This window comes from Streptomyces sp. NPDC058697 (assembly GCF_042715345.1).
In the GTDB taxonomy this organism is placed as follows: domain Bacteria; phylum Actinomycetota; class Actinomycetes; order Streptomycetales; family Streptomycetaceae; genus Streptomyces; species Streptomyces liliifuscus.
Window position 1 is genome coordinate 450,526 of the sequence record NZ_JBHXSU010000004.1, and the last position, 57,418, is coordinate 507,943.

At 70.3% G+C, this 57,418-nt stretch carries 46 protein-coding genes (2 of these 46 running past the window's edge); 23 read left to right on the forward strand and 23 right to left on the reverse strand.

Annotated features, from left to right (window positions below; all coding sequences use genetic code 11):
* Positions 1-910 carry the 3' portion of an ABC transporter permease gene (locus ACFWXQ_RS12890; protein WP_383939003.1) on the forward strand. Its footprint begins 164 nt before the window's first position, so only the last 910 of its 1,074 coding nucleotides appear in the window; its start codon lies off the left edge, out of view; it ends in the stop codon at positions 908-910.
* The gene (locus ACFWXQ_RS12895; RefSeq protein ID WP_383938912.1) at positions 907-2,454 is read left to right on the forward strand and encodes a sugar ABC transporter ATP-binding protein; all 1,548 of its coding nucleotides are present in this window, start codon (positions 907-909) and stop codon (positions 2,452-2,454) included. Before ACFWXQ_RS12890 ends, ACFWXQ_RS12895 begins: the two co-directional genes overlap by 4 nt.
* Before the next feature lie 54 nt (positions 2,455-2,508).
* Here ACFWXQ_RS12895 and ACFWXQ_RS12900 read toward each other — a convergent pair whose 3' ends face one another.
* Entirely contained in the window at positions 2,509-3,246 is a 738-nt protein-coding gene (locus tag ACFWXQ_RS12900; RefSeq protein ID WP_383938915.1) for a GntR family transcriptional regulator, read from the reverse strand.
* Positions 3,247-3,319: 73 nt separating this feature from the next.
* Positions 3,320-3,667 carry a hypothetical protein gene (locus ACFWXQ_RS12905; protein WP_383938918.1) on the reverse strand — a complete coding sequence of 116 codons (348 nt, stop codon included), beginning with the start codon at positions 3,665-3,667 and terminating at the stop codon, positions 3,320-3,322.
* Positions 3,668-4,094: 427 nt separating this feature from the next.
* Here ACFWXQ_RS12905 and ACFWXQ_RS12910 point away from each other — a divergent pair, with 427 nt between their 5' ends.
* Complete coding sequence (locus tag ACFWXQ_RS12910) at positions 4,095-5,630, forward strand: metallophosphoesterase (protein WP_383938920.1); 1,536 nt, start codon at positions 4,095-4,097, stop codon at positions 5,628-5,630.
* Positions 5,631-5,666: 36 nt separating this feature from the next.
* Here ACFWXQ_RS12910 and ACFWXQ_RS12915 read toward each other — a convergent pair whose 3' ends face one another.
* The 13 genes from ACFWXQ_RS12915 to ACFWXQ_RS12975 all read right to left on the reverse strand — a co-directional run bounded on the left by ACFWXQ_RS12915 (position 5,667) and on the right by ACFWXQ_RS12975 (position 23,610).
* Positions 5,667-6,644 (reverse strand): RNA polymerase sigma factor, encoded by a 978-nt coding sequence (locus tag ACFWXQ_RS12915; RefSeq protein ID WP_383938923.1) that lies wholly within the window; start codon positions 6,642-6,644, stop codon positions 5,667-5,669.
* Positions 6,645-6,670: 26 nt separating this feature from the next.
* Positions 6,671-8,152 carry a carotenoid oxygenase family protein gene (locus tag ACFWXQ_RS12920; RefSeq protein ID WP_383938926.1) on the reverse strand — a complete coding sequence of 494 codons (1,482 nt, stop codon included), beginning with the start codon at positions 8,150-8,152 and terminating at the stop codon, positions 6,671-6,673.
* Positions 8,153-8,205: 53 nt separating this feature from the next.
* Positions 8,206-8,778: a hypothetical protein gene (locus ACFWXQ_RS12925; RefSeq protein WP_383938929.1), complete on the reverse strand. Its 573-nt coding sequence runs from the start codon at positions 8,776-8,778 to the stop codon at positions 8,206-8,208.
* Positions 8,779-8,959: 181 nt separating this feature from the next.
* Positions 8,960-11,503, reverse strand: coding sequence for a DUF4118 domain-containing protein (locus tag ACFWXQ_RS12930; protein ID WP_383938931.1), 2,544 nt, complete (start codon positions 11,501-11,503; stop codon positions 8,960-8,962).
* A 90-nt stretch (positions 11,504-11,593) separates the two neighbouring features.
* On the reverse strand, positions 11,594-12,277 hold the full coding sequence (locus tag ACFWXQ_RS12935; RefSeq protein WP_383938934.1) for a response regulator: 684 nt from the start codon (positions 12,275-12,277) through the stop codon (positions 11,594-11,596).
* Positions 12,278-12,401: 124 nt separating this feature from the next.
* A complete protein-coding gene (locus ACFWXQ_RS12940) occupies positions 12,402-13,112 on the reverse strand; it encodes a potassium-transporting ATPase subunit C (protein WP_383938937.1) in 711 nt (236 codons plus the stop codon).
* 6 nt (positions 13,113-13,118) lie between these two features.
* On the reverse strand, positions 13,119-15,254 hold the full coding sequence (kdpB, locus tag ACFWXQ_RS12945) for a potassium-transporting ATPase subunit KdpB (protein ID WP_383938940.1): 2,136 nt from the start codon (positions 15,252-15,254) through the stop codon (positions 13,119-13,121).
* Positions 15,251-16,915, reverse strand: coding sequence for a potassium-transporting ATPase subunit KdpA (gene kdpA / locus ACFWXQ_RS12950; RefSeq protein WP_383938943.1), 1,665 nt, complete (start codon positions 16,913-16,915; stop codon positions 15,251-15,253). The genes kdpB and kdpA overlap by 4 nt, the downstream gene beginning before the upstream one ends.
* 7 nt (positions 16,916-16,922) lie before the next feature.
* Complete coding sequence (gene kdpF / locus ACFWXQ_RS12955) at positions 16,923-17,012, reverse strand: K(+)-transporting ATPase subunit F (protein WP_037659531.1); 90 nt, start codon at positions 17,010-17,012, stop codon at positions 16,923-16,925.
* Positions 17,013-17,291: 279 nt separating this feature from the next.
* A complete protein-coding gene (locus ACFWXQ_RS12960) occupies positions 17,292-19,130 on the reverse strand; it encodes an APC family permease (protein ID WP_383938946.1) in 1,839 nt (612 codons plus the stop codon).
* A 195-nt stretch (positions 19,131-19,325) separates the two neighbouring features.
* Complete coding sequence (locus tag ACFWXQ_RS12965) at positions 19,326-20,147, reverse strand: DUF4118 domain-containing protein (RefSeq protein ID WP_383938949.1); 822 nt, start codon at positions 20,145-20,147, stop codon at positions 19,326-19,328.
* Complete coding sequence (locus ACFWXQ_RS12970) at positions 20,144-22,717, reverse strand: ATP-binding protein (protein WP_383938952.1); 2,574 nt, start codon at positions 22,715-22,717, stop codon at positions 20,144-20,146. Before ACFWXQ_RS12970 ends, ACFWXQ_RS12965 begins: the two co-directional genes overlap by 4 nt.
* Positions 22,718-22,881: 164 nt before the next feature.
* On the reverse strand, positions 22,882-23,610 hold the full coding sequence (locus ACFWXQ_RS12975; protein WP_383938955.1) for a MerR family transcriptional regulator: 729 nt from the start codon (positions 23,608-23,610) through the stop codon (positions 22,882-22,884).
* 54 nt (positions 23,611-23,664) lie between these two features.
* Here ACFWXQ_RS12975 and ACFWXQ_RS12980 point away from each other — a divergent pair, with 54 nt between their 5' ends.
* Positions 23,665-23,955: a hypothetical protein gene (locus ACFWXQ_RS12980; RefSeq protein ID WP_383938958.1), complete on the forward strand. Its 291-nt coding sequence runs from the start codon at positions 23,665-23,667 to the stop codon at positions 23,953-23,955.
* A gap of 274 nt (positions 23,956-24,229) precedes the next feature.
* Complete coding sequence (locus ACFWXQ_RS12985; protein WP_383938961.1) at positions 24,230-26,185, forward strand: amino acid transporter; 1,956 nt, start codon at positions 24,230-24,232, stop codon at positions 26,183-26,185.
* Positions 26,186-26,236: 51 nt separating this feature from the next.
* On the opposite strand, the gene ACFWXQ_RS12990 is transcribed toward ACFWXQ_RS12985, so the two are convergent.
* Complete coding sequence (locus ACFWXQ_RS12990; RefSeq protein WP_383938964.1) at positions 26,237-27,094, reverse strand: LysR family transcriptional regulator; 858 nt, start codon at positions 27,092-27,094, stop codon at positions 26,237-26,239.
* A 68-nt stretch (positions 27,095-27,162) separates the two neighbouring features.
* Here ACFWXQ_RS12990 and ACFWXQ_RS12995 point away from each other — a divergent pair, with 68 nt between their 5' ends.
* On the forward strand, positions 27,163-28,122 hold the full coding sequence (locus ACFWXQ_RS12995) for a DMT family transporter (protein WP_383938967.1): 960 nt from the start codon (positions 27,163-27,165) through the stop codon (positions 28,120-28,122).
* Positions 28,123-28,286: 164 nt separating this feature from the next.
* Entirely contained in the window at positions 28,287-30,287 is a 2,001-nt protein-coding gene (locus ACFWXQ_RS13000) for a serine/threonine-protein kinase (protein WP_383938970.1), read from the forward strand.
* A gap of 88 nt (positions 30,288-30,375) precedes the next feature.
* Here ACFWXQ_RS13000 and ACFWXQ_RS13005 read toward each other — a convergent pair whose 3' ends face one another.
* Positions 30,376-31,227: a helix-turn-helix transcriptional regulator gene (locus ACFWXQ_RS13005; protein WP_383938972.1), complete on the reverse strand. Its 852-nt coding sequence runs from the start codon at positions 31,225-31,227 to the stop codon at positions 30,376-30,378.
* 86 nt (positions 31,228-31,313) lie between these two features.
* On the opposite strand from ACFWXQ_RS13005, the gene ACFWXQ_RS13010 reads away from it, so the two are divergent.
* Positions 31,314-32,117 (forward strand): SDR family NAD(P)-dependent oxidoreductase, encoded by an 804-nt coding sequence (locus ACFWXQ_RS13010; protein ID WP_383938975.1) that lies wholly within the window; start codon positions 31,314-31,316, stop codon positions 32,115-32,117.
* A 93-nt stretch (positions 32,118-32,210) separates the two neighbouring features.
* Here the strand turns inward: ACFWXQ_RS13010 and ACFWXQ_RS13015 are convergent, their stop codons facing one another.
* Positions 32,211-34,313, reverse strand: coding sequence for an ATP-binding protein (locus ACFWXQ_RS13015; protein WP_383938978.1), 2,103 nt, complete (start codon positions 34,311-34,313; stop codon positions 32,211-32,213).
* 289 nt (positions 34,314-34,602) lie between these two features.
* A complete protein-coding gene (locus ACFWXQ_RS13020) occupies positions 34,603-35,106 on the reverse strand; it encodes a MarR family winged helix-turn-helix transcriptional regulator (RefSeq protein WP_383938980.1) in 504 nt (167 codons plus the stop codon).
* A 206-nt stretch (positions 35,107-35,312) separates the two neighbouring features.
* Between ACFWXQ_RS13020 and ACFWXQ_RS13025 the strand changes: the two genes are divergently transcribed.
* Together ACFWXQ_RS13025 and ACFWXQ_RS13030 are read left to right on the forward strand one after the other, a co-directional pair.
* Complete coding sequence (locus tag ACFWXQ_RS13025; protein WP_383938983.1) at positions 35,313-35,780, forward strand: cupin domain-containing protein; 468 nt, start codon at positions 35,313-35,315, stop codon at positions 35,778-35,780.
* 374 nt (positions 35,781-36,154) lie between these two features.
* Complete coding sequence (locus tag ACFWXQ_RS13030; RefSeq protein ID WP_383938986.1) at positions 36,155-37,099, forward strand: NADP-dependent oxidoreductase; 945 nt, start codon at positions 36,155-36,157, stop codon at positions 37,097-37,099.
* Between the two features lie 76 nt (positions 37,100-37,175).
* Here the strand turns inward: ACFWXQ_RS13030 and ACFWXQ_RS13035 are convergent, their stop codons facing one another.
* On the reverse strand, positions 37,176-38,021 hold the full coding sequence (locus tag ACFWXQ_RS13035; protein ID WP_383938988.1) for an oxidoreductase: 846 nt from the start codon (positions 38,019-38,021) through the stop codon (positions 37,176-37,178).
* A gap of 119 nt (positions 38,022-38,140) precedes the next feature.
* On the opposite strand from ACFWXQ_RS13035, the gene ACFWXQ_RS13040 reads away from it, so the two are divergent.
* Complete coding sequence (locus tag ACFWXQ_RS13040; protein WP_383938990.1) at positions 38,141-39,055, forward strand: LysR substrate-binding domain-containing protein; 915 nt, start codon at positions 38,141-38,143, stop codon at positions 39,053-39,055.
* A gap of 233 nt (positions 39,056-39,288) precedes the next feature.
* Entirely contained in the window at positions 39,289-40,317 is a 1,029-nt protein-coding gene (locus ACFWXQ_RS13045; protein ID WP_383938993.1) for a DUF6215 domain-containing protein, read from the forward strand.
* Here ACFWXQ_RS13045 and ACFWXQ_RS13050 read toward each other — a convergent pair.
* Positions 40,234-41,148: a helix-turn-helix transcriptional regulator gene (locus ACFWXQ_RS13050; RefSeq protein ID WP_383938996.1), complete on the reverse strand. Its 915-nt coding sequence runs from the start codon at positions 41,146-41,148 to the stop codon at positions 40,234-40,236. The genes ACFWXQ_RS13045 and ACFWXQ_RS13050 overlap by 84 nt on opposite strands.
* A gap of 203 nt (positions 41,149-41,351) precedes the next feature.
* On the opposite strand from ACFWXQ_RS13050, the gene ACFWXQ_RS13055 reads away from it, so the two are divergent.
* From ACFWXQ_RS13055 to ACFWXQ_RS13090, 8 genes are all read left to right on the forward strand, one after another.
* A complete protein-coding gene (locus tag ACFWXQ_RS13055; protein ID WP_383938998.1) occupies positions 41,352-42,350 on the forward strand; it encodes an SDR family oxidoreductase in 999 nt (332 codons plus the stop codon).
* A gap of 377 nt (positions 42,351-42,727) precedes the next feature.
* Complete coding sequence (locus ACFWXQ_RS13060) at positions 42,728-43,927, forward strand: aldo/keto reductase (RefSeq protein ID WP_386268161.1); 1,200 nt, start codon at positions 42,728-42,730, stop codon at positions 43,925-43,927.
* Between the two features lie 193 nt (positions 43,928-44,120).
* Positions 44,121-45,263 carry a LacI family DNA-binding transcriptional regulator gene (locus ACFWXQ_RS13065; protein WP_383945211.1) on the forward strand — a complete coding sequence of 381 codons (1,143 nt, stop codon included), beginning with the start codon at positions 44,121-44,123 and terminating at the stop codon, positions 45,261-45,263.
* A gap of 361 nt (positions 45,264-45,624) precedes the next feature.
* Positions 45,625-47,004: an ABC transporter substrate-binding protein gene (locus ACFWXQ_RS13070; protein WP_383945208.1), complete on the forward strand. Its 1,380-nt coding sequence runs from the start codon at positions 45,625-45,627 to the stop codon at positions 47,002-47,004.
* 2 nt (positions 47,005-47,006) lie between these two features.
* A complete protein-coding gene (locus ACFWXQ_RS13075) occupies positions 47,007-47,924 on the forward strand; it encodes a carbohydrate ABC transporter permease (protein WP_383945205.1) in 918 nt (305 codons plus the stop codon).
* Entirely contained in the window at positions 47,921-48,865 is a 945-nt protein-coding gene (locus ACFWXQ_RS13080) for a carbohydrate ABC transporter permease (RefSeq protein ID WP_383945202.1), read from the forward strand. Before ACFWXQ_RS13075 ends, ACFWXQ_RS13080 begins: the two co-directional genes overlap by 4 nt.
* 51 nt (positions 48,866-48,916) lie before the next feature.
* Complete coding sequence (locus tag ACFWXQ_RS13085; RefSeq protein WP_383945199.1) at positions 48,917-51,070, forward strand: beta-galactosidase; 2,154 nt, start codon at positions 48,917-48,919, stop codon at positions 51,068-51,070.
* 56 nt (positions 51,071-51,126) lie between these two features.
* A complete protein-coding gene (locus tag ACFWXQ_RS13090; protein ID WP_383945214.1) occupies positions 51,127-52,878 on the forward strand; it encodes an RICIN domain-containing protein in 1,752 nt (583 codons plus the stop codon).
* Between the two features lie 79 nt (positions 52,879-52,957).
* On the opposite strand, the gene ACFWXQ_RS13095 is transcribed toward ACFWXQ_RS13090, so the two are convergent.
* Positions 52,958-53,992, reverse strand: a complete 1,035-nt coding sequence (locus ACFWXQ_RS13095; RefSeq protein ID WP_383945197.1) for a zinc-binding dehydrogenase — start codon at positions 53,990-53,992, stop codon at positions 52,958-52,960.
* A gap of 338 nt (positions 53,993-54,330) precedes the next feature.
* On the opposite strand from ACFWXQ_RS13095, the gene ACFWXQ_RS13100 reads away from it, so the two are divergent.
* Entirely contained in the window at positions 54,331-55,272 is a 942-nt protein-coding gene (locus ACFWXQ_RS13100; protein ID WP_383945194.1) for a helix-turn-helix transcriptional regulator, read from the forward strand.
* 48 nt (positions 55,273-55,320) lie between these two features.
* On the opposite strand, the gene ACFWXQ_RS13105 is transcribed toward ACFWXQ_RS13100, so the two are convergent.
* On the reverse strand, positions 55,321-56,211 hold the full coding sequence (locus ACFWXQ_RS13105) for a helix-turn-helix transcriptional regulator (protein ID WP_383945191.1): 891 nt from the start codon (positions 56,209-56,211) through the stop codon (positions 55,321-55,323).
* Between the two features lie 151 nt (positions 56,212-56,362).
* Between ACFWXQ_RS13105 and ACFWXQ_RS13110 the strand changes: the two genes are divergently transcribed.
* Positions 56,363-57,214, forward strand: a complete 852-nt coding sequence (locus tag ACFWXQ_RS13110) for an aldo/keto reductase (RefSeq protein ID WP_383945189.1) — start codon at positions 56,363-56,365, stop codon at positions 57,212-57,214.
* 123 nt (positions 57,215-57,337) lie between these two features.
* Positions 57,338-57,418, forward strand: the beginning of a protein-coding gene (locus ACFWXQ_RS13115) for a flavodoxin (protein ID WP_383945186.1). The gene runs 540 nt beyond the window's last position; 81 of the gene's 621 nt are visible here — the first part of the coding sequence; it begins with the start codon at positions 57,338-57,340; its stop codon lies beyond the right edge, outside the window.

Here is a 57,418-nt window from a genome sequence, read left to right on the forward strand (position 1 = left end):
CGTGTTCCTCCAGTACCTGGCCACCCCCATCCTCATCGGCCTGGCGCAGATGGTGGCGCTGTGCGTGGGGCAGCTCAATCTCGCCGTCGGCGCCCTGGGTGGCTTCACCGCCTGTCTGACGGGCGTCCTCATGGCCGACCACGGGGTGCCCGCCGCGGTCGCCGTGATCGTGGGCCTGCTGACGGCGACGGCTGTCGGCCTGGTGACCGGCGTTGTCATCGTGGCCACCCAGATCAACGGGTTCATCGTCACCCTCGCCACGATGACGATCCTCCTGGGCGCGCAGTACCGGCTCACCGGCACCCGTACCGTCGACGGCTACTCCCCCGCGCTGCGCGACCTCGGCACGGCGGCGCCGCTGAACATTCCCCTCGTGTTCGTCACCGCGCTCGTCGCGGCGGCTCTGCTGGCCGCCTTCATGTACCGCACGGTCGCGGGCAGGCGGCTCCTCGCCGCGGGCGGCAACCCTCTCGCAGCCCGGCTGTCCGGTATCTCCACCGACCGGCAGATCGTGGCCGCGCACACGCTGTCCGGGCTGCTGATCGGCGTGGCCGCCGTGACGGCCACCGCCTCGCTGCCCGGCGTCAACCGCAGCGTCGGCGGTGACTGGCTGCTGCCGAGCTTCGCCGCGCCCATCATCGGGGGCGTGGCACTCACCGGCGGTTCCATCGCCGTGTTCGGGACCGTCCTCGCCGCCTTCGTGACGCGGCTGATCGATGCCGCACGGGCACAGTTCTCGCTGGACCCGAGCTGGGTGAACCTCCTGATCGGGCTGGTCGTGCTCGGTACGGTCGCCGGTGGCCGCCTGCACCAGAGTCGCCTGGGGAGGACCGGTGGCACGGCACCCCCACCGGCGGAGGGCGGCAAACGACCGCCCGCCGTCCTGCCGCAGCCGGGAGGTGCCCGTTGAGTACGGTCCTTCTCGAATGCCACGACCTGGTCAAGGTCTTCCCCGGTGTGCGGGCGCTGGACGGTGTCGGGCTGCGGCTGACCGCGGGCACCGTGCACGCGCTACTCGGTGAGAACGGCGCGGGCAAGTCCACCCTGATCAAGGTCCTCACCGGAGTGCACTCCCCCGACGGCGGCCGGCTCACCTGGTGCGGCGAACCAGTCCACCTGCGCTCGCCGTTGGAGGCAACCCGTACCGGCATCGGTGTCGTCCACCAGGAGCGCAATCTGATCCCAGGCTTCTCGGTGGCGGAGAACATCACCCTGCAGAAGCCTCCCTCGAACCGGGGGCTCGTCGACCGCGAGGCGATGACCGAACCGGCCCTGGCCTGCCTCGCGGAACTCGGTGTCGACCTCGATCCGCATCAGCCGGTGCGTGAACTGTCCGTCGCACAGCAGCAGTTGGTGGAGACGGCCAAGGCCCTCTACACCGAGAGCCGGGTGCTGCTCCTCGACGAACCCACTGCGTCCCTCTCCCCGCAGGAGACTGAGCGGCTGTTCGAGGTGATCCGGCGGCTGGCCGCCCGCGGTGCCTGTGTCGTCTTCGTCAGCCACAAGCTGGAGGAGGTCTTCGCCGTCTGTGACACCGTCACCGTGCTGCGCGACGGAAAGTCGGTGCTGGAGTCCGCGCCGCTGGCCGACCACACCCACGACGACATCGTCGGCCTCATGGTGGGCCGCGCCCACGCGGCGACCGAGATGCGCCCCCGCACGGTGGACCGGTCCGCCGCGCCGGTGCTCGCGCTGGACGCGGTCTCCACGGCCGGCGGGCACCGTGACATCAGTCTGGAGGTGCGGCCCGGGGAGATCGTGGGCCTGTACGGACTGGTCGGCGCGGGGCGGAGCGAACTGGTCAAGGCGGTGCTCGGCCTGGACCGCGTCACGGGCGGCGAGGTCCGCGTGCACGGCAGGCCGGCCCGGATCACCTCGCCCCGCCAGGCCCTGCACGAGTTCGGCATCGGCTACGTCACCGAGAACCGCAAGGAGGAGGGCGTCTTCCTGGAACAGCCCATCGTCCGCAACATCACGGTGACGGTGTGGAGGCGGCTGGCCAGGGCCCTCGGGTTCGTCTCGGCACGCGAGGAGCGTGACGTGGCCCAGGACCTCGTCGAGCGGCTCGGCATCCGCATCGCGGGGCTCGGGCAGAACGCCGGTGAGCTGTCAGGCGGAAACCAGCAGAAGGTCAGCCTCGCCAAGTGGCTCGCCGCCGACACCCGGCTGCTCGTCATCGACGAACCGACGGTGGGCGTCGACGTCCGCACCAAGCACGCCTTCCACGAACTGATCTGGGACCTGGCCCGCGACGGCCTGCCCATCCTCCTGATCAGCAGCGACCTCGCCGAAATGGTCACCCTCGCCGACCGGATCGTCGTCATGACGGACCACCGCGTCCGCGGCGAGGTCGCCAACGACCGCGACTACGACCGCATGAGCGGCCGGGTCATCCGCCTGATCCACGACCGGGAAGACTCCACCACAGACGCGAAGGTGGGAGTGACCGACTAGGGGCCCGAACTCCAGTCACCGCGGCGGCCGTTCGTCCTGCCCGTCTTCGCGCGTCTACCGGATCGAGGACGCGGGAGCGGGCTCGTCGCCCACGTCGCGCTGACGTTCCATGCTGCGTGTGAGGTGCTCCGTCATCGCCTCGGCCGCGCGCTCGGGATTGCGGCGCAGAACCGCGCGTACGATCCGTTCGTGCTCCGCGACGGTCGGGCCGCCCGCGCCGACGACCTTGCTGAGCCGGAAGATGTGCAGGTGCGCGTGGAGCCGCTCCACCGCGTCCGCCAGCAGCGGCCGGTGCGCGGCCTGTCCAATCGCTTCGTGGAAGCGCTGGTCGAGGGCGGCGAAGTCGCGGTAGGACGCGTACCGTCCGTTCGGGCTCGGTTGGACCTGCATCTCCTCGACGATCCGCTCCAGGCCGTCGAGTTGCGCCTCGGTGGCGTTCGCGGCAGCGAGAGCGGCCGCCCTGGGCTCCAGCAGCAGGCGCATCTCGAAGAGTTCCTCAAGGCCCTGACGGGTCAGCAACTCCGTGGCCCGATATCCGGAGAGGGCGCGCTTCACCACGAGGCCGTCGGACTCCAGGCGGGCCAGCGCCTCCCGGACGGGGGTCGGTGAGACCTTGAGCGCTCGGGCCAGCGACTCGATGCCCACGCGTGCGCCGGGGGCGATCTCGTGGTCCATGACCATCGCCTTGATGCGTTCGTAGACGCTGTCCGACAGCGCCTGCCGGACGGGCGGCACACTCCGCTCGTCGCCCTCGTCCGGGACACCGGCCGCGGAAGGGCTGTGCGGCGGCATCCCGGCTCCTCCTCAAGACTCGGCGTATCCCTCACAGTTTAAGCCGGTGGCGACGAAGCACACCGGCAGTGCGTCAGGAAGCGCTGTCGCGCACGTCCAGGTGGGCCCACAGGTCCTCGACCGGCGGATCCCCGGCAGTCTCCTCCGCGGCGGCCGCCGCGGCCGCCTCCTCCTCGGCACGCTTCGAGAAGGCCACGGCACGGCGGGCCTTGGCGATGACCTCGGCCTGCTCCGCACCGAACCTCGCGGAATCGAGCCGGGCGTTGAAAGCGGTCAGCACATCGGGGTTCATCACCTCCAGCGCGGCACGCAACTCGGCGAGCGTCTGGGGGCCCTCGGCGAATTCGAGCTGGTAGGGATCCTCAAGCTGGTACAGATCCGAATCGGCCTGCGGGCTCGGCTCGTGCGGTAGCGCGGACATGTGCGTGACCTCCGGTCTTGATGGCTCCACGGTACGCGGTTGATGTACCCCTCCGTGCAGGGGTACGGACGATCAACAGCCCCTGGCGGCCGGTTGACCCTGAGGCACGAGAAGAGAGCGGAGCGTGACCATCACAGGAGATCCCGTCACGAAAACGCCTCGCAGCGCCGGAGGTGGCGAAGAACACGTCCGGGCGGGATACGCTCCCCGCCCGCCGGGACACCGCTTCGACTCGGCGCGACCGGCACGCCATCAGACTTCCGCCAAATCCCTTGCGGCACAACCCTGTTGGGCCTGTCGGCGAGTGCGCGAAACCTCGGAGAAAGATCAAGTATGTACGTGATCGTGTGACGATGTCGCATTCCATACCGGGCGCCGCATTCGGTATCGCCACTGGCGTTCACCGCGTGCGGGCACATACTCAGTCATGCGCTGCTGCTTCTCCGCTCCCCTCGCGGCCATGTCGGCCCTGCCCTCTCCCTGTGAAGTCCTACGATCCGGCGCCCTCCTCGCCCCCACGCTGCTGCGGGCCGCCGCCGGGGCCCTCCACGGGTCCGGACGCAGGAGCCACACCCACCACCCCGACAGCCTGGCCGCCGTCCACCTGGAACTGGTCACCCTGACCGAGGACCGCGCGATCATCACCTGGTACACCGGAGTGCCCGGCACCAACGACGGGCTGGGCCACATGCTCCCCGCCGTCACGGAGGGTGAGGTCGTGTACGGCACCCATCCCTCCCGGCTGGACCGCACCGCGGCGGAGGACCGGCCCACGGCACACCACCATGTCGAGCTGACGGACCTGGAGCCTGGGCAGACGTACTACTACCAGGCCCGCTCGCGGGGCACGGCGGCCACGCCCACGCCGCTGCACCTCATCCGCGGCAACGCCGTCGGCACCAACCGTTACGGGCTCGGTTCGAGCAGGGGTCCGTACTCCTTCACCACGCCGCAGCCCCCGCCGGGGCGGCATCTGCTGTCGATAGCGCTCTGCAACGACTTCCACATCGGGGAGACCACCGCCGGTCTGATGGCCGGCCTGCCCCTGCTGCGTGGTGTGGCGCAGGAGCCGGGGCTGGCGCCGTATCCGGAGATCATGAGCCGGGCCCTGGTCGAGGAGGCCCGGCGGCGCGGGGCGGATCTGCTGCTGGCCGCGGGGGACATCTCGGCCGGGGGCGCGCCGCGGGACCTGGCGGAGGCCAAGCGGATCCTGGACGGCTTCGGCAGCCACGGACAGGACTACTTCGTCGTACGCGGAAACCACGACCGGCCCCGGCACCGCGACGCCGGAGACGCCTTCCGCGAGGGGTTCCTCGGCGGCGCGGGGCCCGCGTACTTCGCCCGCGACCTCGGCGGGTTGCGGATCATCGGGCTCGACACCTACGAGAAGGACGGCAACGGCGCCGACGCCGGCGGGCTGGGTGACGAGCAACTGTCCTGGTTCCGCTCCCGGTTGAAGGAGCGCGGCGACCAGCCCACCGTCGTGTTCGGCCACCATCCGCTGACCGTGCGGGACTCCCTCTTCCCCGTGGGCGGCGGGCAGCGTCTCGGCCGCCGACAGGCCCGCTCCATCCTCGACGCCTACGCCTCCGCGCCCGGTGTCTTCCTCCATCACGCGGGCCACACCCACCGCAACAAGCGAACCGTCCTGCCGCAGGCGCCGCACGTCACGCTGCAGGAGGTCAGCGCGGCCAAGGACTATCCCGGCGGCTTCTGTCTGCTCCGGATCCACTCCGGCGGCTTCGCCCTCAACCACTACAAGACCAGCGGCGCCCAGGCCCGTGAATGGGGCGAGCGCAGCCGCCGGGTGGCCGGGGGGCTGTGGCCGCACCACGCCCTGGGCCGCGCGGTCGGCGACCGCAACAGCATGACCGCCCACGACCTGTCCGGCGTCAGCCCTCTCAGCCTTCCGGCCACGGCAGCGGCGGGCTCCCGTCCCGGCCCGGGCGCCGCCACCTCATAACCGCCACGTCATAAGCGCCGCCTCACAACCGACGCCTCATGCAGGTTCCGGAAACCCGGCCGGGCCCGTCGAAACCGGCACGGGAAAGATCAGCCGCAGTTTCTGCACCCTTCTGTTCCGGCGGAACATGAGCCAGGCGAGGGTCGGCGGGCAGATGTGGTCGGCGGCGTGGTCGGTGACATCGTGTGTGACATCCATTTCCCAGATGGTGATGTCACGGCTGGCCACCACATGGCGCAGGCTCTGGCGCACCCCGAATTCCAGGGTCTGCCGCATGACGGGGACGGGATGGGTGTGTTCTCCCGGCCTGCTGAGCGGGCCGACCAGTTCGCTCTCCACCGGCCACAACTCGGAGATCTCCTGGGGCAGTTGGCCGCGCTCGGATGCCTGCAGGGTCTCCACGGCCTCGTGCCGGCTGTCCTCGGTGAGCGCGGCGGAGTCGTCGTGCGTCTGCGTGGCGGTCGACAGCAGCACCTGGGCCATTTTCCCCCTGGCCTGGTTGAGCCGGCTGCGCACCGTGCCGACCGGTACCTCGCAGACATCGGCGATCTCCTGGTAGGAGGTGACGCCGCTGAAGTGCCGCAGCATCAGCACCAGCCGGAGCTTCGGCGGCAGTTCGTCCACCGCGTCCCAGATCCAGTCCCGCATCGCGTGCTGCTCGATGAGCTGCTCCGGATGCGAGGTCTCGTCGTCGCGAAGCCGCAGGTGGTCGAGCCCGTCCAGGCCGGGCGTCTCCCGGGTGTCACGCAGGCGCGTGCGGGAGGCGTTGCGCACGATCGCGCGCAGCCACGCTCCCACGGCCGCCGGATCCCGTACGTCGCCGATGCGCCGCAGCGCGGTCAGCGCGGCGTCCTGTACCGCGTCCTCCGCGTCGGGGCCGTAGCCGAGCAGGCTCAGCGCCACCGCGCGCATCGGCGCCTGGTGGCGGGCCAGCAGGAGTCCCAGGGCTCCGGTCTCGCCGGCCTGGGCCCTGCGGGTGAGTTCCTCATCCGTGGGCGGGTCGAGGGGCAACATGAGCTGAACGCCTCCGTGCGGACGAATCACGATCCGTGTGGTGCTCGGGAGATGGGGTCCCATTTTTTCCACTCGACACTGTGCGTGGGGTGGGACTTGGGCAAAATCTCGAGATCCGGCAGCCAGCTTCCGTGGAAGCCGGCCGGGACGGGGTACGGCAGTTCCACCACGGCCTGGACGGAGAGGTCCGTGGCGTCGAGGACGACCAGTTCCCCCGCCCGGCCGTCGTCGTTCGAGACGAGCGAGAGGAGCCAGCCCTCGTCCTCGCCCTCACCGTCCGCCGCCGGTACGAAGACCGCCTCGCCGGCATGGCGGCTGCCGGGTGTTTCGTGGGCGTGACTGGTCTGGCGTGTCAGGTCGTGCTTGGCGATGCCGTCACCGGAGACGGTGTACAGGTAGCGGTTCGGGCGCCCGGTGAGGGTCTCGTTGTGGGTGGGGAACTCGGCCGCGCGGTCGTCCAGTTGGGACTCGGTGACGCGGCCGGTGGCCGGGTCCAGTGTCCAGCGGTGCAGGACGGCGAGGGACTGCGAACGGCCCGGCTCCATCGCACCGGCCACGCCACTGGGGCCCGCGGGTCCGCCGATGTCCGTCCAGGCACTCTGGAAAGCGGCGTGGCCGTAGCGCACCGCGTCCAGCACGATGCGCCCCCGCGGGTCCTCGTAGGCGTTGCCGACGTGGAAGACGTAGCAGGGGTCGACGTCGTACCACCTCACGTCGGTGCTGCCGGGCGTGCGGGACATGACCCCGAGGCGCGCGCCGTACCCCTCGTCCCACTGGTAGGGCATGCCGCCGCGCCCGGCGAAGGCGGGGTCGAAGACGACGGGCAGGTCCATCCACAGGATGTGGTGCTCGGTGATGGCGAAGTCGTGCATCATCGTCGGGCCCGGCACGTCGATCCGCCGGCTGTCGAGCAACTGCCCCTCCGCGGTGACCCGGTGGTAGGTGAGACAGGGCGGGGCGCACCCGGTCCCGAACAGGTGCAGTTCGCCGGTGACCGGGTCCTCCTTGGGGTGGGCGGTCATCGAGGTGGTCAGCCGCCCGCCGAAGTCGTACGGCCCGACGGTCTCCAGTGCGGGAGAGACCCAGTAGGGAAGGCCCACCTCGCACAGCGCCAGCACGGTGTCGGCGTGCCGGATCACATGGGTGTTGGCGGGCGTCACGGTGAGGTCGACGGTGGCGTTCCCGCGGATGAACGGATGTCCCTCCAGCTTCCGTGTACGGATCCACCGGTTGCGGTACCACTCGGCGCGTCCGCCCCTCAGCCGGATGCCGTGGAGCATGCCGTGACCGGTGAACCAGTGCCCGTTGTCCTGGCCGGGCAGCGGGTTGGGGCCGTTGCGCAGGTAGCGGCCGTCCAGGTCGGGCGGCAGGGAGCCCCGTACGGTGAGATCGGCCGCGCTGTGCTCCTCCGGGACCGGGGCGAAGCGGCCCTGGAGATACAGGGGAAGAGCTGTCTGGTCGGTCATTCCGCTCTCCTTGGGGGTGATGCGGGCCGCGGTCTCGGTCATGTCCGTGACGATGCCCGGGTGGCTGGTCATCGCCCTGCGTGGGGACGGACCTGTCAGGGAACTGCCGTGACCTGCGCCTGGGCCTGCAGTCGCGCCTGGGCCCGGGCGGGATGGACCTTCGTGAAGACGGCGGGGCCGGCGAGGCCGGCGACGTGGGCGGCGATACCGGCCCAGGCCGGGGCGTCGACCGCGCCGCAGACGGCCAGGCCGACGCCGATGAAGGTGAAGCCGGCGCCCCAGGCCGTGGTGATGTGGTTGTTGACCCGGACGAACTCCGGCATGTCCCAGTACTCGCGGGGTGTCTGACGCCGGGCGATGCCCAGCGTGAAGGGGCGGCGGATCGCCAGGCCGCCCCAGGCGGTGGCGGCCAGCCAGCCGAAGGAGAGGACGTCGGTGTGGTCCGCCAGGACCGAGTCCGGGTCGGTGACGGCGACGGCGCCGACCACCACGAAGTACACGATGGCGCTGATCTCCAGGACCAGGGCATCGGGTTCGACACCGCGGCGGCGGTCCTGCAGCAGGAGCAGCAGCCCCGTGACGAGTCCTCCGACCGCACCCCAGCGCCAGTCGAAGGACGACACGACGCCGGAGACGATCCAAGGGATGAATCCGCGCAAATAGCCCATTGAACGTTCCTTGGTGAATGAAGTGGATGACTGCGGAGGAGTGGTGTTCCGCAGCCACTCGGTGGCCGGACGCCGACTAGACGCACGGCGAACGCCGAAGTTCGAACTTCGGCGTGTGGCAGTCATCACACTCGTTCTGGGATGCGCTGTGAAAGGGACGGGCGCCCCCCCGGCTGGTGCCCTAGGTCGTGGCGGTCGCCGGGAGGTCGGGGCGGATCGGGTGGGCGCCTGATGCGGCCGGGAGGGTGAGGACCATGGTGAGGCCGCCGCCGGGGGTGTCCTCGGCGGTGAGGGTGCCGCGCATCGCCTCGGCGAAGCCCCGGGCGACCGCGAGGCCGAGGCCCACTCCGGCGCCGCGCGGGGCGTCGCCGTAGCGCTGGAAGGGTTCGAATATGCGGTCCTTGGCCGGGTCAGGGACGCCCGGGCCGCGGTCCACCACCCGGACCTCCACGCGGTCGGCCATGGCACTCGCCGACACCAGGACCCGCTCCTCGGCGGGGCTGTACTTCACCGCGTTCTCGACGAGATTGGCGACCGACCGCTCCAGCAGGCCGGGGTCGACGGCGACCATCGGCAGCGTCTCGGGGATGTCCAGTTCCACGCTGTCCTCGGGGACTCCGCCGAGCGCCATCGGGACCACCTCGTCGAGGTCGATCTCGCGGATCAGCGGGGTGACCGTGCCGGTCTGGAGCCGGGACATGTCCAGCAGATTGCCCACGAGGTTGTCCAGGCGGTCCGCGCCCTCCTCTATGCCTTCGAGCAGCTCCGCCTGGTCCTCCTCGGACCAGGCCACGTCCTCCGAACGGAGCGAGGAGACCGCGGCCTTGATGCCCGCGAGCGGCGTGCGCAGATCATGGCTGACGGCGGCGAGGAGGGCGGTGCGGATGCGGTTGCCCTCGGCCAGCGTGCGTGACTGGTCGGCCTGGGACTGCAGCCGCTGGCGGTCCAGGACCACCGCGGCCTGCGCGGCGAACGCGGCGAGCACCCGCCGGTCCTCCGCCGGCAGCACCCGCCCCGACAGCGCGAGAGCCATGTGGTCACTGACCGGCATGTCGACGTCCGCGTTCTCGGGGCTCTGACAGGGCTGCGGTCCCACACTGCCCGCGCACGTCCACGGCTCGACGTCACTGGCCCGTTCCAGCAGGGCGACCGACTCCATGCCGAAGGTCTCCCGGACCCGCTCCAGCAGCGCCTCCAGGCTGGTCTCCCCGCGCAGCACACTGCCCGCCAGGACCGAGAGGATCTCCGACTCGGCCCGCAGCCGGGCCGCCTGATGCGTACGCCGGGCCGCGAGGTCCACCACGGAGGCGACCGACACGGCGACACCCACGAAGATGGCGATGGCGACGATGTTTTTGGGGTCGGCGATCGTCAGGGTGTGCACGGGCGGGGTGAAGTACCAGTTCAGCAGCAGGGAGCCCACCACGGCCGAGGCCAGCGCCGGGTAGAGGCCGCCGAGCAGGGCCGCGGCCACCGTCATGGTCAGGAACAGCAGCATGTCGTTGGCCAGGCCGACCGAGGGCGTGACGCTGGTGAGCAGCAGCGTCAGGAGGGCCGGTCCGACCACACCCACCAGCCAGCCCCAGATGACCCGGGACCGGCCGAGCCGCGCGCTCCGGGCGACGGGCAGACCGCGCCCCTTGCCCGCCTCGTCGTGGGTGATCAGGTGGACGTCGAGGTCGGGCCCCGATTCCCGGGCGACCGTGGCTCCGACGCCCGGTCCGAAGACGTACTGCCATCCCTTGCGACGCGACACCCCGAGGACGATCTGTGTGGCGTTCACCCCGCGAGCGAAGTCCAGGAGCGCCGTCGGTACGTCCTCCCCTATGACGTGGTGGAAGGTGCCGCCCAGGTCCTCCACGAGGGTGCGCTGGACGGCGAGTTCCTTCGGGGAGGCAGAGGTCAGGCCGTCGCTGCGGGCGATGTAGACGGCCAGCACCTCGCCGCCGGCGCCCTTCTCCGCCAGCCGGGAGGCACGGCGGATGAGCGTACGGCCCTCGGGTCCGCCGGTGAGGCCGACGACGATCCGCTCGCGGGAGCCCCAGATCTTCGAGACCCGGTGCTCGTTGCGGTACTCGGTCAGGTACTCGTCCACCCGGTCCGCCACCCACAGCAGCGCCAGCTCGCGCAGGGCGGTGAGGTTGCCGGGGCGGAAGTAGTTGGACAGTGCCGCGTCGACCTTGTCCGGCTTGTAGATGTTGCCGTGTGCCATCCGGCGGCGCAGCGCCTGCGGGGACATGTCGACGAGCTCGATCTGGTCGGCCCGCCGTACGACCTCGTCCGGGACGGTCTCCTGCTGCCGTACGCCGGTGATGGACTCGACGACGTCGCCCAGCGACTCCAGGTGCTGGATGTTGACGGTCGTGATCACGTCGATGCCGGCGGCGAGGAGTTCCTCGACGTCCTGCCAGCGCTTGGTGTTGCGCGAGCCGGGGATGTTGGTGTGGGGCAGCTCGTCGACGAGGGCCACCTGGGGGTGCCGGGTGAGCACCGCGTCCACGTCCATCTCGGTGAAGACCGTGCCCCGGTACTCCAGTTCCCTGCGGGGTATCTGCTCCAGGCCGTGCAGCATCACTTCCGTGCGCGGCCGGTTGTGGTGCTCCACGAACGCGACCACGCAGTCGGTGCCCCGCTCGACACGGCGGTGTGCCTCGGAGAGCATCGCGTAGGTCTTGCCGACGCCCGGCGCCGCACCGAGGTAGATCCGAAGCTTGCCGCGTGCCATCTTCTCGTCTCTTCGTCTCTACGGGCGGGGGTGTTGGAGTGCCGGGGCAGGTGCGTCGGGGTGCAGGAGGCGGGTGTCCGAAGCGGCGCTTCAGCCTTCGAAGCGATATCCCATGCCGGGTTCGGTGATGAGGTAGCGGGGGTGGGAGGGGTCCGTCTCCAGTTTGCGGCGCAGTTGCGCCATGTAGACCCGGAGATAGTTGGTCTTGTTGCTCTGGGAGACGCCCCACACCTCCTGGAGCAGGTGCTTCTGTGTGATGAGACGCCCGGGGCTGGTGACCAGGATCTCCAGCAGATGCCATTCGGTCGGCGTGAGGCGTATGTCTTGGCCGGCCCGGGTGGCCTTCTTGGCCAGCAGGTCGATGGTGAAGTCGTCCGTCGTGACCATGGCGGTTTCCTGGGCGAGCGGGGCGGTCTCGGTACGGCGGACGGCGGCCCGCAGACGGGCGAGCAGTTCGTCCATGCTGAACGGCTTGGTGACGTAGTCGTCGGCGCCCGCGTCGAGCGCGGCCACCTTCTCGTCGGAGGCCCGGCGGGCGGACAGCACCAGGATCGGTACGCGGGTCCAGCCGCGCAAGGCCCTGATGACGTCCACACCGTCCATGTCCGGCAGGCCCAGGTCGAGGACGACCACGTCGGGCTGGCGCGTGGCGGCGAGACGGAGTGCGGTGGCGCCGTCGGGTGCCGGGTCCACTCCGTACTGGCGGGCCTGCAGGTTGATCACGAGGGCCCGGACGAGCTGAGGGTCGTCCTCCACCACCAGTACCCGGGTCATCGGTGTAAGCCTTTCCTGTCTCGCGGAGGGCCGAGGCCGTGCGGAACGAGCTTCATGGCCGCGGGAGTCGACGAGACGAGGTGCCGCCCCGTCCGCCGACTCCCGCGTGGTGCGCGTAAGGCCATCAGCTCTTCGCCACGAGTTCCTTGAGCGCGATGTTGAGTTCGAGGACGTTGACCGTGGGCTCTCCGATGAAGCCGAGCGTACGGCCGTCGGTGTGTTCGTCAACCAGTTTCTGGACCTCGGCGACGGGCAGCCCGTTCTTCTCCGCGACCCGGTGGACCTGGATGTCGGCGTACGCCGGGGAGATGTCCGGGTCCAGGCCGGAGCCGGAGGAGGTGACCGCGTCCGGCGGCACGCTCTTGACCGTGTAGCCGTTCACGGAGTTGTCCTTGATGACGGCGTCCTTGGCGGCGACGACCCATTGGCAGAGGGTGGCTTCCTCGGCCTTCGCCGGGTCCGTCGGGCAGACACCGTTGACCGCGCCGTTGTCTCCGGAGCGGTTGGTGGCGCCGGACAGGATCAGCTTGTACTGGGTGTTGACGCTGTTGGTGCCCAGGCCGTTCTGCGGACGCCCCTGGAACCACTTCAGGTCCGCGTCCGGGGTCTCCTGGCCCTTCTTCAGCGGCAGGTTGTACGCCTGACCGATGAGCGAGGAGCCGACGACCTTGCCGTTCGACGTGATCTCCGAGCCGTTCGCCTTGTCGTTGAAGAGGCCCTGTGCCACACCCGTGATGGCCAGCGGATACAGAATGCCCGTCACCACGGTGAGCACCAGAAGCGCGCGCAGGCCGGCCCAGAGCAACCGAGCAGTGTTCGATACCGAGTTGTTCATAGCCGATCAGCCGATTCCGGGGATGAGGGAGATGATCAGGTCGATGATCTTGATGCCGATGAAGGGCGCGATCAGCCCACCCAGACCGTAGATGCCGAGATTGCGCCGCAGCAGCCTGTCCGCGCTCACCGGCCGGTACTGCACACCGCGCAGGGCGAGCGGCACCAGCGCGATGATGATCAGCGCGTTGAAGATGACCGCGGACAGGATCGCGGAGTCCGGCGAGGACAGGGCCATGATGTTGAGCTTGTCCAGGCCCGGGTAGACCGCCGCGAAGAGCGCCGGGATGATCGCGAAGTACTTCGCGACGTCGTTGGCGATCGAGAACGTCGTCAACGCGCCCCGGGTGATGAGGAGTTGCTTGCCGATCTCGACGATCTCGATGAGCTTGGTCGGGTTCGAGTCGAGGTCGACCATGTTGCCGGCCTCCTTCGCGGCCGACGTACCCGTGTTCATCGCCACGCCGACGTCCGCCTGGGCCAGCGCGGGAGCGTCGTTCGTGCCGTCGCCGGTCATCGCGACGAGCTTGCCGCCCGCCTGCTCCCGCTTGATGAGGGCCATCTTGTCCTCGGGAGTGGCCTCCGCGAGGAAGTCGTCCACGCCGGCCTCGTCCGCGATCGCCTTGGCGGTCAGCGGGTTGTCGCCGGTGATCATGACCGTCTTGATGCCCATGCGCCGCAGTTCGTCGAACCGTTCGCGCATGCCGTCCTTGACGACGTCCTTGAGGTGGATGACGCCCAGCACCCGGGCGCCCTCGGTGTCCTCGATCGCGACGAGCAGCGGAGTGCCGCCCGCCTCGGAGATCCGGTTGGCCAGGGTGTCGGCGTCCTCGGACACCTCGCCGCCCTGCTCCCGGACCCAGGCCATGACCGAACCGGCCGCGCCCTTGCGGATCTTGCGTCCGTCGACGTCCACGCCCGACATGCGGGTCTGGGCGGTGAAGGCGATCCACTCGGCGCCGGTCAGCTCGCCCTGGCTCCGCTCGCGCAGCCCGTACTTCTCCTTCGCCAGGACGACGATGGAGCGGCCCTCGGGCGTCTCGTCGGCCAGCGAGGAGAGCTGGGCGGCGTCGGCCAGGACGGCGTCGGTGGTGCCGGTCACCGGTACGAACTCGGCGGCCTGCCGGTTGCCGAGCGTGATGGTGCCGGTCTTGTCGAGCAGCAGGGTCGACACGTCACCGGCGGCCTCGACCGCCCGGCCGGACATGGCCAGGACGTTCCGCTGCACCAGCCGGTCCATGCCCGCGATGCCGATCGCGGAGAGCAGCGCGCCGATCGTGGTCGGGATCAGACAAACCAGCAGGGCCACCAGGACGACCATCGTGAGGTGCGTGCCCGCGTAGTCCGCGAACGGCGGCAGCGTGGCGACGGCCAGCAGGAAGACGATCGTCAGCGAGGCGAGCAGGATGTTCAGCGCGATCTCGTTGGGCGTCTTCTGCCGCGCGGCGCCCTCGACCAGGGCAATCATGCGGTCGATGAAGGTCTCGCCCGGCTTCGTCGTGATCTTGATGACGATGCGGTCGGACAACACCTTCGTACCGCCGGTGACCGCGGACCGGTCACCGCCGGACTCGCGGATGACCGGGGCCGACTCACCGGTGATGGCCGACTCGTCCACGGACGCGACGCCCTCGACGACGTCACCGTCGCCGGGGATGATGTCGCCCGCCTCGCAGACAACCAGGTCGCCGATGCGCAGTTCGGTGCCGGGCACCTGCTCCTCGGAGCCGCCGTCCTTGGAAAGGCGGCGCGCGACGGTGTCGGTCTTGGCCTTGCGCAGGGTGTCGGCCTGCGCCTTGCCGCGGCCCTCGGCCACCGCCTCCGCCAGGTTGGCGAAGATGACGGTGAGCCAGAGCCAGGCACTGATCGCCCAGCCGAACCAGTCGCCGGGGTCCTTGAAGGAGAACACGGTCGTCAGGACCGAGCCCACCAGCACCACGAACATCACGGGGGACTTGATCATCACCCGCGGGTCGAGCTTGCGGCAGGCGTCCGGCAGCGACTTCAGCAGCTGCTTCGGGTCGAACAGACCCGCGCCGACGCGTCCTTCGTCCTTGTGACCGGTCGGCACATCGCTGTGCGGCGCCCGAGTGGGAGTAGTCGTGGACACGGTGTCCTCTTGCTTCTCTATGCGGGTGGTCATGACGCCAGCCCCTCGGCCAGCGGCCCCAGCGCGAGCGCCGGGAAGTAGGTCAGACCGGTGATGATGAGAATCGCGCCCACCAACAGCCCGGTGAACAGCGGCTTCTCGGTGCGCAGCGTGCCCGCGGTCGCGGGCACCGGCTTCTGCTCGGCGAGCGAGCCGGCCAGGGCGAGCACGAACACCATCGGCAGGAAGCGGCCGAGCAGCATCGCCAGACCCAGCGTGCTGTTGAACCACTGCGTGTCCGCGTTCAGACCCGCGAAGGCCGAACCGTTGTTGTTCGAGGCCGAGGTGTAGGCGTACAGGATCTCGGAGAAGCCGTGCGCCCCGCTGTTCGTCATCGAGTTGCCCGGGGTCGGCAGGGCCATCGCCGCGGCGGTGAAGACGAGCACCAGCGCCGGGGTGATGAGGATGTAGCAGGCGGCGAACTTGATCTCGCGGGTGCCGATCTTCTTGCCCAGGTACTCGGGCGTACGGCCGACCATGAGGCCCGCGATGAACACCGCGATGATCGCCATGATCAGCATGCCGTAGAGGCCGGATCCGGTACCACCGGGCGCGATCTCGCCGAGCTGCATGCCGAGCATGGTGATGCCGCCGCCGAGTCCGGTGAACGAGGAGTGGAACGAGTCCACCGCACCGGTCGAGGTGAGTGTCGTGGCCACCGCGAAGATCGACGAGGCGCCGACTCCGAAGCGGGTCTCCTTGCCCTCCAGAGCGCCGCCCGCGACATCGAACGCAGGGCCGTGGTGCGCGAACTCGGTCCACATCATCAGCGCCGTGAAGCCGATCCAGATGGTGACCATCGTGGCGAGGATCGCGTAGCCCTGCCTGAGCGAGCCGACCATCCGGCCGAAGGTCCGGGTAAGCGCGAACGGGATCAGCAGGATCAGGAAGATCTCGAAGAGGTTGGAGAACGCGTTGGGGTTCTCGAAGGGGTGGGCGGAGTTGGCGTTGAAGTAACCGCCGCCGTTGGTGCCCAGCTCCTTGATGGCTTCCTGGGAGGCGACCGCGCCGCCGTTCCACTGCTGCGTGCCGCCGGTGAACTGGCCTACCTCGTGGATGCCGGAGAAGTTCTGGATAGCGCCGCACGCGACGAGCACGATCGCGGCGATCACCGAGATCGGCAGCAGGATGCGGATGGTGCCGCGGACCAGATCGGACCAGAAGTTGCCGAGCTCACCGGTGCGCGAGCGCGCGAAGCCGCGGACGAGCGCGACGGCCACGGCGATACCGACCGAGGCGGACAGGAAGTTCTGCACCGCCAGGCCGCCGGTCTGTACGACGTGGCCCATGGCCTGCTCGCCGTAGTACGACTGCCAGTTGGTGTTCGAGACGAACGACGCGGCGGTGTTGAACGCCTGGTCCGGGTCGATCGAGGAGAAGCCGAGCGAGCCGGGCAGGCTGCCCTGGAAGCGCTGCAGCAGGTACAGGAACAGCACACTCACCGCGGAGAAGGCGAGGACACCGCGCAGGTAGGCGGGCCAGCGCATCTCCGTGTTGGGGTTGGCGCCGATGCCCTTGTAGATCCACTTCTCGACACGAAGATGCTTGTCCGAGGAGTAGACCTTGGCCATGTAGTCGCCGAGGGGACGGTAGGCGAGAGCCAGGGCCGCTATCAGGGCGACCATCTGGAGCACACCGGCAAGCACTGGACTCATTTGCTTCTCAGAACCTCTCCGGGAAGATCAGGGCGAGGACGAGATAGCCCAGCAGGGCGACGGCCACGATCAGGCCGACGATGTTCTCGGCGGTCACAGCTTCGTCACCCCCTTGGCGACGAGAGCCACCAGCGCGAACACCGCGATCGTGGTGACGACGAAGGCCACGTCGGCCATCGCTAACTCCTAGATGAGGTTCGGATCGAACGGACGATTAGAGGAAAGCGCCTCCCTGGCCGGATTCGAGCGCCGTTGACGGCTCCCATACGCAGGTTCGTACGGCTTTGACGGAACCCATACGGCGGGCTGATCCATCTGCGTGAACCAAACCCCTCGGACGCCTGAAGACCCCGCCTCCGGCATGCGGGAGGCGGGATCAGATACGGAACCGCAGCCGGCAGATCACCGCGTCCGTCTCCTTCCGGACGGCATGGGCGACCACGGCACCCCGCTGGTTCTGCAGCAGCCGCTGCCACAGCCGGTCCGGCTCGACCTCGGGGATCAGCACGGTGACGCGGGTGCCGGGCTCGGCGGCGGCGGTCTCGCCCACGTACGCGGCTATCGGACGGCCCAGGGCACGGCGCTCGGAGGTGAGCCGGATCAGCGGCATCCCGGGGTCCCAGCGCTCCCAGTCGCGCTCCAGGGCGTACAGCTGGGCGCGGTCCTCGGGGTCGGGGTGGCAGACGGTCACCGCGCGCACCTCGTCGCCGAGCGAGGCGGCGGCGTTCAGGGCCTCGACGGTCAGCCGGGACAGGTTCGACACGGGCACGATCACCACGGAGCGCTCGCGGTGCGGCTGCTCGGGGATGCGGCCCAGGCCCAGGCGCTCGCCGATCCGGGCGTACGCGCGGTGCACGGCCGTGAAGGCCGCCACCAGCAGCGGCAGGGCGATGACGATCAGCCAGGCGCCCTCCTCGAACTTGGTCGCCGTCACGACGACGGCCGACACACCGGTCAGCACGCCGCCGAAGCCGTTCAGCAGTGCCTTTCCGCGCCAGCCCCTCCCCCGCTCCTGCCGCCAGTGCCGGACCATGCCGACCTGGGCGATCGTGAAGCCGACGAACACGCCGATGGCGAAGAGCGGCACGAGGGTGTTGGTGTCACCGCCGGAGAACACCAGCAGCGCGGCCGAGACCAGGGACAGCGCGAGCACTCCGTGCCGGTGGACCTGGCGGTCGGCCTTGAGGGCGAAGACGTGCGGCAGGTAGTTGTCACGGGCCAGCAGCTTCAGCAGGACCGGGAGCCCGCCGAAGGACGTGTTCGCGGAGAGGGCCAGCAGGATCATGGTCGCGAACTGGATGACGTAGAAGGCCCAGTTGTGGCCGAGCGAGGCGTCGGCCAGCTGGGCGAGGACGGTGACGCCCTCGACCGGCTGGAGGTGGAAACGGGAGATCAGCACGGACAGGCCGATCAGCATCACGCCGAGCACCGCGCCCAGCGCCACCTCCGCGCGCTGGGCCCGCTTCACGCGAGGGACGCGGAAGGACGGCACGGCGTTGGCGATCGCCTCCACACCGGTGAGTGCGGAACAGCCCGAGGCGAAAGCTTTCAGCAGAAGCAGCGCACCGACCGTGGTGGCGTTCTCGGAGAGCACGGAGGCATGGCCCGCGGCGGCCTCGGTACTCACCGGCGCGGACCGGAACAGCCCGACGCCGATCAGGACCAGGATCGAGACGACGAAGACCGCGGTCGGCACGATGAAGACACGGGCCGACTCGACGATCCCTCGCAGGTTCACCGCCGTGATCAGCACCAGCACGACCAGGCACAGCAACAGCCGGTCGCCGTACAGCTCAGGAAAGGCCGAGGTCAGAGCGGCGACACCGGCGGTGACCGCGACGGCGACGTTGAGTACGTAGTCCAGGACCAGCGAGGCCGCCGCCACCAGGCTCGTCCGCGCGCCCAGATGGGTCTTCGCGACGGCGTACGACCCGCCGCCGTCCGGGAACGCGGCGATCACCTGCCGGTACGAGGCCACCAGCACCGCGAGCAGTCCGGCGATCGCCAGCGTGACCGGCAGGGTGAAGCCGAGTCCGTGCGCGCCCGCCGCGGCCAGTACGAGGACGATCGCCTCGGGGCCGTACGCCACCGACGCCATCGCGTCCAGCGAGAGGGCGGCCAGGCCGGTGACGGCGGTGAGCCGGTGCCGCTCGCCGGTATCGGGCGGCTCCTCGACGGCGGGGGCCTCGCCCGGCTCGGTGGTCAGGACAGACATGGGACACGTACTCCTTCACGCATGGAAAGCCCGCGCACGCGGGGAGGCGATGCGCGGGTGCGCCCAGGTTCTGTCCGGTCCCGGCCGCGTCCGACCGTTCCTTGCGGCTTCTTCGCGCCAAAGCCTCCAATCTTGACGTGGTCCTGACGGCCCGGTGATCCGCCCGTGCCGTTTCCGGGGATCAACTCCCCTGGATCAGCCGTCCTTCGACGGCCCGGCCGTGTCGAGTGCCGCGCCTGTCTGGTCGGCGAGGGTGACCGCGACGAGGCGGGCCTGGAGCGGCGGCACGGGACCCGGGCCGGGGGTGAGCATGAAGCGGCCGAGGTAGTGGCCGTTGCCGTAGGTGCGGAGTTCGATCTCGCCGTCCGGCCAGCCGTCGATGTCGACGTCCCGGTGCCGGCGGCCGACCGCGATGCTCCCGTCCTGTTCCAGGCGGGGCGGCCGGCCCATGAGGGTGCCGTACTCGAAGCGGCAGGCACGCAGGGCGAGCACTTCGGTCAGCTGGCCCCGGACGTGGTCGACCACGGTGTCCGAGGACTTGGCGGACTGGGCGAGTTCGGCGGTCTCGTGGATGCGACGGAGGTGGTCGGCGTCGGTCACAGTGATCACTTCCAGGCGGCGGGCACGGGCCGCGAGCTGGGACACGATCAGGCCGACGACCAGCAGAAGTACCGCGGTCTCGACATCGGCGGAGGTGTCGATGTCGAACGTCTGGTAGGGACGGGTGAGGAAGAAGTCGAACCAGGCCGCCGCCGACAGTGCCGCGAGCGCGCCCGCCACGCGGTTCCCGAGGGCGGCGACCGCGACAACGGCCACGACGAGGATCAGCGCGGCGTTCGTACGGGACAGGTCGGTGCGGAAGGGCACGAGTACGAGTGCCACCAGGAACGGTCCCGCGAGGCCTGCCAGCAGGGCGAGCCGGTCCCGGAGCGGATAGCCGGTCATCACACCGTCACCTCCTGCGTTCACACCGGCGCCCGAGAACCCGGGCACTCGTACGCCGCTTTCGGAGCTCATGAGCCGTCTCCTGTCCTCTGCGTATCACTGGCGCGCCGCACCTGCTCGGCGAAGGGCAGGGACAGCACCATGGTCAGACCCCCGCCCGGGGTGTCCTCCGGGGTGAGGGTGCCGTTCATCGCCTCGGTCAGGCCCCGCGAGAGCGCCAGGCCGAGGCCCAGGCCCGTCGTGTTGTCGGTGTCGCCGAGGCGCTGGAAGGGTTCGAAGAGCCGGTCCCGGTCGGTGGACGGGAGCCCGGGGCCGCGGTCGACGACGCGCAGCTCGACGCGGCCCGCGTGGGCGCTGGCGCTGAGCAGCACCTTGCGCCCTGCCGGACTGTGCCGGGCGGCGTTGCCTGCCAGGTTGGCGATCACCCGTTCGAGCAGAGGCGGGTCGGCCAGCACTGCGGGCACTTCCTCCAGGTCCCCCACCTCGACCGCCGGGGTGTCGGCGAGCGCCGCGGGGAGGACCTCCTCCAGGGCGGTGGCGCGCAGGTCGAGGGTGAGTGCGCCGGCCTGGAGGCGGCTGAGGTCGAGGAGGTTCTCGATCAGCCGGTTCAGCCTGGCCATGGACTCGTCGGCGGTGGCGAGGAGTTCGTCCCGGTCCTCGTCGGAGAACTCCACGTCCCGGCTGCGGAGCGAGGAGACGGCTGCCCAGCCCGCGGCGAGCGGGGTGCGCAGATCATGGCCGACCGCCCGCAGAAGCGCCGTACGCATACGGTCGGCCGCCTTGACCGGTTCGACCTCGGCGGCGGCCTGGGCGAGCCGGGACCGCTCGACCGCCGAACCGACATGGGCGGCGAAGGCGGCCAGCACGCGCCGTTCGGAGGACGGGAGGATGCGGCCGCGCAGGACCAGGAAGGCGCCGGGGCCCGCCGGCACCGCCGTCACGCCGTCCTCCGCGGGCGGCTCGTCCACCAGCTCCGCGGAGTCCATGCCGAAGGTCTCGCGGGTCCGTTCCACCAGGGCGGGTATGGTCGCGCCGCCCCGCACGATGGTGCCGGCGAGCGAGGACATGGTCTCCGCCTCGGCGGTGGCGCGGGCCGAGCGTCTCGACAGCCGCAGCGAGCGGTCCACGACCGCGGCCACCGTGGCGGCCACCACCGCGAAGACCGCCAGGGCCAGCAGCGCGTTGGGATCGTCGAGCGTGAACTGCCCGATGGGCGGGATGAACCAGTAGTTGAGCAGCAACGACGCCGTGACGGACGCGATCACCGCGGACGCGACCCCTCCTATGCAGGCCACCCCCACCACGGTGAGCAGGAAGAGGAGGGCCTCGCTGGTGAGGTTGAGCTTGTCCCTGGCCAAGTCCGGGTTCAGCAGGAGGGTGAGCGCCACCGGCAGCAGCAGACCGGCGACCGGGCCCGCGATCCTGCGTACGGTCGAGAGGGTGCGCCTGCGTGAGGGCAGCAGTGTGCCGCGCCCGGCGCGCTCGTGCGTGACCATGTGGATGTCGATGTCGGCGGAGAGCTCGACGACCGTCTCGCCGGTGCCGCGTCCGGTGGCGAACCGTTCGAGGCGGCCGCGGCGACTGGTGCCGAGGACGAGCTGGGTGGCGTTCTCGGCGCGGGCGAACTCCACCAGTGCGGTGGCGACGTCGTCGCCGATCACGGAGTGGTAGCTGCCGCCGAGGTCCTCGATCAGCCGCCGCTGCCGGGCCAGGGAGGCGTGCGAGGCGCCCGCGGCGAGACCGTCGCTGCGGGTCACGTGTACGGCGAGGAGGTCACCGCCCGCCGACCGGTCCGCGACGCGGGCGGCCCGCCGGATCAGTGTGTCCCCCTCCGGCCCGCCGGTCAGCGCCACGACGACCCGCTCCCGGGTCTCCCACACCCCGCCGATGTCGTGCTCCGAGCGATAGGACTGCAGCGCCTCGTCGACGCGGTCGGCGACCCACAGCAGGGCGAGCTGACGCAGCGCGGTCAGATTGCCGGGCCGGAAGTAGTCGGCGAGAGCCGCGTCGACCTTCTCCGGCGCGTAGATGTTGCCGTGCGCCATCCGCCGCCGCAGTCCTTCGGGCGGGATGTCCACCAGCTCGATCTGATGGGCCCGTCGTACGACCTCGTCGGGCACCGTCTCGTGCTGCGGTACGCGCGTGATCTTCTCGACGACGTCGTTGAGCGACTCGAGATGCTGGATGTTGAGGGCCGTGATGACATCGATCCCCGCCGCGAGCAGTTCCTCGATGTCCTGCCGGCGCTTGGGGTTGCGGCCGCCTCCGGGGACGTTGCTGTGGGCGAACTCGTCGACGATCGCGACCTCCGGGCGCCGGGCCAGAACGGCTGCGAGGTCCATCTCCTCGAACTCCCCGCCCCGGTAGGCGCACGAGGCCCGCTCGACGACCTCCAGGCCGTCGAGCATCCGTTCCGTGCCGGGCCGCCCGTGGCACTCGACGAACCCCACCACGACATCGGCGCCGCGCGACGCCCTGCGCCGCGCCTCGTCGAGCATGCGGTAGGTCTTCCCCACGCCCGGGGCGGCTCCCAAGTACACCTTGAGACGTCCGGGGCGCACTGGGCGTACGTCACCCGCACCGGTCCCTGCCTCGCTTGCGCCGGTCCGTACGTCACTCCTGTTGGCCCGTACGTCACTCATCGCAGCCGACGTGCTCCGCTCACTGGCGATCAACTCCCCGAGGGGGAACGGTTACTTCCCCTACCGAACCGCTTGTCCAGGGCGCGCGGAGCACTCCTTGACGCATCCTTGTCGCCGGTCACAAGGACGTTGACACCGCCTTGACGGGGGCTGGGCCGATCGGGCTACTCCAGCTGTGCCCGAATGAGCGCGTCGATCCGCCGCCATGCCGGGGACGAGGCGTTGACCGTGCCCTGGACGAGAGCGGGGATCTCGGAGTCCGTGTCCAGCCCGGGGAGTTCGTCCGGTCCGTAGCGTTCGCGGGTCGCTTCGACGGCCCGGCGGGCGAGGTCGTCGATGCGGGGATCGTCGGCGTCGAGGTCGTACGCGTGGTCGTAGTCCAGGAAGATCTGCCGCAGCGCCGGGTCGGCCAGGATCTCGGCCTGGTCGTGGAAGAGCTCGATCGCGCGGTCCGGGTGGGTGGCGAACACGAGGATCCACAGGTCGCGTTGCAGATCCACCCAACGAGGCGTGAATCCCCAGCGGGCCAGGTCCTCCAGATGCGCGCCCACCTCGGCGGGCAGCGGCGCCAGATCCCCCGCGGCGAGCCGGCGCAGGCGCCCCTGCGTTGCCCGCAGGCCACGGATGCGGTCGGTGAGCCCGTCGTCGATCTCGCGCAGCGCCTGCCGGAACTCCTCGTCGCTCGCCGATCTCAGGTCCCGGATACGGGCCAGGGGGACGCCTGCTTCGGCGAGTGTCCGGATCTTGATCAGGTCGATGACGTCGTTCGCGCCGTACCGCCGGTAGCCGGACGCGTCGCGGTCGGGCTCGGGGAGCAGGCCCTTGTCGTGGTAGACGCGGACGGTCTTGACCGACACCCCGACGAACCCGGCCAGCTGCCCGATGGTGATCACCCGGCCATCGTGCCACTTGACCCTGCCCCTGGGGCGGGGTTGCAGCATGGCCTCATGGCGAACATGAACATCGATCGGGAGACCCTGCGCGAGCTGGCCGACGCGGGCAACGAGACCGCTCTGGACCGGCTGGCCGACCTTGCCGACTCGGCCGGCGACCTCGGGGAACTGAGCGAACTGCTGGACGAGGGATCCATGCACGCGGGGTTCCTGCTCACCCGACGCGCGAAGGCGACCGGAGACCTGCGCGAACTGCAACGGATCTCCGACGCCGGGTACGAAGAGGCCGGCAACGAACTGGACCGACTGCTGAAGGCACCGGGCGACGGGCAGCGGGACCGCTGATCCCCCGGGCCGCCACGGCGACGCGATGACGCTGGGTGTCCGCGGCCGACGGGCGCGCCCCGCGCGCCCCTCGAATGGCCCAGTCCACTCCCCCGTAGCCAGGACGTCGTCATCCTGATGTGCCGCCGTCGATCGCACGGCTTCTCTTAACGGAAGCTTGACGCCCACGGGGGCCTCAGCCGTGGGCCTGTGCGTCACTCTCTGCATACGCTGGTGCCGCCGTCCGCGTGATGGCCGGAAACCGCACGCCGAGCCGGACATCAGGAGCACGCCGATGGCCACCACCGAACACCCTCCGCCCAGTCGCCTGCGCGCCTGGATGCTGGAGGGGCTGTCCGACATGGGCAAGGGTCGGCAGGCAGCGCCGCGGCCCGCCGAGACGAAGCCCGTGCACAAGGGACAGCGCTGGTGGCGGGTGATGTGCCTGACCGGCGTCGACTACTTCTCCACGCTCGGCTACCAGCCGGGCATCGCGGCTCTCGCCGCCGGGCTGCTGTCACCGGTGGCCACCATCGTGCTGGTCGTCGTCACGCTGGCGGGCGCGCTGCCGGTGTACCGGCGGGTTGCCGAGGAGAGCCCCCACGGCGAGGGCTCGATCGCCATGCTGGAGCGGCTGCTGACCTTCTGGAAGGGCAAGCTGTTCGTCCTGACCCTGCTCGGTTTCGCCGCGACCGACTTCCTGATCACCATCACCCTCTCGGCCGCCGACGCCTCCACCCACCTGGTGGAGAACCCGCATCTGGCCGACGCGCTGCACGACAAACAGGTGCTGATCACGCTGGTGCTCATCGCACTGCTCGGCGCGGTCTTCCTCAAGGGCTTCCTGGAGGCGATCGGTGTCGCCGTCGCACTGGTGGGCCTCTATCTGGCGCTCAACGTCGTGGTCGTGGCGACCGGGCTCTGGCACGTGGCCACCGAGGGGCATGTGATCAGCGACTGGTCCACCGCCCTGACCGCCGAACACGGAAACGTTTTTGCCATGGTGGGCGTCGCACTGCTGGTCTTCCCCAAGCTGGCGCTCGGCCTGTCCGGCTTCGAGACCGGCGTGGCGGTCATGCCGCACGTCGAGGGCGACCCCGGCGACACCGAGGAGAACCCCAAGGGCCGTATCCGCGGCACGAAGAAGCTGCTGACCACGGCCGCGCTCATCATGAGCGTGTTCCTGATCGCGACCAGCTTCATCACCACGCTGCTCATACCGGAGAAGGAGTTCGAGTCGGGCGGCGAGGCCAACGGCCGCGCGCTCGCCTATCTGGCGCACGAGTACCTGGGCAACGCCTTCGGCACGCTCTACGACGTGTCCACCATCGCCATCCTCTGGTTCGCCGGCGCCTCGGCCATGGCCGGGCTGCTCAACCTCATGCCCCGTTACCTGCCCCGCTACGGCATGGCCCCGCACTGGGCACGCGCCGTCCGCCCGATGGTGATCGTCTTCACGCTGATCGGTTTCCTGGTCACGTGGATCTTCGACGCGGACGTGGACGCGCAGGGCGGCGCGTACGCGACCGGTGTCCTGGTCCTCATCAGCTCGGCCGCGATCGCGGTGACCATCGCCGCCCGCAAGGCCGGCCAGCGCAACTGGACCATCGCCTTCGCCGTGATCTCGGCGGTCTTCCTCTACGTCACCGTCGCGAACGTCATCGAGCGCCCGGACGGCGTGAAGATCGGTGCCTGCTTCATCGCCGGCATCATCCTCGTCTCCCTCCTCTCGCGGCTCGCCCGTGCCTTCGAACTCCGCGTCACCAGCGTGACCATGGACTCCATGGCCCAGCGGTTCGTACGGGACATCGCCAGCCGCCGGATCCGGTTCATCGCCAACGAACCCGACAACCGCGACCTCACCGAGTACCGCGAGAAGATCGAGCAGATCCGCGCGGACAACGACGTCCCGGCCCAGGAGGACTTCGTCTTCGTCGAGGTGACGGTCCTGGACCCGTCGGAGTTCGAGGCCGGCCTGACCGTACGCGGCGAGGTCCTGCACGGCCGCTACCGCGTCCTCACCCTGGAGTCGTCCTCCGTCCCCAACGCCCTGGCCGCCCTCGTCCTGCACGTCCGCGACACCACCGGCTGCATACCGCACATCTACTTCGAGTGGACCGAGGGCAACCCGTTCACCAACTTCCTCCGCTTCTTCCTCTTCGGCCAGGGCGAGGTCGCCCCCGTCACCCGGGAGGTCCTCCGCGAGGCGGAACCGGACCGGGCACGACGGCCGCGGGTGCACGTCGGCTGACGGACCGACGTCCGGTGCAGAACTGTTCGGCGCAGCACCGGCTGAGGCCGGTCAGCCGTTGCGGTACAGCGCCGTGAGCAGTTCGATCGCCGCCTGGGTGGCGGGGTGCGGATCGTCCCGCCACCAGGCGAGGCGTACGGCGATGGGTTCGGCGTCGCGGACCGGCCGGTAGACGATGCCGGGCCTGGGGTACTGGTGGGCGGTCGATTCCGCCGTCAGGCCGATACAGCGCCCGCTGGAGATCACGGTGAGCCAGTCGTCGACGTCGGACGTCTCCTCGGTCTCCGGGCGGGCGTCCGGCGGCCAGAGTTCGGCGGTCGTGGTGCCGGTCCGGCGGTCGATCAGCAGCGTGCGCCCGCCGAGATCCGCGAGCCGCACCGAGCGCCGCCCGGCCAGGGGATCGTCGGCGGCCAGGGCGCACAGGCGCCGCTCAAGGCCGACGATGGCGGAGTCGAACCGCCGGTCCTCCTCCAACGGCCTGCGTACGACCGCGAGATCGCACGCTCCTTCCGCCAGACCGGCGGTGGCGGAGTTGACGCGGACCAGCCTCAGGTCGGTCTCGGGCTGCACCTTGGCCCAGCGGCGCTGGAAGGCCGACGTGTGACGGCCGAGCGCCGACCAGGCGTACCCGATCCGCAGACGGGTGTGACCCGACCTGGCCTCCTGGACCAGATCGGCGACCTCGCCGAGCACATGCCGGGCGTGTGCCACCACGCGCAGTCCCGCCGGGGTCGGTGCCATCTCCCGGGAAGTGCGGCGCAACAGCCGTACGCCCAGGGCGCGTTCGAGCGAGGCCAGGGTCCGGGACACGGCCGCCTGGGAAACGCCGAGCGCGATGGCCGCGTCGGTGAAGCTGCCCTCGTCGACGATCGCGACGAGACAGCGCAACTGCCGTAGCTCCACATCCATGACTGCAGCGTATAGATGTTTCGCCGGGTGCATTTTGCGCATGCGCTGTCATGTCACACGCTCGAAGCATGCGAGCCGTACCCGAGCCCGGCACCACCGCCTCCGTACACCCCACAGTCCCGCCAGCCCCGCCAGCCCCGGCGGCACCCCCGCGCCTGGCGGACCCGGATCTCCCGGACCCTCGGCCGACCGGGCGTTCACGGCAGCTCGCCGGTGTGGCCACGATGATCGGCAGTGGCCTGTCCACCCAGACCGGCGCCGCGATCGGGTCCCTCGCCTTCCCCGTGCTCGGTCCTGTCGGGGTCGTCGCGGTCCGCCAGTACGTCGCCGCGGTCGTCCTGCTGGCCGTCGGCCGGCCGCGGCTGCGGACCTTCACCTGGTGGCAGTGGCGGCCGGTGCTGCTGCTTGCCCTGGTCTTCGGGACGATGAACCTGTCCCTGTACAGCGCCATCGACCGCATCGGCCTGGGACTGGCGGTGACCTTGGAGTTCCTGGGCCCGCTCGCCATCGCACTGACTGCCGCGCGCCGCCGCGTGGACATCTGCGCCGCGGTCGTCGCCGCCGCGGGCGTGGTGACGCTGATGCGCCCCCAGCCCTCGACCGACTACGCCGGGATGGCCCTGGGCCTGCTCGCCGCCGCCTGCTGGGCGTCGTACATCCTCCTCAACCGCACCGTCGGCCAACGTGTCCCCGGTGCGCAGGGTTCGGCCGCCGCGTCGGGTGTCTCCGCGCTGATGTTCCTGCCGGTCGGCGTCGTCCTGGTGCTCCGGCACCCGCCGACCGCCGAGGCCGTCGGTTACGCCGTCGCCGCGGGGGTGCTCTCCTCGGCAGTGCCGTACCTGGCGGACATGTTGACCCTGCGCCGCGTACCCGCCCAGGCCTTCGGGCTGTTCATGAGCGTCAACCCCGTCCTCGCCGCCGTGGTCGGCCTGCTCGGCCTCGGCCAGGACCTGGGCTGGACGGAGTGGGCGAGCATCGGGGCGATCGTCGCCGCCAACGCCCTCAGCATCGCCACTCGGCGCACCTGACGTGTTCGCGCCTCGGGCGGAGACCGAGCCCGCGGACGTCGCACAACCCGCAACTCGAAGCCGGGTAGCCTCTGTTCACGTCGAGCGGAAGCTCGTGGACCACCGGCTCGTGACCCTTCGTGGCGGTGAGTGGGGCGGAGTGCCGACCGAGGGGAGACAGTCAGATGACGAAGCCGTCGACAGGCGACTTCGATGCCACCTCCGGTGGGGTTGGCGACAGAATCGGCCGGTATCGACTGCTCAGAACCCTCGGCGCGGGCGGCATGGGCCGGGTCTGTCTGGCCCGTTCGGAGGGCGGGCGCACGGTCGCGGTCAAGCTCATCAAGCCGGAGCTGGCCGCCGAACCCGAGTTCCGCGAGCGCTTCCGGCTGGAGGTGGCGGCGGCCCGCAGGGTGAGCGACCGCTGGACGGCACCGGTCCTCGACGCGGACACCGAGGCCGAGACGCCGTGGGTGGCCACCGGCTACATCGCGGGTCCCTCGCTGGAACACATCGTCTCGCCCCAGGGACACGGCCCCCTCCCCGCCGCTTCCGTACGCACCCTCGCCCATGGACTCGCCAGCGCCCTGCTAGACATTCACGGCGCGGGCCTGGTCCACCGGGACCTCAAGCCCTCCAACGTCCTGATCACCATCGACGGCCCCCGGGTCATCGACTTCGGCATCGCGCGGGCGCTGGACGCGGTACCGGGGTCGACCCCGACCAGCTCGGGCGTGCTGGTCGGCTCGCCCCGCTTCATGTCGCCCGAGCAGTTGAGGGACGAGCCGGTGGGCCCTGCCGCCGATGTCTTCTGCATGGGCACGGTACTTGCGTACGCGGCGACCGGGCAGACGCCGTTCGGCGGTGGCGGTTCCGGCGGGGTGCACGCCGTGATGTTCCGCATCGCGCAGGAGGAGCCGGACCTGACGGGGATCGAGGAACCGGTACGGGGCCTGATCGCCGACTGTCTCGCCAAGGACCCGGCGGCCAGGCCGACTCCGGAGGAGGTGGTCGCACGGATGCAACCGGTGGGGACCGGCGCCTCGTCGCCGCCGTGGCTGCCTGCCCGGATCATCGCCGAACTGGGGCGCAGTGCCGTCCAGTTGCTCGACACGGACACGCCGCCGCACGCGAGCGCGATGGCGGCACCGGCACCGGCCGCTTTCGTATCGTCGCCCGCGTCGCCCGCACCGGCCACGCCCGCGCCCACGTCCGCGACTTCGACCGCCGCCTCGCTCGTGACCTGGGAGGAACCGCCCTCGTCGGAGCAGTCGGAACGGTCGGAGTGGGGAACCCAGGTCGTGCCGAAGCCGGACCACGGGCGCACGGAGCCGGCTCCTTCGCCGCGCCCTCGCCCAACGGGCAGGCGCCGACGGGCCGCGCTCGCGCTGGCGGTCGCCGCCGTGGTGGCAGGAGGCGTGTACGCCGCGTGGGCCGCCGACCTCCCGCTGCCGTACGGGGGCTCGGAATCCGCCTCCGCCTCCGACTCCGGTGACAACAACGGCGTGACGTCCGACGTGCCCAAGGAGTTCGTGGGCATCTGGGCGGGCGAAGTCGAGCGGGACGGGAAGCCGACCGATCAGTTCCGCCGGTTCGTCGTCTCGTCGGGGCAGGTGGGCGAGGTCGTCGCCACCAGCATCAGCCTCGGCGCGACCTACGAGTGCAAGAGCGACGGCAAGCTCGCGGCCAAGCCGTCCGGCGGCGGTACGTCGCTACGGCTGGACACCAAGGTCGTCAGCAGCGTCCCCGCGGGCTCGTGCTCGGCCCTCGGCGACCATGTCCTCTCCCGGACCGACGATGACTCCCTCCGCTGGGAGGCGGCGGGGCGCACCGCCGAACTGCACAGGATCGAGGGACCGGAGAAGCTGCCCGAAGAACTGCTCGGCACCTGGCAGCGTCCACTGGCCAACGGTGGCACGCAGCGCATGACCATCGAGCGGACGCCGGTCGGCAGCCCGGCCGCCACACTGGTCTCGGACGGCGGCGGCGAGCACTGCGAGGCCGACATGAACCTGGTCTCCGTAGGGGACGCGGACGGTCCGGCACGCTTCGCCCCACCGGCGATCGACCAGTCCGCCTCCTCCGGCCCCTGCCTCCGCGGCGGCTCCTCCACGCTGAGCACCGAGGGCGACAGGCTCGTACGGGAACTGGCCGACGGGCGACGGCTCACGTATACGCGGGTGTGAGGGGCCTGCTCGGGTCTGCTACTCGGGTCTGAGGGGCGACCTGGATGGCCGACGCCACGTACGGCCCGGCATCCGGGCCCGGCGTGGCTCAGCGGCCCACGTCCATGCGCTGCGTGCCGATGACCGACAGCAGTCGCAGCGCCTCCTCGGAGGGTGAGCCGGTGGCGGCGGTGTAGATCACGACCTGCTGGTCGCGGTCGGTGATGTCGAGGGCGTCGCAGTTGACGGTGACCGGGCCGACCAGCGGGTGCTGGAAGGTCTTGCACAGTGTGGGCTCGGCGCTGACGTCGTGGGAGGCCCACAGCCGGGTGAACTCCTGGCTTCCGGCGAGGAGTTCCGCCACCAGCCCGGTCACCTCGGGGTCTTCGGGATAGCGGGCGGCGGTGGCGCGCAGCCGCTGCGTCGCGTTGCGGGCGAACGCGTCCGCGTCCGACACTCCGTACAACCGCCGCCCCTGCGGGTGCGGTCCGAGGAAGACACGGCGTACGAGGTTGCGGTCGCGCCGTGGACGGGCGGAGAAGTCCTCCATGAGGGCGGCCGCCAGATCGTTCCAGGCGATCACCTCGAATGTCGCGGACGTCACGATGGCGGCGGCCTGCGGCAGCCGGCTCAGCAGGTCGAGGATGCTCTGCCGCACCTCGCGCGAGGGCCCGGGCGGCGGGCCGGGCGGTGCGCCTGCGAGGTGGTGGAGGTGGTCGCGCTCGGCGTCCGACAGACGCAGGGCCCGGGCCAGCCCCGCCAGCACCTCGCGCGACGGGCGCGGGCCGCGGGCCTGCTCCAGGCGTGTGTAGTACTCGGCCGAGATGAACGCCAGCTGCGCCACCTCCTCGCGGCGCAGTCCCGGCGTGCGGCGGCGCGGTCCGGCGGGCAGCCCCACGTCGGCGGGGGTGATCCGCTCGCGCCTGCTGCGCAGGAAGGCCGCCAGTTCTCTTCTGTCCACACCCCCAGTGTGCGCGGGTGGTCCGGGCCCATCCAGGTACCGCCGGTGCCTGGATGGGCTCCGCGGACCGGCGCAGGCTCGCTGCCATGGACAACACACGAACCGCCGACACATCCACCGCCCCTGCCGCCCTTGGCCTGCTGGACGGCAAGGTCGCCTTCATCACCGGCGCCGGTCGCGGTATCGGCGCGGCCGCCGCGCGGCTGTTCGCCCGAGAGGGCGCCCGGGTACTGCTCGCGGCCCGGACGGAGGCCCAGCTGAAGGCGGTGACCGAGGAGGTCCGGGCGGCGGGCGGCATCGCCGACTACGTGGTGTGCGACCTGGCCGACTCGGCCGCCGTACGCGCCGCCGTGGACCGCGCCGTGGACCTGTACGGCCGTCTCGACATCGCCTTCAACAACGCCGGTACGTTCGTGCCGCCCGGCCCGATGGACCAGGTGACCGAGGCCGACTTCGACCACGTCTACGCCGTGAACCTCAAGGGCCCGTGGGTGGCGATGGCCGCCGAGGTCGCCGCCATCCGGGCCACCGCCGGGACGGGGGCCATCGTCAACAATTCGTCGGTCGGCAGCCTGATGGGCAATCCCGAACTGCCCGCGTACGGTGCGATGAAGCGAGCGGTCAACAGCCTCACCGAGTCGGCTGCCATCACGTACGGCCCGGAAGGAATCCGAGTCAACGCCATCGCCCCGGGCAACACGCTGACCGAGATGATCCGCACCTGGGAAACGGAATCGCCCGGCCTCCAGGAGCGGCTCCAGGCGCACACTCCGCTGCGCCGCGCGGCCGACCCCGACGAGATCGCCCAGGCCGCCGCCTGGCTGCTCAGCGACCGCTCCTCGTTCGTGACCGGCACGGTCCTGCGGGTCGACGGCGGCGCACGAGCCTGAACCGGGGCTGCCGCCCCACCTGGGCACGCCTGAGTGCCTGGGCACGCCTGAGTGCCACCTGGGCACGCCTGAGTTTGACCCCTGGTCAGGGCTTCAGTGGTGGCTCGGCGAGGCCCTGGGTGGTCGTGGCGGTGTGCTGGTGACCGCCGACGCCGTGGCCGGTTGCCGCAGCAGTTGTTCGACGAGGCGTTCCTTGGCCAGGGCGAGGTGGCGCCGGTAGGTGCCGTAGGGCACCCCCAGCCGTCGGGCGGCGGCCTTGTGGGTGCGGGAGGCCTCGATGTAGGTGGCGGTGAGAGCCTCGTGCGCCTTGACGCCCGCGGGGTCGGTCTGCAGCGCGTCGAGGGCGGAGACGATGGCGCCGCGCAGGTCCGCGACCGGGTCGGGTGAGCCCGGCGGCACCAGATGCGAGTGCACCAGGACGCTGGTCGCGAATTCGCGGGGGGTGTGCCAGGTGCGCAGCGCCTCGAGCACGCCTTCCTCGAACGCGGCCCGCGGCAACCGGCCGCCCAGGCCACCCGCGGAGGCGGTCGCGGGCCATGTCGCTACGGGCGTGAGCGCTGCGCGAGCCCGGTGTTGCACCCATTGCTCCACTGTTTGCCGTCGCCAGTCCCGGCCGAAGACGTGCTGTCGCCTCCCGTCGACGTCCACGGCCGCGACCTCCGGCATCCCGGCCTCGGCGAGGTAGCGCCCCCATCGGTCGGCGTCTTCGAAGACGGTGAAGGTCACCGCGCGTCCGTGGGTTCTCATCTCCTCGCCGATGGTGCGCCGGCTGGTGAGCTCCATCAGGGGCGAGGGCCGCTGGTGCCCGCCGGGCTGCACCGCGAAGCGGCGGATGCCCAGGTGCTCGCCCGGCCCCAGGGGAGCGGCCGCCTCCACAAGGTCCCAGACTGCTGCGATCACCGGGTCCTCGGCGCGGTCCTCGGGCAGTGGTGCGTCCAGCCGCAGAATGGCCATGAACGACGCGGGTGCGCAGGAGCCCGCATAGCGATGGACGCGGAAGGCCTCCGGTTGGCGGCGCACCCAGTGCGCGACCGCTGCCGCCGACGCCGGGCCCTCCGCTTCCTCGGCCATGCGCAGCACGCCGGGCACGTCTTCGGCCCGGAGCGGAGTGTCCTCGATGTGCGGGTGCGTCCGGTAGTTGTATAAGTCCTCCGGTCCGCCCTGGTCGCGGAAGAGGAACATCCACTCCGCGACCCGCAGCAGCGCGTCCTCCTCGGCGGCGCCGCGCACGGACTGGAGGCCCGCGAGCGATATGCGGGCGCGGACGTCGTCGTAGCGCTCGGGGTCCCGCCAGCGCAGGTCGGCTTCGAGGGTCGCCCGCACCGCGTCGTGCGGGTGCAGTCCTTCGGGTGTGGCCTCGATGTAGGGCAGCTGACGCAGCCAGGAGAACAGCGTGCCGGTGTCCTCGTCACCCAGCACTGCGCGCAGCAGGGGCTCGCGGGTGACGTAGGCCTGCGCGACCACCTCGATGGCGCGCCGGTGGACGGCGCTGGGCAGGTCGCCCACCAGCCGTTCGACCAGGGTCGTCAGGACGTCGCCGGTCGGCTTCCACGGCGCGCCGGGGGCGGCCGGGGGAACGGAGGCGGCCAGCGAAAGGGCGAGCGGGCTGCCTCCGGCGAACGCGACGAAGGCGCCGCGCTGCTCGGCGGGGACCCCCCGGGCGGCGAGCAGGGAGTGGGACTGGGCGGCATCGAGCGGCCGCACGGCCAGTGCGGTGAAGAGCTGCGCCCACCCAGGGTCCAGCGACCATTCGGCGTCGGGGGCGACCCTGCTGGCCACCACCACGATCGCCCGGTCGGCGAGCCGCAGCAGGAAGGTCTCGCGCAGCCACGCCTCAAGCGGCTGACACTGCTCGAAGGTGTCGATGAGCAGCACCGCACCGGGTTCGGCACACGCCGGGGCCGCGAGCTCCTCGAACCGGCGCGGATCGGCGTCGAGGAACCGTCCGTCCACGTGCACCACGCGGCGGCCGGTGAGTTCGGCCTGCCGGGCGGCGTAGCGCACCAGCGAGGACTTGCCGATGCCGCCGGGACCGTACATGTACGCCACGAGCGGAGCGTCCGCCGCGCCCGACAGCATCCGGTCGAGCACCGCCCGCTCCGGCTCCCTGCCCACCAGCGCACCGGCTCTAGCCCGCGCCAGCCGGCCCGCCAGGCCCGCCGCTCCCAATCCAAGCTCCCCTTTGGTTTCCGTCATGCCTCCGCGGTGCCTCCGCGATGCCTCCGCGGTCGGACGGCTTCCTTCCGACGAGCGCCGCGTTCTTCACCGGCGACTGCCCGCGGCCGTCTGGCCGTCTGGCCGTCTGGCCGTCTGGCCGTCTGGCCGTCCGGCCGTCCGGCCGTCCGGCCGTCCGGCCGTCCGAGCACATCATGACCCAGGTCGAACAGCCCGCGAACCTCGGCCGGTTGACCCGATCCTGCCCCCCGGCTGATCACACTCGTCCCGATCCGCTGCGGCCTCCGGGGCTCCGACGCCTGTCGAGTCCTTATGCTCCGTCTTTGCGGCGGCGAGGCGCGGCCGAGCGAGGCGGCGTCGAGCGCATGTGGTCGCGCACCGGCGCCAGCAGGCCTGCCAGAGCCTTGGCGTCGTCGCGCGAAAGCGGCTCGAACAGGAGGCCGCTGACCACCTCGACGTGACCCGGCAGCACCCTCGCAAGCAGCTCGCGCCCGGCATCGGTGATGGTGACCGTGATGCTCCGCTCGTCGTCCGGCGAGGGAGCGCGGACGACCAGGCCCTCCTTTTCGAGCAGACCTACCTGGTAGGTCAGGCCACTGCGGCTGTAGACGACGCCGTCGGCCAGGTCGGTCATGCGGTGGCTGCCCGTCGGCGAGTCTCCGAGGCGGGCCAGCAGTTGGAACTGCACATAGCTGAGATCACCGGTCTCGCGCAGCTGCTGCTCGACCGCGTGCCGGAGCAGGCTGGTCACCTCGACGAGGTCGAAGTAGGCGCCGAGCTGCACGGGGTCGAGCGACGGCGGCGAATCAGACATGACCGGAGTCTACTGCTTCGAATTCGAAGAGTGTGGCGTGCAGCCGTACCAGCCTCATTGACCCGATGCCGTGAACTCGTGAGCGCACGGCGTGGGCAGTGTTGGGCCCGACTGAGCAGCGCAGAGCATGGAGATCGGGCAGTGGAGCGGCACAGGGTTACGGAAAGGAGGACGGCGCCGCCGCCCACGGATCCCGAGGACCGGCCATGAGCATCCCCCACCTCGCACAACGTGAGGACCAGCAGCAACTCGAGTGGATCGGCGGTGGTGTCTTCAGCGTCCTGCTCGACGCCGAGGCGACGGGCGGGCAGCTGACCGTCGGGCGCTTCGACGTCAGCAAGGGCGAGGCGCCGCCGTTCCACGTGCACAACAACGAGGACGAGGTCTTCCTGCTTCTGTCCGGTTCGGCGCTGGTGTGGGCCGGTGACGAGGAGCACGAGTTACGGGAGGGCGGCATCGTCTTCCTGCCCCGGCGCATCCCGCACGGCTACCGCATCACTTCGGAGAAGGCGGACCTACTGCTCATCTCGACGCCCGGTGGGCTGGAGAAGATGTTCCGCCACGCGGGCCGTGACCTCCGTGAGTCACGCCCGGAGGGCTTCGAGATCCCCTCGCAGCTGCTCGCCGAAGCCGCGGAACTCTCCGGCAACGTCATCCTCGGCCCTCCCCGGTGACGGCACCACGGCCCGGCCGCAGGGAAGAAGCCATGAACACGAGGCCGGGATGAGCACCGCCGCGTGGAGTCCGGCGTCCTTGGCGGTCGTGAGCGCCGGTGCCAACCGTCCGCATCCGACTCGCCTGCCGCCCTCGGGGACAGAGCCCTCTCCAGCATGCCGGTGCTACTGGCGCTCGACAGCGACTCCCGCCGGCAGCGACGCGGCACGGCTGCGTGCCTGTATCGACCAGGCCGCCGCCGAACTCGCCGCGGCGATGCACGCACACCGGCACTGACCGACAGCACTTGCTTCGAATTCGAAGCAGAGGTATCGTCATCAACAGTTGCTTCGAATTCGAAGTAACTTGGATCGCAGCGAAGGTGAGAACCGAAATGAAGGCAGTACGTTTCCACGAGTACGGCGAGCCCGGCGTCCTGCGCTATGAGGACGTGGAGCAGCCCGTCCCCGGGGCCGGTGAGGTCCGGATCCGCGTCGCCGCGACGTCGTTCAACCCCGTCGACGGCAACATCCGCGGCGGCTTCATGCGTGGCCCCATCCCGGTGGTGCTGCCGCACACCCCCGGCATCGACGTCTCGGGCACGGTCGACGCGCTGGGCGAGGGCGTGGACGGCACAGTGGTCGGCGACGACGTGATCGGCTTCCTGCCGATGGACGGGAACGGCGCCGCCGCGGAGTACGTCCTCGCGCCGGCCGAGGTCCTGACGCCGGCGCCCAAGAGCGTCCCGCTGGCCGACGCCGCCGCACTGCCGATCGTGGGCCTCACCGCGTGGCAGGCGCTGTTCGACCACGCCAAGCTGACGGCCGGGCAACGCGTACTGATCAACGGCGCCGGCGGAGCGGTCGGCGGCTACGCCGTGCAACTGGCCAAGGGAGCCGACGCCCACGTGATCGCCACGGCCGGCCCGCGCAGCCGCGAGGCGGTCGAGTCGGCCGGCGCCGATGAGGTCATCGACCACACCACCACCGAGGTGACCGCGGCAGTGACCGAGCCGGTCGACATCGTGCTCAACCTCGCGCCGGTCGACCCGGCCGAGCTGGCCGCGCTCGTCACACTGGTCCGTCCGGGCGGGGTCGTGGTGAACACGACGGTGTGGATGCCCGCGCCCGCCGACGAGGAGCGCGGTGTGCGCGGCATCGACCTGTTCGTCCGCAGCGACGCCGACCAGCTGTCACGGCTGGTAGCACTGATCGACCGCGGGGAGCTGCGCGTCGACATCGCCGAGCGGGTGCCGCTGGCCGAGCTGCCGGCGCTCCACGCCCGGGCCGCCGAAGGCGCGGTGCACGGCAAGGTCATCGTCGTCCCGCCTGCCGCCTGACGCCGGTCCTCCACCGAGAGGAAGAAAGGGCAAGGCGGCGAATTCACCGAGCACAGATCCTCGCCCTGCCCGGCTGTCACTCCGTGTCGAAGTCCGTCCCCCGGGAGACTTCGTCCCACTCGGTGAGTTCGGCCCGCACGGAGTCCAGGTGTGCGGTCAGGAAGTCGACCGCGTCCGCGCCGAGGGCGAGGCGGAGCGGGGGCTTCTCGGCCTCCAGGGCCAGCCGGATCGCCGCCGCGGCCTTCGCCGGGTCGCCGGGCTGGCTGCCGCCGCTGCCCTGCACCATCTGCCGGGTCGCGCCGACCTTCTCCAGGTACGCCGGGTTCTCCTCGGAGAAGTACGCCGCGCCCTTGCCGAACAGGTTGGTACGGAACGCGCCGGGCTCCACGATCAGCACCTTGATGCCGAACGGCGCCACCTCGTCGGCCAGGCCCTCCGACAGTTGCTCCAGCGCCGCCTTGGTCGCGCTGTACGCGGAGAACCCGGCGAAGGACAGCTGCCCGCCGAAGCTGCTGATGTTCACGACCGATCCACTGCCCCGCTCCCTCATCTGCGGGAGCAGCGCCCGGGTCAGCCGCGCAGGGCCGAACACATGCAGCTCGAACAGGTCGCGCAGCTCCCGGTCGGTGGTCTCCTCGAACGCCCCGACCTGGGTGCGGCCGGCGCTGTTCACCAGCACGTCCACCCTGCCGTAGCGTGCCAGGACGTCGGCGGCCACCACATCGATCCGCTCGCCGTCGGTGACGTCCAGGCTGATCGCCTCGACACGGTCCGGGTACGCGGCGACCAGGTCGTCCAGCGCCTCGGTTCCCCGGGCGGTGCCGATCACCGTGTCGCCGGCGGCGACCGCGGCCTCCGCGATGGCCCGCCCGAAACCGCTGCTCGCACCGGTGACCAGCCAGACCTTGGTGTTGTCGCTCATCTTCGTCCTCCCTCGTCAACTGCCGTGTCAACTGCCGTTCGGGGCTCTTCCGCCCACAGGATCAATCCTTCGCCAGGTATCAGGGCGGCGTCCAAGACCCCTTGTGATAGCCATGAGTTATGGACGTCCATGGGCGTGATCTGCGCTACTTCACCTCGGTCGCCGAGGAACTGAGCTTCACCCGCGCCGCCGAGCGGCTGTTCGTCTCCCAGCCCGCGCTGAGCAAGCAGATTCGGATGCTGGAGAAGCAACTCGGCGTGGTCCTGTTCGAACGGGACCGGCGGACAGTGCGGTTGACCGCGGTGGGGGAAGCCCTGTTGCCGCACGCCCGAGCGGTGCTGGCCGCCTGGCAGAACGCGGAGGCGGCGGTGGAGGAGACGAAGACCGCCGAGCGGCGCACTCTGGTGATCGGCATGTCCACCAGTCCGGGCCGTGGGCTGCTGCCCGCTCTGCGGACCCGCCTTGTCTCCCGGTATCCGGACGCGCAGCCTGTCCTGCACCAGGTCAACTGGGCGGATCCCACTGCCGGGTTGGCGGATGGATCCAGCGATGTCGCCTTCGTCTGGCTGCCGCTGCCGGACGATGACCGTTACCAGTACGCGGTGGTGGCCCGCGAACCCCGGCTGGTCGCGCTGCCGGACGGACACCCCCTGGCGGCGCGGGCCGCGTCCGACCCCGAGGGAAAGGTCGACTTCACCGACCTGCTCGAGGAGCCCTTCCTCGCCCTCCCCCCGGAGGCCGGCCCGCTGCGGGACTACTGGCTCGCCCTGGACGCCCGGGACGGTCGACAACCGCGGATCGGTGGGGTGGTGGCCAGCGCCGAGGAGACCCACGAGGCAGTCGCCGGCGGCCAGGGAGTGGCGCTGCTGGCCACCGGAAACGCCCCACTGATCGTCCGCGACGAGGTGATCGCCGTGCCGGTCAGGGGCATTTCCCCCTCCCAACTGGCGGTGGCCGCCTGCCAGGACGACAACCGGACGCTGGTTCTCGCCTACCTTGCCGCTGCGCGAGAGGTCGGCGCCACAACCTGTTGATCAGACATCTGGATGTGCCCTGCCAGGAGGTTGGCCCAGGCTGTAACAGCGATCCTCTGGTGGAGACGCCCCGGACGAACCGTCGTTGGAAGAACGCGAAAACGATCAGCTGACGTCCCCGAAGCGATCTCGGGATCGCCGGCTTGGCATCTCTTGCCCGGCAGATCATGTACGCGCCCGGAATTGTGGCTTCCACCACGGCGAAGATCGTCTTGACCTGGTGAGATCGCCGGATGCTCGGTTTCCTCCTCCGTCTCCTGCCCTTCTGGGTCCGCGAACCCCTCCTCATCGCGGTCGGGTCCGTTCTCGGCGTACGCATCATGTATCTCGCCGTCCACGATCACGATCGGGTCGCGGCCGGTCTCGGCGTGGTGTTCCTCGTGTTCACCGCGATACGCGTCCACGCGGTGATCCGGGCCCTGCGCGCACGCCGGAACCCGAGTCCGGCAGCCTCCGCGGACGGGGCCGCGGTCGATGCTGTCGCCCAAGCCCAAGCCCAGGCCCAGGCCCATGCCCAGGCCCAAGTCGGAACGGGGCCAAGTCCCGCCCCGGGCACTCCAGAGAAGGACCACAACGCATGGGGCCAGGCCGTTGCGGCCTTGGCCGTGTTCGGTGCACTCGCGGCCGCGGTGTGGGTGGCCCCACGCGTGATGCCGTCCGACGTCAACACCCCGCAGCCCGCCTCGTGTTCGAGCGGGGAGCACGAGGAACTGCCGAAGGCCTACAAGCAGACGCCAGAGCCTGTGACCGGTGAAGAGCTGTGCAAGGCGCTCAACCGGCCGGACCTGGCCACGCTCCTGGGAACGCCCGGAGAGATCGCGATCTCCGCTTCCGGCACCAACAACACCGCTCCGTTGACTGATGAAAAGGTCGCCCAACCGGAGGCCGAGGTCACGTTCGACACGTACACCGTGAATGTCTCGGCCACTTACAACCATCTGTCGACCGACCAGTACGCGAAGCTGATGAAGTTCGGGGATGAGACGGACATCAAGACGCTTGCGGTTGTCGGTCGTCCCGCGGTCTTCTCCTCGGCTCACACCATGCAGTTCGAGATCGATCTCCGGAGTGGCGGATCCGGCGGACCGGTCGAACAAGGTCCCCTGGCCAGGACACTGACCGTGGCCCTGGACTCCAAGGACCGGGGCGGATACTGCGATATTGCCGTGTGGAGCAAGTCAGGAGCCCTCCCCGACGACAGTGTTCTCCTCGACATCGCTGGAAGGGTTCTTCCGACAATCCCCGAACGGCCTGTCCGATGAGACGCCGGGTCCGATGACGGAGAGAAGCTGTAGTTTCTCGTAGCTTTCGCTGCCGGGGACCGCGGTGTGGACGAGAAGGAAGTGCGACTGCTCGGGGTCGAGAAGTGTCTGGCAGGTCAGTTCCAGGACGCCGAGCTCAGGGTGAACGTAGCGTTTGACGCCGTTGTAGTGGATGCCGATTTCGTGGTCTTTCCAGACGGTGCGGAATTCCTCGCTGTGGGCGAGCAGGAGGTCCATGAGGTGGGCGGCCCGTGATCCGGGCCCGCGGAGTGTGACCATCTTGCGTAGCCCGGCGGCGAAGACGCGGGAGTGGTGCGCGTGGTCGTCGGGGTGGTAGATGGCCCGGGTGGCCGGGTCGGTGAACCACCGGTATCCGATGCTGCGGGCCGGGCCTGTGTACCGGGTGGTGTCGCCGGTGAGTGCGACGCCGAGCGGGGTCTGCCGGAGTGTCTCGCCGAGTTCGGTGACGATCTCGGCGGGGGTGTCGGTGAGCCGGTCGAAGATGCGGAGCAGGCCGGGACTGATGTGTTCGCTGATCGGGCCTCTCGCGGGTGGGTTGTGCCCGGCGAGGCGGAACAGGTGGTCGCGTTCGTCGAGGGACAGATGCAGACCCTGCGCGATCGAGGCGATCATCTGCTCGGACGGATGCGGTCCGCGTTCCCGCTCCAGCCGGCTGTAGTAGTCGGTAGAGATGTGGCAGAGCGTGGCGACTTCTTCGCGGCGCAGACCGGCGGTTCTACGACGCAACCCGCGCGGGAGACCGACGTCTTCAGGCTGCAGTGACTCCCGATGGCGGCGCAGGAACTCGGCGAGCCCGGCTCGATCGATCACAGCTGCTTCCTCCCTGGCTTCAGTGCTCTTTCATCCTGCCAGCGGCGCCGGACGGCTGCCTCGGACTGTTGATCCCCCCTTCCGGCCGCGGCGGACCGGGCCAGGCCCGCCTGGGATCGACAGGCCGTGGATATCTCCGTGGACCAGCCACAGCCTGAGATCACATCCGCATTCCACCTGCCAGAGAACCCCTGGAGCAGCACATGTCACGTACGCGACCGGACATCACCGTTACCGACCTCTCCGGGAAGCTCGCCGTCGTCACCGGTGCCAGCGACGGTGTCGGCCTCGGCCTGGCGGGCCGCCTCGCCGCCGCCGGTGCCGAGGTCGTCATGCCCGTACGCAACCCTCGCAAGGGCGAAGCGGCGGTCGCGAGGATCAAGCAGCGGCACCCGGAAGCGGCCCTGTCCCTGCGGGAACTCGACCTGTCGTCGCTGGACTCGGTCGCCGCGCTGGGAGCCACGCTGCGCGGCGAGAACCGTCCGATCCACATCCTCATCAACAACGCCGGCGTGATGACTCCGCCGGACCGGCAGACCACCGCCGACGGCTTTGAGCTGCAGTTCGGCAGCAACCACCTCGGTCACTTCGCTCTCGTCGCCCACCTGCTGCCCCTGCTCCGCGCCGGCCGCGCCCGCGTGACCTCACAGCTCAGCATCAGCGCGAACGAGAACGCCATCAACTGGGACGACCTGAACTGGGAACGGTCCTACCACGGCCGCCGGGCGTACAGCCAGTCCAAGATCGCGCTCGGCCTGTTCGGACTCGAACTGGACCGGCGCAGCCAAGCCGCAGGCTGGGGTATCACCAGCAACCTCGCCCACCCCGGCATCGCCCCCACCAGCCTCCTGGCCGCGCGCCCCGAGGTCGGCCGGGCACGAGACACCGCCGGCGTACGCCTCATCCGCGCACTGTCCCGCCGCGGCATCCTCACCGGGACCGTCGAGACCGCGCTGCTTCCGGCCCTGTTGGCCGCCACCTCGCCGGACGCACACGGCGCCCGCCTGTACGGCCCCAGCGGCCTCGGGCACTTGTCGGGCGCCCCCGCCGAACAGGCCCTCTACTCCCGGCTTCACAGCGAGGACGACGCGACACGCATCTGGCAGATCTCCGAGAACCTCACCCACGCCTCCTTCCCGGCCGACGAGGGCGCCCGCCCGGCCCTGGGATCAACAGGCCCTGGCAACCGTCGACCGCAGTAAGTGGGCGGCACCTGAAGCCGGTCGGCCCGAGAGTGAGGGGTACTGCCGTTACCCGGCACGGCACGCCCTGCCACCCCGCCAGTCACGCTGATTGAATCAGCCCGACCACGCGGCAACCCCTGAACCGCAGGACGCCCATCGCCGGACGAGCATGGGCGTCATCCGAGCCACGCACGTGGACCGGACGCCGCCGGACGAAGTGCCCAGGTGCTCGTCTCGGACGTGCTCCGCTTCGGCCACTCGATGGGGCCGACCCCGTCCTCAGGCCCGTACGGGCCGGGACAAGACCTCACCGGGGCAACAGGGTCTGCTTCCTGGCCACCGACGGTGACGCAACCAAGGGTGCTCGCAACAGACGACCACGAGGGACGTAACCCATGCACGAACAGGACAGCGCGCCGCACGGCAACTCGGCCGGCCACGGCCGTCGCGGCTTCCTGAGCGCGGCCGCGCTCGCAGCGACCTCGCTGATGGCCGTGACGGGAGCCGCGCCGGCACAGGCGGCATCGCCCGCCACGAGCACCGGAGCAGGCACGCGCCGCCGTAACCAGGTGACCGCAGCCATCACGCAGACCGGTCACCGCAGGCTCGGGTCCTTGAAGGTCTCCGGCATCGGCCTCGGCACGCAGACCATGCCGGGCAACCTCTACGGTCCCGTCACCAGCCGCAAGGACATGGTCGCCCTCATCCGCACAGCCGTCGACCAGGGCGTGACGTTCTTCGACACGGCCGAGGCGTACGGGCCGTTCGAGTCGGAGCGGATCGTCGGCGACGCCCTGCGGCCCGTCCGCGACGACGTGGTGATCGCGTCCAAGTTCGGCTGGGACATCGACCCGGACACCGGCGCCCGGAACGGCCTGAACAGCCGCCCCGACCACATCCGCCGAGCCGTCGACGGCATGCTGAAGCGCCTCAGGACCGACCACATCGACCTGCTCTACCAGCACCGCGTCGACCCCACCGTCCCGATCGAGGACGTCGCGGACACGGTGAAGGACCTCATCCGTCAGGGCAAGGTGCTGCACTGGGGCCTCTCCGAGCCGGGCCTGGGGACCGTCCGCCGGGCCCACGCGATCCAGCCGCTCACCGCGATCCAGAACGAGTACTCCACTCTCTGGCGCGGACCCGAGGAGCAGGTCCTGCCACTCTGCGAGGAACTCGGCATCGGCTTCGTGTGCTGGGCGCCGCTGGGCATGGGCTTCACGACCGGCACGATGAGTCCGTACACCCGGTTCGCGGAGGGCGACCGCCGGACCGCGTTCCCCCGCAACAGCCGGGACAACCTGGCCGCCAACATGCCGCTGGTGCAGCTGCTCCAGGACTGGGCCGTTCGCAAGGGTGCCACGCCCGCCCAGATCGACCTCGCCTGGCTGCTGGCCCAGAAGCCGTGGATCGTACCGATACCCAGCACCACCAGGCTCTCCCACCTCCTGGAGAACATCGGCGCCGAAGAAGTCAGGTTCACCCGCGACGAACTCCAGGAGCTCAACGCAGCCGTCGCCCGCATCACCATCCACGGCGACCGCCTTCCGCCGGAGGCCCTCGCGATGACGGGTGTCGAAGCACCGACCCGCTGACCGACGCCCACGTGGACCGGTGGTCCACGTGGGCCTGATGGCGGCCTCGGCCGGGCCGGGCCGATGCTGACGGACGTTACGGATACGTTCCGAACTCTTGACGGCCGCCTTATGACTGCGTAGACATGACAGCGCAGTCAGACAACCGCGTCTGACAGTATTGGGCTCGATCGTGCAGCCATCGGGAGACGCAATGACGCGAGGGACTGGGCGGGACGGGAGCCCCGGTGCGGCGCGCAGCGTGGACGTGGCCCGGCTGGCCGGGGTCTCGCAGAAGACGGTGTCGCGGGTCTTCAACGACGAGCCGTACGTCTCCACCGAGGTGCGCCGGCGCGTCCTCGAAGCCGCCGAACAGCTCGGCTACCGGCGCAACAACGCCGCCCGGGCACTGGCCTCCGGACGAACCCGCTCGATCGGCGTGGTGACGCTGGGCACGGCCCTGTACGGTCCCGCCTCACTGCTGATGGGGGTGGAGCGGGTCGTCCGGGACACGGGCTACGCGCTCCGCGTGGTCAACACGATGGAAGGCGACCCCGCGGGCGTCGCCGGCGCCGTCGGCTCACTCCTCGACCAGGGCGTGGACGGGATCGTCATCTCCGAGCCGATCGAGGAGGAGGGAAGCGAAGGAGACCTGTCCGTCCATGTCGGTGTGCCGGTCCTGGTCCTCGGCGCGCCACCGCCCTTCACCGCCTCCACGGTGCTGACCGGGGCGGGCGGCGCCGATCTGATGGCCCGGGCGGCCGTCGAACACCTGCTGGACCTGGGGCATGTGACGGTCCATCATCTCGCCGGTCCCCAGCGGTGGTTCGCCGCCAAGGACCGTCTTGAAGGATGGCGGGCGACCCTGGCCGCACACGGCAGGGACGAACCGCCGGTCATCGAGGGCGACTGGTCGGCCGCGTCCGGCTACGCGGCGGGCCGGGAACTGGCCACCGACCCCGAGGTGACGGCGGTGTTCGCCGCCAACGACGACATGGCCATCGGTCTGATCCGGGCTCTGGCGGAGGCCGGCCGGCGGGTGCCGGAGGACGTCAGCGTCGTCGGTTTCGACGACATCCCGGTCGCCGCCTATGTGACTCCCCCGCTGACCACGGTGCGGCAGCCGTTCGACACCGTGGCGCAGGAGGGTCTCAAACGGCTCGTGCACGCCATCGAGAACCCGCAGGCAGAGGCGCTGCCGGCGAGCGATCCACCGGTCGACCTCGTCGTCCGTGCCTCGACGCAGCCCCCGCCACCCCGGACGCCCCCGGGACGTCGGCGACGTACCGCCTCCCGATCCCGCGAAGGCACGTACAGCCCCCCGCATACGAAGGGAGGCTCGCCCACCCACCACTGAACAGCGCCGATCAGTCCGGCCTCAGAGCCCGGACCCGGCGGGTGATTCCAGGGGCGAGCCGCCGTACCGGCCACTGTTCGACCCCGTCCGACCCGACCGCGTCACCGCCGCCGCGGACGACCCCGCAGTGCGGCCAACACGCGAACTCCGCTTCACCCAGCGGCTCTTGAGCCGCCTAGCCTCAGCGCTCCCCGCCTGTCCCGCACACATCGGTGTGCCGCACACCGGCCGCGCGGCCACGCTCCCCGAACCTGTCGGCTCCGACGTCCAGTTCGTCGCGCCCACCCCTCTTCCTCGTCATCCCCTTTCCGCACGCCCTCCCCCGGCGTGCCGGCCCCTTCGCCATCGGCGGGAGTTCACCATGCCCACATCCGGCTCCTCCTCCATGAACCGTCGGCTCTTCCTCACCGCGACGGGAGCGCTGTCGCTGAGCGCCGCACTGTCCGCCTGCGGCGGCGACAGCGACGGCACCAGCGGAACCTCCGCCAAGCCGGTCGGCCAGGCCGACATCGACAAGGCGATGCGGACGCCGACCGAGCTGACGTTCTGGACCTGGGTTCCGAACATCGACAAGGAGGTCGCGCTCTTCGAGAAGAAGTACCCGGCCGTCAAGGTCAAGGTCGTCAACGCCGGCCAGGGCACGCCCCAGTACACCAAGCTGCGCACCGCGCTCAAGGCGGGCAGCGGCGCGCCGGACATGGTGCAGATCGAGTTCCAGGCCATCCCTACCTTCACCATCACCGACAGCCTGCTCGACCTGCGCCCGTACGGCGCCTCCGCGCTCAAGTCCACGTTCGTCGACTGGACTTGGGGCCAGGTGAGCGGCAGCGGCGGCGAGGTCTGGGCGATTCCGCAGGACACCGGCCCGATGGGCATGCTGTACCGCAAGGACATCTTCGACCAGCACGGCATCGAAGTCCCCACGACCTGGGACGAGTTCGCCGCGGCGGCCCGCAAGCTCCACAAGGCCGACCCTGACGTCTACCTCACCAACCTCGCCGCCAACCAAGTGGCCGCCTGGCACGGCCTGTTGTGGCAGGCCGGCGCGAAGCCGTACGTGACCTCCGGCAAGAGCGACATCACCGTCAGCGTCGACGACGCCGTCTCCAGGAAGCTCGGCGACTACTGGGGCGCCCTCGCCAAGGAGGGCGTGATCGGCGTCGAGCCCGACTTCACCGACGGGTGGTACGCCGCGCTCAACAAGGGCAAGTACGCCACCTGGCTCACCGGCGCCTGGGGCCCGGCCTTCCTCTCCGGCTCCGCCAAGGCCACCGCGGGCAAGTGGCGCGCGGCCCCGCTCCCGCAGTGGGACGCCGCCAAGCCCAGCTCGGGCAACTGGGGCGGCTCGACCACCGCGGTCATCCGCTCCAGCAAGAACCCGATCCAGGCGGCGCTGTTCGCACAGTTCCTCAACAGCGACCCCGCCAGCGCCAAGATGTTCGCCACCGAGCAGTTCTTCTTCCCGGCGACCAAGGCCCTGCTCGCCGAGGCGAGTTTCCTCGGGGACACGCCCGCCTTCTACGGCGGCCAGAAGGTCAACGAGGTCTTCGCGGACATCAGTTCACAGGTAAACCCCTCCTTCCAGTGGCCGCCGTTCCTCGACCGGGTCGCCACGGACTGGACGGAGACCGTCGGCAAGTCCCTCGCCGACAAGTCCGACACCGTCCGCGCGCTGGGTGCGTGGCAGTCGCGCATCACGACCTTCGCCAAGGGTCAGGGCTTCACGGTCGAGGGAGGCTGACGATGGCCACCACAGCGGTCACCCGCACGAACCCTACGAAGTCCCCTCCCCGTCGGAGTCACGGCACGGCGGGCGCCCTGTTCATCGCCCCGTTCATGGTGCTGTTCGTGCTGCTCTTCCTCGCCCCGCTCGGCTACGCCGCCTATCTGAGCCTGTTCCAGGAGAAGCTCATCGGCGGCTCGTCGTTCGTCGGCCTGGACAACTACGTGACGGCGCTGAAGGACCCGCTTCTCCGCAAGGGCATCGGCCGTGTCGCGCTGTTCTTCGTCATCCAGGTTCCCGTGATGCTGCTCCTCGCCCTGTTCTTCGCGCTCGCGCTGGACAGCGGTCTGCTGCGGCTGTCGCGGGTGATCCGGCTCGGCATCTTCGTCCCGTACGCCGTCCCGAGCGTGATCGCCACCCTCATGTGGGGTTACCTCTACGGCCCCGACTTCGGCCCCTTCGCCCAGATCAGCCGCGATCTCCACCTGCCGGCCCCGCACTTCCTCAGCGACAGCTGGATGCTCGGCAGCCTCGCGAACATCGTGACCTGGGAGTTCGTCGGCTACAACATGATCATCCTGTACGCGGCCCTGCGCACCATCCCCGCCGAGCTGTACGAGGCGGCCGCCATGGACGGTGCCGGCGCCTGGCGGATCGCCTGGTCCGTCAAACTCCCCGCGCTGCGCCCGGCGTTGACGCTCACCCTGCTCTTCTCGGTGATCGGCAGCTTCCAGCTGTTCAACGAACCGAGCCTGCTGATGAAGGTCGCCCCGGACGTCATCAACAGCTCGTACACCGCCAACCTCTACGCCTACTCGGTCGCCTTCATCAGCCAGCAGACCAACTACGCGGCCACCGTGTCCTTCATCCTCGGTCTGGTCATCGTGATCGTGTCGTACGCCTTCCTGCTCACCGCGAACCGCAGGAGGACCTCATGACCACCGTGACGCCCAACGCGTCCACAGCCGCCACCACCTCGGCGGCAAAGCGGCTTCCCGCCGAGGCCCGGTCCCGGCGCCGCTCGCCCGCCCGCCGCCGCAGCACCCCGCTCACCATCGCCATGCTGGCCGCCCTCGCGTACTTCCTGCTGCCGCTCTTCTGGCTGCTGGTCGCCTCGACGAAGAGCACCCAGGACCTGTTCAACAGCTTCGGCCTCTGGTTCTCGGACGCCCCGCAGCTGCTGTCGAACATCAAGGCCACCTTCACCCAGGACGACGGCGTCTTCGGACGCTGGCTGCTCAACACGGTCATGTACGCCGGGGTGAGCGCACTCGGCGCCGCACTCCTCGCGGCCGCCGCCGGGTACGGGTTCGCCAAGTACCGGTTCCGCGGTCATGGCGCCGCCTTCAACCTCGTGCTCGGCGCCATCATGATCCCCACGACCGCGCTGGCGATCCCCACCTACCTTCTCTTCGCCGAGGCGGGTCTGGTCAACACCCCCTGGGCCGTCATCCTGCCCTCCCTCATCAGCCCCTTCGGCCTCTATCTCATGCGCATCTACGCCGAGGACGCCGTCCCGGACAGCCTCATCGAGGCCGCCCGCGTGGACGGCGCCGGAGAGTTCCGCATCTTCTGCACCATCGCGCTGCGGCTCCTGGCCCCCGGCCTGGTGACGGTCATCCTCTTCACGCTCGTCGCCACCTGGAACAACTACTTCCTGCCGCTGATCATGCTCAACGACCCGAACCTGTACCCGATCACGGTCGGCCTGTCCCGCTGGGCCGACCAGGCCCAGAACGGCGGCGCCGGAGCCAGCAGCGACATGCTCGCCCTCGTCGTGACCGGCTCCCTGATCTCGATCGTCCCGCTCGTCCTGGCCTTCCTGATGCTCCAGCGGTACTGGCAGAGCGGCCTGGCCACCGGCGGCGTCAAGCAGTAACACCCGCACGCGCCCTGCCCCCAACTCCCCCTGATCCCCGGAGGTTTGTCCATGGCGGACCTGCCCGCCCGCGTCCTCTTCGGCGCCGCGTACTACCACGAGTACCGGCCTCCCTACGGCACCGAACGCCCCGACGAGCGCCTCAAGACCGACCTCGACCTCATGGCCGACGCCCACCTCAGCGTCATCCGCGTCGGTGAGTCCGTCTGGTCGACCTGGGAGCCCGAGAACGGGCGCTTCGATCTCGACTGGCTCCAGCCCGTCCTCGACGGCGCCCACGAGCGCGGCATCTCGGTCGTCCTCGGCACCCCGACGTACGCCGTCCCGCCGTGGCTGGCCCGCCAGTACCCGGAGATCACTGGTGAGCGGCATACCGGCGAACGCATCGGCTGGGGCGCCCGCCAGGAGGTCGACTTCACCCACCCCGCCTTCCGCTTCCACGCCGAGCGGGTCATCCGCAAAACGGTCGCCCGGTACGCCGGCCATCCCGCGGTCATCGGCTTCCAGGTCGACAACGAACCCGGCAACGAACTCCTGCACAACCACGGGGTGTTCGAGCGCTTCGTCGACCACCTGCGCGCGAGGTACGGCGATGTGGAGACACTCAACCGCGAGTGGGGCCTGGTGTATTGGTCGCACAGGCTGTCGACCTGGGCCGACCTGTGGACGCCCGACGGCAACGTCCAGCCCCAGTACGACGTCGCCTGGCGGGAGTTCCAGGCCCGCCAGGTCACCGAGTTCATCGGCTGGCAGGCCGACATCGTTCGTGAGTACGCCGGCCCCGAGCAGTTCGTCACCACCTGCATCTCCTACAAGCGGCCCGCGGTGGAGGACGACGAGCTGACGGACCGCCTCGACATCGCCACGGGCAACGCGTACTACGGCATGCAGGACGATCTGCTGCTGCCCGACCCCACACCGGACGACCACGAGCAGAGCTGGCAGACCACCGGTGTGTGGGCGCTGTACCAGACCGCCGACTGGATGTTCTCCTCCCGCCAGGAGCCCTTCCTCGTCACCGAGACCAACGCCGGCTCCATCGGCATGCCGTGGGACAACCGCCCCGCCTACGACGGCCAGTGGCGACAGGCCGCCTGGGCGCTCGTCGCACGCGGCGCCCGCATGATCGAGTACTGGCACTGGCACACGCTGCACTTCGGCGCCGAGACCTACTGGGGCGGCATCCTGCCCCACACCGGCCGGCCCGGTCGCACCTACGCCGAACTCGCCCGCCTGGGCTCGGAGTTCGAGGCAGCCGGTCCACTCGTCGCCGGGCTCGAACCGGACGCCGACATCACGATGGTCTACTCGACGCCGAGCAAGTGGCTCATGCAGAAGTACCCGCCGCTCGCGGCCCCCGACGGCGAACCCGACCCCACCGCCTACCACCGCATCTTCGACCCGTTCTACCGGGGCGCCTTCGACGCCGGCCGCCAGGTGCGTATCGTCCACGCCCGCCAGCTGCACGACCCGCGCGGCGAACGGGAGGGCCTGCCACCGGAGGAGGCTGTGCGCCGCCACCCCGTCCTCGTCCCGGCGCTGTACATCGCCGCCGACTCCCAACTCGACTGGCTTGCGGCCTACGCGGAAGCAGGCGGCCACCTGGTCCTCGGCCCGCGCACCGGCTACGCCGACCACGAGGCCAGGGCCCGGCATGAACCGGCCCCCGGACGACTCGTGGAAGCGGCAGGTGTCCAGTACGACGAGTTCAGCAACCTGGGGAGCGACATCCCCGTACGCACCTCGCCGGACAGCCGGTTGAAGCTGCCGCAGGACGCGACGGCGACGCGCTGGGTCGACGGCCTGACCGTCACCGACGCCGAGGTGCTCGCCACCTACGACCACCCGCACTTCGGCCGCTGGCCCGCGGTCACCACCCGCCGCCACGGCGCCGGCCACGTCACCACCGTCGGCACCGTCCCCGGCCGCGACCTCGCCCGGGCACTGGCCGCCTGGGTGGCACCGTCCTCCCGCAGCGCGTGGCAGGACCTCCCGGGCACCGTCACCGCCACGACCGGCACCTCCCCCGACGGCCGTCGCGTCCACATCGTCCACAACTGGAGCTGGGAGCCCGCGAGCGTCCCCACCCCGGTGAACCTCTCCGATGCCCTGACCGGCACGTCCCTCCCCGCGGGCACGGCGCTGGACCTCGGCGCCTGGGACGTCCGCATACTCGTCTCCCCGAAGGAGGGGCTGTGCAAATAAGAGCTGTGCGAAGAAGAACAGTGAAGGCGCTGGGTACGTTCGTCGCGGCGTCCGCGATGCTGGCGATCCCCATGACCGGCGCGCAGGCGTACAACCCGACGGGCGGGATCCTCTACCAGCTGGGCAACGAGCCGTGTCTGAAGGGGCGGGGCAACTGCGCGGTCTACCCGAAGTCGGCGCAGCTGCCGGGCGGACGTCTGGTCGCGTCGTTCGAGAAGTCCACGGTGGTGTCGGCGACGGGCAGCGCCGACAGACAGACCCTCCCCGTGTACAAGAGCGACGACCACGGAACGTCATGGCAGTCGTTGTCCGAGGTCAAGGCTCCCGCGTATCTCTCCAGCGACCCCAAGTACGCGAAGTACACCAGCAATTGGACGAACCCGTACCTCTACACGCTTCCCCAGGACGTCGGGACCCTGAAGCAGGGGACCCTGCTTCTCGCGAGCGTAGTGTCCGGCGACGACTACTACTACAAGGAGCGCAAGGCGGCCGACCCGAACTGGACGCCGTCCAACGACGGCGACCGCAAGGACCTGGCGATCGCCCTGTACTCCAGCACCGACGAAGGCGCGTCGTGGAAGGTCCTCAACGTCGTCGCGACGGGTGGCTGGCAGGGTGGCAGCGCGGGCGCGGTCGGCCAGAACATCGCCGCCGCCAACACGAACAAGCAGGTGGACCCCCTCTGGGAGCCGTACCTGATGGTCTACAAGGGCAAGCTCGTCTGTTACTACTCCGACGAGAACGACTACACCGGCTTCGACGCGGCCACCGGCGTGCCGACATTGGACCCGGCGAACGACACCGCCCCGGATTCGCACGGTCAGATCCTCGTCCACAAGACCTGGGACGGCAGCAGCGCCCAGTGGAGCGCCCCCGTCGTCGACCTCGCCGGACTGACCCAGAACATGGGCGGCGGCAAGACGGAGATCGGCGGCGGCCGGCCGGGCATGACGAACGTCGTGCGAACGGCGGACGGCAAGTGGATGCTCCCGTTCGAGTACTGGGGCGGGGGAGCCAACACCCGGTACGTGATCGCCGACAGCCCGCTGGAGTTCTACCGCGGCTCCGCCACCGGCACGGACGTCGCCTCGCTGCCGGTCGCCGCAGGCTCCCGCCCGCTCACGAGGGGCGGCAGTCCGGTCGTCATCAAACTGCCCGGCGGGCGCCTGGTCTACAACGCGGCGGGCAGCGGCAATGTCTGGGTCAACGAGAGCGGACGCAGCGACGGCACGTGGAAGGAGTACCAGACGACCTCGCCGGCCGGCTACAGCCGCAACCTGCAGTACGTCGAGGGCACGGGGCGCATCGCGATCCTCAACAACCAGGGCACCTCGACGATCGCCTACGCCGAGGTCGACCTCGGCCACTCCGCCGGCGCCTACTACCAGTTGGTGAACCGCAGGACCGACCAGGTGATCGGTACCGGGAACAGGACCAACGACGCGAACATCGGCAACGGAGACGTTCCCGACGTCGTGCTGGAGGAGCCCGGCTCGGCGGCGAACCCGGACACCCAGTACTGGCACGCGGTGACCGAGCCGAACGGCGGCACGAGCCTGCTGAACAAGTCGGGCGGCCGCGCGGCGGCCATCTGGACCGGTAACGCGACGGCCGGCCAACGGATCGGCCAGTGGGTCGACAACAGCGCCACCGGCAGTTGGAACCTGGTCAGGACCAGCGACGGGTTCTACAAGCTGCAGTCGGTCAAGAACACCAGCCTGTACTTGACCGGCGCCTCCGACGGAGCCCCACTGACCTTGCAGAACGCGGCCACAGACGGCTCCCAGGACTGGGAACTCGTCCAGTAGCCCCCCGCCGTCTCCACCGACGGCACCCCGTACGAGGACTCTCGGGGGCGCGCAACTCCTCGTACGGGTCACCGCCGGGTCAGGGCTGGATCAGGACCTTCAGGGCGGTCCGGTCGGCCATGGCACGGTAGCCGTCCGGTACGCCGTCGAAGCCGACCGTGTGGTCGAAGACCCGGCCGGGATCGACCGTGCCGTCGAGGATGTCGGGCAGCAGCTCCTCGATATAGGCACGGGCCGGGGCCGCGCCGCCGGTGACCGTGATGTTGCCCATCATCGACTCGAAGCCGAGCGGGATCTCGGTGTACTGCGCGACACCGAGCCGGCTGATCACACCCCCATGGCGGACGATGCTCAGTGCCGTGTCCATCGCCTGCGTGGCGCCGACGGCCTCGATCACCGCATGCGTGCCGTCTCCGCCGGTCAACTCCCGCACCCGCTCGATGCCTTCCTCGCCGCGCTCGGCGACGACGTCGGTGGCACCGAAGTCGCGGCCCAGGTCGGTGCGGACCGTGTGCCTGCCCATGAGGATGATCCGCTCGGCGCCGAGCCGCTTGGCGGCCAGCACCGCGCACAGCCCGACCGCGCCGTCGCCGATGACGGTGACCGACTTGCCGGGGGCGACCCGGGACGTCACGACTCCGTGGTGGCCGGTGCAGTACACGTCGGACAGGGTCAGCAGGGACGGCAGCAGAGCCGAGTCCTCGGCGACCGGCAGCTTCACCAGTGTGCCCTGCGCCTGCGGCACGCGGACGGCCTCGCCCTGGCCCCCGTCCACACCGTTCGGGCCCCACTGGCCGCCGTGACGGCAGGAGGTCTGCAGTCCTTCGGTACAGAAGTCACAGGTGTTGTCCGCCCAGACGAAGGGCGCGACCACCAGATCACCGGACGCCAGCCCGGCCACCTCCGAGCCGACGTCCTCGACCACGCCGAGGAACTCGTGGCCCATGCGCCGGCCCTCCTCGGAGGCGGACATCGACCCGTACGGCCACAGGTCGCTGCCACAGACACAGGAGCGCACGACGCGTACGACGGCGTCGGTGGGGTTCTGGATCTTCGGGTCGGGGACGTTCTCCACGCGCACATCTCCGGCGCCGTACATCAGTGTTGCTCGCATGAGACTTCTCCCAGCTGTGTTGCTCGGAATGGGGCGTTGTGTCGATCGCAGGCGGGTCCGTGGCTCAGCGGGTGCCGCTGCGAGGGGCGTTGTACTCCTCGTCCGAGACCTTTTCGAGCCACTCGGTCTCGGGGCTGCCGTCGCCGGTGCCTTCCCACATCGCCAGATGCTCGCCGGTACGCACCGGGGCTTCTGACGGACATCCCCGATGCCATCGACTCTTCCCGTATCGCGCGCCGCGTGGCAGGTCGGGCTGTGCCGGGGAGCGGTACTCCGGGGTGTGACAGGGCCCCCCACGCATATGCCGCAGAGGTTGCGCGGCCCGCAGACTGGAAGACATGAACAGCGAGCAGAACGGCGTGGGCACCGAGCTGGGGCGTTTCCTGCGCGCCCGCCGGGCCCGGGTGACCCCGGAGGCGGTCGGCCTGACGGCTGGTTCCGGCCCGCGCCGTACGCCCGGACTGCGCCGCGAGGAACTGGCCACGCTGGCCGGAATCAGCATCGACTACTACGTCCGTCTGGAACGCGGCAAGGAGACCCGGCCCAGCGCGTCGGTGGTCGATTCCCTCGCCCGAGCCCTCCTGCTGGAGGACGACGAGCTGGAGCACCTGCGCAGCCTGGCCGCCCGCGCCGCGCGCAGTGCGCCCGAGCCGCCCGCCGCGCCCAGCCGCACCGTCCGGCCCGGTGTGAGACTGCTCCTGGAGAGCCTGCGCCCCCACCCCGCGTACGTCGTCAGTCGTACCGACGACCTGCTCGCGGCCAACCCCGGCGGCCTGCGGCTCCTCCCCGGCATCGAGGACTGGCCGGCCAGGGAGCGCAACATCGCCCGTTACCTCTTCCTCCACCCCGCCTCGCGTGACCTGTTCCACGACTGGAACACCCAGGTCCGCGGCTGCGTGGCCCGGCTGCGCGCCCTGGCCGGCACCGATCCCGACGCTCCCGACCTCATCCGGCTCGCCGGTGAACTCCTCCTCAAGAGCCCGGAGTTCACCCGTCTGTGGGAGCGCTACGACATCAAGGGTCCCTCCTACGGCCGCAAGACCTTCCACCATCCCGAGGTCGGGGACCTCACCACGGGGTACCAGTCCATGGAGCTGGAAGGGACCCCCGGGCACCGCATGGTGACCTACCACGCCGAACCCGGCACCGCAGATCACGACGCGATGGTCCTGCTGGACCTGCTCGGGCAGGAGCAACTCGCAAAGCGGACGCCGGCACACGATGACCGGTCGGCGGCCGCGGAGGACGATCCCGCCTCCCCCTGGACCGACCTTCTCTAGGCTCTAGGCCCTTCAACCGATCGTTCCGCGGTCGGTGCGGTGTCGCTGTCAGACCCTCATGTCCGGATGCGCGGCGGGCTCGGGTGCGGTCAGGTCGAGCAGGAGCATGGCGTCGTGGTCCGGGGTGCCGGGTTCGGCGGTGTAGACGCCGAGGCGCTGGCCGGGCGTCTCTTCGAGGTGCATGCTCTGGCCGCTGAGGGTGAGGACGCCGACCTGGGGGTGATGGAAGGTCTTCTGGGTCTTCTTGCGGCCGACGACGTCGTAGCGCTCCCACAGCTTGGCGAAGTCGGGGCTCTTGAGCAGGAGTTCGCCCACCAGATGAGTGAGGTCGGGGGCGTCCGGGTCGATGCCGGACTGGGCGCGCAGCCGTGCGACACAGCCGCGGACCTGGTAGTCCCAGTCGGGAAAGAGGATGGGCGCGGTGGGGTGCAGGAAGAGGTAGCGGGCGATGTTGCGCTGGGTGGCGGGCCAGTCGGAGAGGCCCGCGAACAGGGCGAGGCCGCCCGGGTTCCAGGCCAGCAGGTCCATGCCGCGGCTGATGACGTAGGCGGGACTCGGCCGCAGCGTCTCCAGAAGCAGCTTCAGATGCGGGCGCACGGTGCGGCTCGGCGGCGAGGGTTCGCGGGCGTACTGCGCGGCGCGGGCGGCGAGCTCGCGCAGGTGCTGGTGCTCGGTGTCGTCGAGACGCAGGGCACGGGCGAGGGCATCGAGGACGGCAGGGCTGGGGCGGGTCTCCTTGCCGCGTTCCAGGCGTACGTAGTAGTCGATGCTGATGCCGGCGAGCGTGGCCAGTTCCTCGCGACGCAGGCCCGGGGTGCGGCGCAGTCCGGCGCCCACGGTGAGGCCGACCTGGTCGGGGCTCGTCTGGGTGCGTCGCGCGCGCAGGAACCGGCCCAGCTCACCGCCGCCACCCCTGTCGGTGCTCTGATCGGATGCCATGCCATCAGTGTCACACCGCGCTGACCTGGGTGGCAGGCGCGTGGGGGGCCCTGTCATTACCCCGAACGCCGCTCCCCGGCACAGCTCGACCTGCCGGCCGGGCCGGAAAGGCGCGATGCTCGAAGAACCCGCGAAACGTAAGGAACGCCCCATGCAGACCATCACCCTCAACAACGGCGTCGAGATGCCCGTCCTCGGCTTCGGCGTCTACCAGATCCCGCCGGAGCAGACCGAGCAGGCCGTCACCGACGCCCTCGCCGCCGGCTACCGGCTGCTCGACACCGCCGCCGCGTACGGCAACGAGGAGGCCGTCGGCCGGGCGATCAAGAACAGCGGCATCCCGCGCGACGAGCTGTTCGTCACCACCAAGCTGTGGGTCCAGGACGCGCCCGCCGAGGAGAACACCAAGCGCGCCTTCGAGACGTCGCTGGCCAAGCTCGGCCTGGACCATCTCGACCTGTACCTGATGCACCAGCCCTTCGGGGACGTGTACGGCCAGTGGCGCGCGATGGAGTCCCTCCACCGCGAGGGCCGCGCCAAGGCGATCGGCGTCGCCAACTTCTACCCCGACCGGCTCCTCGACCTCGTCCTCAACAACGAGGTCACCCCGGCGGTCGACCAGATCGAGACCCACCCGTTCTTCCAGCGCACCGCCGACCAGGAGCTCATGCGCGAGCACGGGGTCCAGATCCAGTCGTGGGGCGGGTTCGCCGAAGGCAAGAACGACATCTTCACCCACCCCGTCCTGAGCGGGATCGGCGCGAAGCACGGCAAGTCCGTGGCACAGGTCGTGCTCCGCTGGCTGACCCAGCGTGGCGTCGTCGCGATCCCCAAGTCGGTCCGCGCCGAGCGCATGGCGGAGAACATCGACATCTTCGACTTCGAGCTCACCGACGACCAGATGGCGGCCATCGCCACCCTGGAGACCGGGGCGACGCTGTTCTTCGACCACCGCGACCCGGCGATGGTCAGCTGGCTCAGCGCACGGCGCCTTGACGGCTGACCCGGGCAGCGGGCAGCGGGCAGCACCATGACAAGGGACGGATTCGGCACCTGGAAGGGCGGAGCCCCCGCGCCGGGGCGACGCGCACTCCTCCGCGGCGTACTTCTGGGAGGAGGCACCATCATGACCGGCGTCCAGATCGCGGGCTGTTCCCCGTCGAAGTCGAGCGAGGCGGCGCCGGAGGCCGGTGAGCAGCGTGGGGCG

What these genes read in the sequence shown, in the direction of transcription:
- ACFWXQ_RS12900 (WP_383938915.1), bottom strand. Translation starts at nt 3,246, where the DNA reads ATGCCGCCGCACAGCCCTTCCGCGGCCGGTGTCCCGGACGAGGGCGAC.
- ACFWXQ_RS12905 (WP_383938918.1), bottom strand. Translation starts at nt 3,667, where the DNA reads ATGTCCGCGCTACCGCACGAGCCGAGCCCGCAGGCCGATTCGGATCTG.
- ACFWXQ_RS12910 (WP_383938920.1), top strand. Translation starts at nt 4,095, where the DNA reads ATGCGCTGCTGCTTCTCCGCTCCCCTCGCGGCCATGTCGGCCCTGCCC.
- ACFWXQ_RS12915 (WP_383938923.1), bottom strand. Translation starts at nt 6,644, where the DNA reads ATGTTGCCCCTCGACCCGCCCACGGATGAGGAACTCACCCGCAGGGCC.
- ACFWXQ_RS12920 (WP_383938926.1), bottom strand. Translation starts at nt 8,152, where the DNA reads ATGACCGAGACCGCGGCCCGCATCACCCCCAAGGAGAGCGGAATGACC.
- ACFWXQ_RS12925 (WP_383938929.1), bottom strand. Translation starts at nt 8,778, where the DNA reads ATGGGCTATTTGCGCGGATTCATCCCTTGGATCGTCTCCGGCGTCGTG.
- ACFWXQ_RS12930 (WP_383938931.1), bottom strand. Translation starts at nt 11,503, where the DNA reads ATGGCACGCGGCAAGCTTCGGATCTACCTCGGTGCGGCGCCGGGCGTC.
- ACFWXQ_RS12935 (WP_383938934.1), bottom strand. Translation starts at nt 12,277, where the DNA reads ATGACCCGGGTACTGGTGGTGGAGGACGACCCTCAGCTCGTCCGGGCC.
- ACFWXQ_RS12940 (WP_383938937.1), bottom strand. Translation starts at nt 13,112, where the DNA reads ATGAACAACTCGGTATCGAACACTGCTCGGTTGCTCTGGGCCGGCCTG.
- kdpB (WP_383938940.1), bottom strand. Translation starts at nt 15,254, where the DNA reads ATGACCACCCGCATAGAGAAGCAAGAGGACACCGTGTCCACGACTACT.
- kdpA (WP_383938943.1), bottom strand. Translation starts at nt 16,915, where the DNA reads ATGAGTCCAGTGCTTGCCGGTGTGCTCCAGATGGTCGCCCTGATAGCG.
- ACFWXQ_RS12960 (WP_383938946.1), bottom strand. Translation starts at nt 19,130, where the DNA reads ATGTCTGTCCTGACCACCGAGCCGGGCGAGGCCCCCGCCGTCGAGGAG.
- ACFWXQ_RS12965 (WP_383938949.1), bottom strand. Translation starts at nt 20,147, where the DNA reads ATGAGCTCCGAAAGCGGCGTACGAGTGCCCGGGTTCTCGGGCGCCGGT.
- ACFWXQ_RS12970 (WP_383938952.1), bottom strand. Translation starts at nt 22,717, where the DNA reads ATGAGTGACGTACGGGCCAACAGGAGTGACGTACGGACCGGCGCAAGC.
- ACFWXQ_RS12980 (WP_383938958.1), top strand. Translation starts at nt 23,665, where the DNA reads ATGGCGAACATGAACATCGATCGGGAGACCCTGCGCGAGCTGGCCGAC.
- ACFWXQ_RS12985 (WP_383938961.1), top strand. Translation starts at nt 24,230, where the DNA reads ATGGCCACCACCGAACACCCTCCGCCCAGTCGCCTGCGCGCCTGGATG.
- ACFWXQ_RS12990 (WP_383938964.1), bottom strand. Translation starts at nt 27,094, where the DNA reads ATGGATGTGGAGCTACGGCAGTTGCGCTGTCTCGTCGCGATCGTCGAC.
- ACFWXQ_RS12995 (WP_383938967.1), top strand. Translation starts at nt 27,163, where the DNA reads ATGCGAGCCGTACCCGAGCCCGGCACCACCGCCTCCGTACACCCCACA.
- ACFWXQ_RS13000 (WP_383938970.1), top strand. Translation starts at nt 28,287, where the DNA reads ATGACGAAGCCGTCGACAGGCGACTTCGATGCCACCTCCGGTGGGGTT.
- ACFWXQ_RS13010 (WP_383938975.1), top strand. Translation starts at nt 31,314, where the DNA reads ATGGACAACACACGAACCGCCGACACATCCACCGCCCCTGCCGCCCTT.
- ACFWXQ_RS13015 (WP_383938978.1), bottom strand. Translation starts at nt 34,313, where the DNA reads ATGACGGAAACCAAAGGGGAGCTTGGATTGGGAGCGGCGGGCCTGGCG.
- ACFWXQ_RS13020 (WP_383938980.1), bottom strand. Translation starts at nt 35,106, where the DNA reads ATGTCTGATTCGCCGCCGTCGCTCGACCCCGTGCAGCTCGGCGCCTAC.
- ACFWXQ_RS13025 (WP_383938983.1), top strand. Translation starts at nt 35,313, where the DNA reads ATGAGCATCCCCCACCTCGCACAACGTGAGGACCAGCAGCAACTCGAG.
- ACFWXQ_RS13030 (WP_383938986.1), top strand. Translation starts at nt 36,155, where the DNA reads ATGAAGGCAGTACGTTTCCACGAGTACGGCGAGCCCGGCGTCCTGCGC.
- ACFWXQ_RS13035 (WP_383938988.1), bottom strand. Translation starts at nt 38,021, where the DNA reads ATGAGCGACAACACCAAGGTCTGGCTGGTCACCGGTGCGAGCAGCGGT.
- ACFWXQ_RS13040 (WP_383938990.1), top strand. Translation starts at nt 38,141, where the DNA reads ATGGACGTCCATGGGCGTGATCTGCGCTACTTCACCTCGGTCGCCGAG.
- ACFWXQ_RS13045 (WP_383938993.1), top strand. Translation starts at nt 39,289, where the DNA reads ATGCTCGGTTTCCTCCTCCGTCTCCTGCCCTTCTGGGTCCGCGAACCC.
- ACFWXQ_RS13055 (WP_383938998.1), top strand. Translation starts at nt 41,352, where the DNA reads ATGTCACGTACGCGACCGGACATCACCGTTACCGACCTCTCCGGGAAG.
- ACFWXQ_RS13060 (WP_386268161.1), top strand. Translation starts at nt 42,728, where the DNA reads ATGCACGAACAGGACAGCGCGCCGCACGGCAACTCGGCCGGCCACGGC.
- ACFWXQ_RS13065 (WP_383945211.1), top strand. Translation starts at nt 44,121, where the DNA reads ATGACGCGAGGGACTGGGCGGGACGGGAGCCCCGGTGCGGCGCGCAGC.
- ACFWXQ_RS13070 (WP_383945208.1), top strand. Translation starts at nt 45,625, where the DNA reads ATGCCCACATCCGGCTCCTCCTCCATGAACCGTCGGCTCTTCCTCACC.
- ACFWXQ_RS13075 (WP_383945205.1), top strand. Translation starts at nt 47,007, where the DNA reads ATGGCCACCACAGCGGTCACCCGCACGAACCCTACGAAGTCCCCTCCC.
- ACFWXQ_RS13080 (WP_383945202.1), top strand. Translation starts at nt 47,921, where the DNA reads ATGACCACCGTGACGCCCAACGCGTCCACAGCCGCCACCACCTCGGCG.
- ACFWXQ_RS13085 (WP_383945199.1), top strand. Translation starts at nt 48,917, where the DNA reads ATGGCGGACCTGCCCGCCCGCGTCCTCTTCGGCGCCGCGTACTACCAC.
- ACFWXQ_RS13090 (WP_383945214.1), top strand. Translation starts at nt 51,127, where the DNA reads ATGCTGGCGATCCCCATGACCGGCGCGCAGGCGTACAACCCGACGGGC.
- ACFWXQ_RS13095 (WP_383945197.1), bottom strand. Translation starts at nt 53,992, where the DNA reads ATGCGAGCAACACTGATGTACGGCGCCGGAGATGTGCGCGTGGAGAAC.
- ACFWXQ_RS13100 (WP_383945194.1), top strand. Translation starts at nt 54,331, where the DNA reads ATGAACAGCGAGCAGAACGGCGTGGGCACCGAGCTGGGGCGTTTCCTG.
- ACFWXQ_RS13105 (WP_383945191.1), bottom strand. Translation starts at nt 56,211, where the DNA reads ATGGCATCCGATCAGAGCACCGACAGGGGTGGCGGCGGTGAGCTGGGC.
- ACFWXQ_RS13110 (WP_383945189.1), top strand. Translation starts at nt 56,363, where the DNA reads ATGCAGACCATCACCCTCAACAACGGCGTCGAGATGCCCGTCCTCGGC.